This window comes from Aerococcus sp. BD502 (assembly GCF_057919555.1).
Genome location: NZ_CP147972.1, coordinates 1,716,720 through 1,774,390, shown reverse-complemented (window position 1 = coordinate 1,774,390; position 57,671 = coordinate 1,716,720). Strand labels below are relative to the sequence as shown.

The window sequence follows — 57,671 nt, the reverse complement described above, 5'->3', positions numbered from 1 at the left end:
TTGTCCTTAGCGCTAACATTGACAATACCGTTCTTATCAATATCAAAGGTCACTTCAATTTGTGGGATACCACGAGGGGCAGGGTTAATATCCGTTAATTGAAAGCGTCCCAAAGTTTTATTATCAGCAGCCATTGAGCGTTCCCCTTGAAGAACATGAATATCTACGGCCGGTTGGTTATCAGCTGCAGTTGAGAAGATTTGAGATTTAGAGGTAGGAATCGTCGTGTTGCGATCAATCAATTTGGTGAAGACACCGCCCATGGTTTCAATACCTAAGGAAAGAGGGGTCACGTCGAGTAAGACAACATCTTTCACATCGCCAGTGATGACCCCACCTTGAATCGCAGCTCCCATGGCTACAACTTCATCAGGGTTAACAGAGCGGTTAGGGTCTTTGCCGGTTAGGGATTTAACAGCTTCAACAACGGCTGGAATACGAGTTGACCCCCCGACAAGAATAACTTCATCAATTTCATTAGCTTTCATACCCGCATCAGACAATGAGCGACGAACAGGTTCTTTGGTACGATCGACAAGGTCACTGGTCAGTTCATTAAATTTAGCGCGTGTTAATGAAAGTTCTAAGTGCAAAGGACCTGCTTCCCCTGCTGAAATGAAGGGCAAGCTAATTTGCGTAGAAGTCACCCCAGAAAGATCTTTTTTCGCTTTTTCAGCAGCATCTTTTAGACGTTGCATAGCCATCTTATCCTTGGTAAGATCAATGCCATTTTCCTTCTTGAAATGATCAACAAGATAATCCACGATGCGATCATCAAAGTCGTCTCCACCCAGTTTGTTGTCACCGCTAGTAGACAAAACATCAAAGACGCCATCGCCAAGTTCAAGAATAGAAACGTCGAAGGTCCCGCCACCCAAGTCAAACACTAAAACGCGTTCTTCTTGTTCAGTTTTATCGAGACCATAAGCTAAAGCGGCAGCAGTTGGCTCATTAACGATCCGATCAACTGTCAAACCAGCAATCTTACCGGCATCTTTCGTTGCTTGCCGTTGGGCATCGTTAAAGTATGCAGGGACAGTAATCACTGCGTTAGTGACTTTATCTCCTAGGTAATCTTCAGCATAGCCTTTGAGGTATTGTAAGATGTAAGCTGAAATTTGCTCAGGTGAATAATCCTTATCATTGGCATGGGCTTTGTAGCCTTTTTCGCCGATGTGACGTTTAATCGAAGCGACAGAATTAGGGTTGGTTACCATTTGACGTTTTGCCACTTCCCCAACTTGCGTTTCACCATCTTTAAAGGATACAACAGAAGGGGTCGTCCGGTTGCCTTCAGGGTTAGGAATAATAACCGGCTCTCCACCTTCTAATACAGAAACTGCTGAGTTTGTGGTTCCTAAGTCAATACCAATAATCTTAGACATATTATCCTCTCCTTAATAATAAAATGTAATTACTGGGCAATAATAACCATCGCTGGTCGCAATACACGGTCTTTTAACCGATAGCCCTTTTGAAAAACTTCAACAACTTCTTCCGGTTCGTACTGCTCGTTCTTATCCACAGCACTGACAGATTGATGAAGGTTAGGGTCAAATTTTTCGCCTACTGGATTGATCACTTCAATCCCCTCTCGTTTCATCGCTTCCAATACACTCTCGTGCACCATCTCAATCCCTTTCTTGAGATTTTCAGAGGCTTCATCCGTACTATCAATTTGCAAGGCACGCTCTAAATTATCCAAGGAATCAAGCAGTGCCGTAGCCAGAGCTTGCGAACGGTATTTTTCACGATCTTGCCGATCTTTGGCTTGCCGACGATTCATATTTTGGATTTCAGCAGACAAGCGCAAAACTTGATCTTCCTTTTTGGCTAGATCTGCCTTAAGCTCTTCATTTTCTTCCTCTAAGGGTGAAAGCTCCTGCTTTTCCGTTGTTTTTTCGTCTGCATTTTCTTCTCTTGTTTGATCTTCCTTTAAGTTATCATTTTTGTCCAAATTTGCGATCCTCCTGTCTTAAATAGTCCACGATATGCTGACTAATTGCTGTCCGAATCCCTTGGAAGAGACGTGTGACATGCAAGTAAGGCATCGTTTCTGGACCTAACACCGCTAGTTTTACATTATCATCATTTTGCAAAGCTTGTAAAGAGCTCGTGACCAGAGTAAAATTCTCTAAACGTTTATCTTGGAGTTCCTTCCCAAAACGGATTTCAATCCCCTCGACTTGCGTAGAAAGTAAGTCGGTCACCAGGGAGATGTCCCCTAAAAACTGATACAAGCCTTCAATTTGATCAATTAAATCAGCTTCCAGCAGATAGCGAACCAAACGCTCTTCCCCTTCCACTTGAACACGCTGCTCTTTAATTTTTTGAATAATAGGTTCAAATAGCAAATCGTGTTGCAGGAGACTTTGAAAATTCTTATCCAAATAGTCAAAATAGGTTTTCTTTAGCTCGGGGGCAATTTCCTGAATGCATTGACCGATAAATCTATCTTGGACAAGTTGAGTCAGTTGATCAATTGCCTCATGGGAAATGGCACCGGGAAGTAAAATAATTTGATTTTCAACCACACCTTGATCGGTAGCCAAAACCAACATGAGTTTGTAAGGGTTAAGTAAAACTAACTGAAAGCCAATAAGTTTATGTTGAGATAATTTAGGCCCCATCGTGATCGCCACAAAATTAGTTAATTCGGCAAGTGTCTCCGTCGCTTGGGCCATGAGATCAGGCAATTGCAGATAGGAAGCTTCAAAAATCTCATCAATCCGATGCTGATGCTCGTCACTCAAGCCGAGGTCAATATAGCCCGCCTGCTTGGGCAAAATATAATTGACAAAATACCGATAACCAAACTCTGTCGGAATGCGTCCTGAAGAGATATGGGCCTTCGTTAGCAGTCCAGCAACTTCTAATTTAACCATCTCATTGCGGATTGTCGCTGTACTCACTTTAAAAGGTAAAGTTTGGGCAACCGCAACTGAACTAACAGGTTCCTTTAAGCGTGTATAGTTTTCAATGACGCTAAGTAATATCTGCTCTTGGCGCATCGTTAACATCCTATTCACCCCTTTTAGCACTCGATGAGGCTAACTGCTAATGTCTATATGTTATCATGGTTTTTTGGGAATGTCAATGTTAGTCAAGATTTATTTTCAGCGTAAGAACTAGTGCTTTTAAAGACTTATAGTCGAACTTTTGCAGAAGATATCTTATGATAAGAGAGAGTACTATTAAGGGAGGAATTCAAATGAGACTTTCTGTTCATGATCTCATTACGATAAATAAAGCTGCCAATGAAGAAGAAGCCTTCACTAATACTATAACCCTTGCCAAACATCTGGATCACTGGGGTTACCACCGCCACTGGATGGCCGAGCACCATAGCATGGACCACCATTTAAGTTCCGCACCTGAAATTACAGCTGCTTATCTCGCTGCTAAAACAGAGCAAATCCGAGTGGGGACAGGTGGCACCATGATTATGCATTATGCCCCTTATAAGCTAGCCGAAACTTTTAATACGTTAGCAAGCTTAGCACCGGGACGAGTCGACTTGGGTCTCGGCCGCGCCGCTGGTGGCGGGAATTATGCCATTACAGCCTTAGCGGAGGGACGGCAAGTTAAAACCAGCGATCAATATGAACGCGTAGAAAAAATTTTAGCCCTATTAGAGGGGGAGGCCAAAGAGGACCCCATACTCAGTCGTGTGAAAGTCACCCCTAATCCTGAAACTAAAGCCTTGCCCTGGCTACTAGGAGCGACGGGAAATTCTGCTAAAAAGGCTGGGGACTTCGGCCTAGGTTATAGTTTCGCTAAATTTTTTGGCGTCAAAAATGATCCTGGAGTTTTTGACGCCTATCGTAATGCTTTTCAACCCAGTTCCTTTTTTACGGAGCCTTATATTATCTCCAGTTATCAAATTATTGCAGCTGATTCCCTAGAAGAAGCTAACTACCTCGCCAAACCTATTGAAGTTCAGCGTGTCAATCAAGTAGGTTCTGGTCCAAATCCTTTACTCACACCTGAGGAGGCTAAGGACTATCAATTTACCCCAGCAGAAGAAAATATCTTAGAAGAGGCTTACGAGAATCGCTTCTTAATTAAAGGCGATCCGGAAAGCATTGAAAAAATAATGACGGATGAGGAGGAGCGCTTCGGCTTTAATGAATTAATGATTTACTCCCCGATTTTCCCTTTTGAAAAACGCCTACGCAGTTACGAAATATTAAAGGAAATTTTCTTGTAAAGTCGATCTGTTGTTAAAAATAAAAGCTCAATGCCAACAAATCAGCTGTTTGGCATTGAGCTTTTTTCTACGTGAGTAAAAATTCTTGAAAAGCTTCATTACCTAGGAATAAACCATGAGGAGTTAAGGCAATTTGCCGGCCTTTTTGCATGAGTAGGCCTTCTTCTTTTAAGCGAGCAATTTGCTCGGCATATAGTTCTTCGGCATCTAGCTTAAATTTAGCTTCGAAATGGTCCAAGTCAACCCCTTTGCGCCTTCTCAGGCCAAGAAACATCTCCTCTTCAATCTGCTCTGCTTTGGTCAATACCTTTTCCCTTAATACAGCGGAGCCTGAGCGAATCCCCTGCAAATAGTGTTGGATAGGGCCAAAGTTTTGATAGCGTCTTCCGGATAAATAACCATGAGCTCCAGCACCAAAGCCAAAATATTCCTCATTGGCCCAGTAAATTAAATTATGCTTGGACTCATAGCCCGGCTTACCATAATTACTAATTTCATAATGATCAAAGCCTTCAGCTTGCATACGAGCGATAACCAGCTGAAACATTTCCGCTTCTTCGTCTTGCGTGGGTAAATTTAATTTGCCCTGGCGCATTAGATTGTAAAAAACCGTCTTATTTTCCAAAATAAGCGAATAAATGGAATAATGAGGAAGGTTCAGCCGGAAGGCAATATCCAGTGTTTGCTCAAATTCCGTGTAGCTTTGCCGTGGCAGGCCAAAAATTAAATCGATGGAAACATTCGTAAAGGAAGAAGCTTTAACAATTTGTAAAGCCTCTAGGGCTTCCTCCGCACTGTGCTGCCGGCCAATACGCTTGAGTAAGGCATTATCAAAAGCTTGCACACCGATACTCAGCCGATTGATCCCACACTGCTTTAAAGTGTTCAGTAATTCAGTGGTAATATCATTAGGGTTCATTTCAAACGTCACTTCAATATTGGGTGACCAATGAGTATATTTTTTAAGCCCCGTAAATAATTTTTCAATCTGTGCACTCGTCAAAGTGGAAGGCGTCCCTCCCCCCACATAGATCGTTTTAATTTCTTCTGCCGCCAACTCCTCGGCATAAAGCCCAAACTCATGGCAACAGGCTTCTATATAATCATCGACGGGCTGGCCTTCCAAGAATACTTTATTAAAATCACAATAATAGCAAATATGGCTACAAAAAGGAATATGAATATAAATTGCCTTGGCCATATAACCTCCTTAATCTATTAGGCGTCTATGTGTGGGTAGATAGCAAGGCGATCTTCAAAATAGCTCTGAACATTTTTTTGATCTTCTTTCATTTGGGCTATTAGAGGTTGGGGGCCTTGAAATTTTTCTTCAGGACGTAAGTACTGGTGCCAGTAAACCGTCAATTCCTCCCCATAGATATCTTCTGAAAAGTTTAAAATATTAATTTCAACGGTTTTCTGTCCCCCCGACTCAAACGTCGGATTGTGACCGATAGAGGCCATGCCCATGTATAAGGAATGATTAACCTTCACTTCAACCGCATAGACACCTATTTTAGGCAAAACAGATTGAGAAGCAATGGCCAGATTGGCTGTTGGAAAACCTAGCTTACGCCCTCTTTTTTTTCCATGTATCACACGTCCCAAATTAAAATAGGGATAGCCTAGGCTCATGTTTATGACTTGAATCGGTTCTGTGGTGATGGCTTTTTTGAGTCGTCGTGTTGAAATTTTATGTTCACCCAAAACGACTTCAGGAACTGTAATAATGTGAAAGCGGCCCTTAGCAAACTGCGGTAATGTGTCCATATTAGCAAACTGGGCTTTCCCGAAGGTGTAATCAAAACCGGCCACGACTGTATCAGCACCCAAGCCGACAACATATTGATCAACAAATTCCTGAGGAGAAAGTTGATAAAAGGCGCTGGTATACTGCATGATATACAACCGATCAACGCCAAAATACTTCATGAGCTTTTCCTTTTCGGCAATGGTTGTTAGATATTGAAACTGCTTAATATCAAGGGGTTCATGCATGGTCGCGGGTGCACAATCAAAAGTAAGCACCGCCAGCGGCAAATCCTTTTTAAAAGCAAGTTCACGCGCCACTTTTAAAAGTTTTTGATGGCCCCGATGAACACCATCAAAAAAACCTAAGGCTAAAATAACGGGCTCCTTTTTAAAGCTGTGACATGGGTGGTGTAAGCGAATTGTTTTCATTCTGCACCTCCTGGAAACATTTTTTCCGGTTTAATCTGATGAGGTTTTTCCGGATGTTTTTTATAAATACCAAAAACTTTCCCTTTAAAGCAGGCCTGCACAGGTAATTGGCAGCGAAGCTTGGCAGGCAGAACCTCTAAAGGCAGAACTTGACCATTTTTGACACCGAATTGGAGCTCCAAGGGCACCTTCCAGATGGGAAAATGAGTTAGCGCATAGCTCATAGGCCTAAGGAAAGTGGTTTGGCCAGCAGCAATTTGCCCTTCTATTTCCTCTAAGGTGCTGGCGTCCTCACAGTTAAAAGAACCAGCCCCAATCCGTGTGAGTTGAGTCATGGTAGCGAGCGTACCCAATTCCTGCCCCAATTGTACAGCTAAAGTCCGAATATAAGTTCCCTTGCTGCAGGTGACTTGAAAAGCAAAGCTTTGCTGTTTCTTGTGAGCATTGTAATGGCTAGGCGAAGTAATGAGGAATTCGTCAATGTGAACATGCCGCTTTGGGCGCGTCACTGGCAGACCTTGGCGAGCATATTCATAAAGCCGCTTCCCATTCACTTTAACAGCAGAATACATCGGCGGAATTTGGACAAGTTCTCCTTCTAAATGCCTGGCGGCAGCTTGAATTCTTTCATCCGAATAAGGTTCATTAATGGCTTCCTGAGCCACAGTTTCACCTTCCAGATCTTCGGTTTCCGTTTGAAAGCCTAGGGTAATTTCGCCAGTATAAGTTTTCTTAGCAGCTTGCAGGTATTCGACTAGTCGTGTAGCTTGGCCGACACAAATCGGTAAAATGCCCGCCACCGTGGGGTCCAAAGTACCGGCATGGCCCACTTTTTTTGTATGCAAAAGTCGGCGTAGCTGTTAAACACAATCATGGCTCGTTAGCCCGCGCTCCTTCCATAAGCAAATAATCCCATTCATTTTATCACCCGCTTATCTTGTCATATTCTTAGTCATTATAGCATGCAGAAAATAATTACTAAACTAAAGCTAGCTATAAATACCACAACAAAGAGCCTGTCAGTAAAGAATATTTCCTTACCGCAGGCTCTAAAACGTGATTATGGCTTAATCTTTGTCTTCGTGCTTAATCTTTTCCAGCAAGGCATCAATGTGAGCGCCGTACTCAATGGATTCATCACGTTTAAACTCAATTTCAGGTGCCTTGAAAAGCTGCAAGCGTTCGGCTAATTTAGAGCGAATTAAGCCGGAAGCTTTTTTCAAGCCTTCTTCCGCCGTGGCTTTCGTTTCGGCATCTGTTTTTAAGGTTGAATAGAAAATCGTTGCATACTGCATGTCGCCAGTTAAATTAACATCCGTGAAATTAACCTGCTGGACACGAGGATCTTTGACATCTTTTTGAACAATGTCCGTGACATCCCTTAAAATTTGTTCTGCTATGCGTTCTACGCGGTACTTTGACATAGCTACCACCTTTTCTTAAAATTTCTTAACTTCAACGAGCTCATACGGCTCAATAATATCATCGACTTTAATATCATTAAAGTCTTTAATCATTAAACCACATTCATAGCCTTTCGTTACTTCGCTAGCATCATCTTTATACCTTTTCAAAGAAGAGAGCTCACCATCATAAATCGAAACATTGTTCCGGTAAACTCGTACTTTACTGTTCCGTTTAATCACACCACTATTCACATAAGCACCGCCAATGGTTCCTACTTTGGATACCTTATAGGTTTCTCGAATAACTACTTCACCAGTGACTTGTTCTTCAATCTCTGGATCTAAAAGACCAAGCATGGCATTTTCAATTTCTTGAATAGCGTCATAAATGACATTGTGAAGGCGAATATCAACACCTTCCGTCTGAGCTTGAACTTTGGCTTGTGGCGTAGGACGAACGTTAAAGCCAATAATAATAGCATTCGAGGCAGACGCCAATGTTACATCGCTTTCGTTAATGCCACCAACAGCTTGATGAACAATATCAACCTTAACATCATCCGATTTAATTTTCTTCAAACTACCAGCGAGCGCCTCCACCGATCCCTGAACATCAGCTTTAATGATAACATTCACAGTCTTCATTTGCCCTTCCTTGATCGTATCAAAGAGATTATCGAGGGTCACATGGGTAGTGGCTTGACGGCGTTCTTCCTGCGCCTTCTTAGCACGCTCCTCACCGACACTACGCGCTGTTTTTTCATCTTCAAACACGACAAAGCGATCGCCTGCCGAGGGTGCATCATTCAAACCTGTAATCTCAACAGGACTAGAAGGGCCAGCTGCTTCAATTTTCTTCCCTTGATCATTTACCATGGTTCGCACACGACCATATGTATTACCCACAACAATAGCATCGCTCACCTTCAAGGTTCCGTGTTGGACAAGTAAGGTCGCTACTGCGCCACGATGGGGATCAAGGCGGGCTTCAATGACAGAGCCGAGCGCCAAGCGATCAGGATTGGCCTTGTATTCTTCTAATTCGGCGACGAGTAGCAGCATTTCTAATAATTCATCGATGTTTTCACCTTTTTTGGCTGAGATTTCCACAAAAATAGTATCTCCGCCCCATTCCTCAGAAACGAGGCCATACTCCATGAGCTCTTGTTTCACTCGAGCAGGATCAGCAGTCGGCTTATCCATTTTATTGATTGCCACTAAGATAGGTACTTTAGCTGCTTTGGCATGATTAATTGCTTCCACTGTCTGTGGCATAACCCCATCATCGGCTGCAACGACAATAATAACAATGTCTGTCACATCGGCGCCGCGTGCCCTCATCGTAGTAAAGGCAGCGTGACCCGGAGTGTCGAGAAAGGTGAGCAGCTTACCATTCACTTCAATTTGATAGGCTGCGATATGCTGAGTAATGCCTCCAGCTTCTCCGCCGGCGACGTTTGCTTTTCTGAGATAGTCCAAAAGCGTTGTTTTACCATGGTCAACATGGCCCATGACCGTCACCACCGCAGGACGAGGGGCTAGATGTTCTGTATCTTCTTCAACATCTTGGAAATGCTGATCAAAATCAGCTTGGTTAACAACAATTTTTTCTTCAGCTTCAATGCCATATTCATCCAGTAGCAGAGCAATCGTGTCCGTATCTAAAGATTGATTTTGATTAGCCATAACCCCCATCATCATTAATTTTTTAATTAACTCAGCTGGTTGACGATGTAGTTTTTTGGATAGGTCAGCGACGGTCATTCCATCAACATATTCTACTTTTTCTGGTAGGGCTTTGGTCTTATGATGGTGAGGTTTATTGTTAGAAATCCTTTTCCGATCGTTATAATTTGGCGTCCTTTTTTGCTTCCGTTTTGCTTGGCGTTGCCGCCGTCCCTTTTTCTTTTGTTGCTTACCTTTAGGTTTTTCCTGACCCTGGTTTTTCTTATTTTTATTCTTGGCTGGCTTGTCTTGCTGCTGACTCTTGTTCTTAACCTTTTTTTGCTCAGGCTGGCGTTTTACCTTAGAATGATCAGCTTTTTCACCAGCAAGGACTGCATCCATTTTTTTCATTTCTTCTTCATCCATTGAGGACATATGGCTCTTGAAGACTAAGCCACTTTCCTTGGCTTTTTTGAGCAATTCCTTGCTAGCCATGTTATTTTCTTTCGCATATTCATAGACACGTTTTTTAGACATGCCATCACCATCCTTACTTAGTAACTCATGTAAATTCTCCCTTGTTAAGATTTATTGCTCTTCGTTTTGCTGCCATAATTTTGCAAAACTATTATCAATAAAACAACAAATTAAACGTTTCTTTCCTAAGGCTTGCGTCAACTCCTGGCGACTGTAGCATTCGATCAGGGGGATCTGATAGGTTTGACATTTATCGGTCAGCTTCTTTTGGGTATTAACTCCCGCATCCCGGGCCAGCAATACCAATTTAGCTTGCTTATTTTTTATGGCCTTTAAAACTTGATCTTCACCAGAAATTAAGCCACCAGCAACTTGGGCTAAGCCGAGCGTCTGCAAGCTTTTACGATTCATTGAACAATTCTCTTCTTGCTTCTTTATGCTTAGCATAAGCGAGTAACTTTTCATAAAAATCGTCGCTAATTTTTGCATTGAGATGAGAATCTAAGGCGTGTTTATCCCAAGCTCTTTGAGCAACTTGCTCACTGACTTGAATGTAAGCGCCTCGTCCATTCATTTTCCCTTTCTCATCGATTTCGATCTCTCCTTCTGGAGTACGAACCACCCGGATAAGATCTTTTTTAGGATGCTTTTCTTGCGTGACAACGCACTTTCTCATTGGAATTTTTCTTTTTTTAGCCATGATAAATCCCTCATCATTTTTTATTTCGGCGTTCTTTAATTACTCTTCGGCAGTGAGGCTTCATCATCAATTAGTAAACTTTCTGACTTTTCCTCTTCATCCAGTGTCTCGTCTTTTGAAGCTTCAGCTGAGTTCTTTTCACTTTCCAAAGCTCCCTCAATTTCAGCATCTGAGCTGTCTTCGGCTTCGAATACTTCTTCAGTATCGTCTTCGAGGCTTTCTGACTTCTCGCCAAAGCGTTCTTCGTATTCTTCGGTCTGTTGATAAGCTCGGAATTCAGATTCAGCTTTGATATCAATTCGATAGCCTGTCAATTTCGCTGCCAAACGAACATTTTGCCCTTGCTTTCCAATCGCTAAAGAGAGATGGTGATCGCTCACAACGACGACACAAGCATTTTCCGAATTCTCAAAATGAACAGAGAGAACCTCAGCAGGATTTAAGGCATGCTCGATATAAGTCGCAGGATCATCAGACCATTCGATGATATCCATATTTTCACCGTTTAGCTCATTAACGACCGTTTGCACGCGATTCCCATGGGTTCCCACGCAAGTTCCAACGGGATCAATATTAGGATCATTCGAGTAAACGGCAATTTTAGCCCGTTCACCGGCCTCTCTAGCAATGCCCCTGATCTCCACCGTCCCATCATAAACTTCAGGCACCTCATTTTCAAAGAGACGCTTAATCATATTAGGATGGCTACGGCTTACGTAAATTTGAGGTCCCTTGGTCGTATTTTCAACGCGTTCAATATAAACTTTAACACGCTCGTGAGATTCAAAATGCTCCCCAGGAATCTGTCCTTCAGGGGTGAGAGCAGCTTCTATCTTTCCTAAATTAATGTAAACAAAACGGCCATCCTCACGTTCAACCGTCCCCGTCAATAGATCATCCTCATAGTCAATGAATTCTTCATAAATAAGACTTCTCTCTGCCTCGCGCAGGCGTTGGGTAATCACTTGCTTCGCCGTTTGGGCAGCAATCCGACCAAAATTATGGGGTGTTACCTCAAAGCGAATTTGATCACCAATTTCATAGGCGGGATGAATTTCACGGGCATCGGCCAAAGAGATTTCTAAGGTAGAATCTAAAACACTATCAACAACTTCTTTAACGGCGTAAACTTTGATAGAGCCTGTTTCTTCATTAAAATCTACCTCAACATTTTGTGCTTGCCGGTAATTACGGCGATAAGCGGAAATGAGTGCAGCCTCTAAGGCCTCCAAGATAACTTCTCTGGAAATACCCTTATCTTTTTCCAATGCCAGTAAAGCACTCGCTAATTCTTTGCTCATTAAATCCCTCGTTTTCCTTCTTAAAATTCTATTGCCAGTCGAATGAAAGAAATGAGCTTTCTTGGAATTTCCTTTTCAATCCGACGTGTTTTATCTTTAGTTTCTAAAATTAAACTCTCATCACTAATCGCTAGCAATTTACCTTCAATTTCTTTGAAGCCGTCATAATGCTGATAGAGATTCACATGAACCCATTGCCCTACGGCTTGGCGAATTGCTTTTTCTGATTTTAAGGGGCGTTCAGCTCCTGGTGAAGAAACTTCTAAAAAATATGTCCCAGGAATAGGGTCAGGGTCGGCTTCATCTAAAATTGTAGAAATGTGCTCACTTAAATAAACACAATCATCTAAAGAAACGCCTTCAGGCTTGTCAGCATAAATACGAAGGAACCAATCTTGGCCTTCCTTCACATATTCAATATCAAATAGTTCATAAGCCTCTTCATCAAAGAAGGGTTGAATGAGTGTGGAGACTTTATCAACAATACGTACCAATTTAAACACCCGCTTTCATCCTACGCAAAAGAGTGAGCGTCCCCGCTCACTCCTCGCTAGTCACTTAATCTACACTATTAGGATAGCACGTCAAAGCGCATAATTCAAGCTTTTTTCATGAAAAGCTTATGTTGACTCGTTATTCACCAAGGCCCAAGACCCCTTTAACCGGAATCGTAAAAATGATTCCCTTGCCTGCCTCACTAATCCCACTCTCACGTTCAATATAAGCAGTCAACTCTTCAATTTCTTCGGTAGAAACAACCATGACCACAATTTCTTTTTCGGGTTCAATCGCTAGATTAAACAATTTCCCAACTTCATGAGTCCCTGTTCCGCGCCCGTGCAAAATGGTGGCCCCTTGGCCTCCCGCCTCGCGAGCATATTGGACGATCTCATTACCATAAGGACGATCAACAATGACAAACATCGCTTGATATTCATATGGTTCATTTTCTTCTCGATCAAAAGCTATATTGATCTTTGAGCTTCCTATACAACTAGAAATAGCAAAGGAAAATAATACACCATGGCCATCTTTTTGCAAATTAAATTTCTTCTCCAAACGGCGGTGCACGTCTTCTTGAAGGTCTTTGGGAGCAACCATAAGAACAATTTCTCGTTTGGAATCGTGGAGGCCAAGCATATTAACAAATTTATTCACCACCGTGCCTTCCGCCTTTAGGATCGTGCCGCCTGTAATACCAACCTGCTTAGCTTCTTGGACAATTTTACTAGCCAAACCATTTTTAACAATAGCAAGAAATAGAATGCGTCTCATTATTACCCTCTTTTCTCTGTTGGTACTTTTTGTGTTTTAATTTTAAAGACAAAGCCCAGTAATTCTACCATAAGAACGGGAATCATTGCTACAAAGGCAATCACGCCAAACGCATCTAAAGCATTTGCGGTAGGAATGTAGGCCGCAGCTCCCTGGGCAAAGGCCAGAATAAAGGTCGCTGTCATGGGTCCACTCGCCACGCCACCAGCATCAAAGGCAATCCCAACGAACAAGTTAGGCACAAAGTACGTCAGAACAATTGCCAAGCCGAAACCAGGGAGTAAAAAGTGCCAAACTTCTAAACTTGGCAGTAGTAAGCGAAGCATGGATAAACCTACTGCTAAACCTACGCCAAGCGATAAGGCTGAAAGTAAAACCGTATTATGCACATAACCCCCAGTAATATCTTCCACTTGATTACTAAGAACATGTACAGCGGGTTCAGCTAAAACAACAACCAAGCCAAAAATAAAGCCAGTGAGTAAAAGCCAAATACTCCCTGCTGAAGCTACCGCTTCACCGAGGAAATGTCCCATATCTATAAAACCTTCATTGACGCCTGTGAGGAAGAAAGTTAACCCAACGATCGTATAAATAATCCCCTTAATAATATCAGCCATATCTTCTCGCTCGACCTTAAATTTAAAAATAGAAAAGACAAAGAAAAAGACGATAATGGGGGCTAAGGCAAGTAGAGATTCCTTCAGGGTGGGCCAGACCGCCATAAGTAGAGGACGTAAGATTCCTTCAGCATAGGTCAACTCTGAAGCTGCTGCCGTTATTTGACTCCCACTGAATAACACCAGAAACATAACCGCAAGGATGGGGCCGGTACTCATCGCTCCTACAAGGCCAAAGGAGTTCTCCTCAGCTTGCTCCCCACCGGCTCGTGCTGCTAGACTTCCTGATAAGGCTAAAATAAAAGGAGTCGTTAAGGCTCCTGTGGTCGCCCCAGAAGCATCAAAACCCATAGCAATGGCAGAGGAGTTTGAAAAGAGAGCGACAAGTAAAATACTGCCATAAATTAACATAAAAAAATGGGCAATCGAAAAATTTTTCAATAAACGAATAACACCTAAACTAATTAGCAAGCCCACGCCGACGGACACAAAAAAAACTGTGAGTTGTGCATTCAAAGCTCCACCGGTTGCCTCTTCAATTTGCTGGCCTAAAATGAGTAAATCCGGTTCCGCAATCGTGACCGAGAAGCCAATAATCAAACTGATTCCCACCGCCAGAAAAATTTTCGGGGCATGGGCAACGTACTCACCAAAGTATTGGCCAATGGGTGTCATCCCAACCTCAATCCCTAATAAGAAAATCGTCAAGCCCAGCATAACCAAAACTGCTCCCACGAGGAAACGAATAATCATAAAGCTCGGCACATCAATAAAAAATAAGGAGAAAATTAAAACAATGGCCACAATCGGTACCACTGAATAAGCAGTCTCCTTAAACTTATCCCATAAAATTCCCACAAAATCTCCCCCTTACGGCTGATAGACACCCGATGTCTGTAAAACGGGTAAACGGAAAACAATTCCTGTATCGGGTTCCGAAAAATCAAACACCGCGGCTAAATGCCCTGCAATCTTTTGACTAGCAGCTTCTGCAACCACCATTAAGACTAAATCTTTTTCCGGTTCATATTTAACGTCAAAGGCTGCTTCAATATCAATATCACCTGTTCCACGACCATGAATGACTGTCGCGCCCTGTGCGCCCGCTGCTCGGGCTTCTTTAACCACCTCACGCCCTAAATGACGTTCGACAATAATCACCAGCATTTCTTGTCCTTTCATATCGATCCTCCTTTATCTTTCGATACTAAAATTATAACATATTAAAAAACACCATCTAAATGTTCCCTATGACTGATCATTTTTAGGGAGCATGAGATGGTGCTTTTAGAATGAACTGAAATGATTTAAAACAGGCTTAATTGATTTTCATCAGGTAAATCTTCTAGAACTTGGTGATTGTCCATATATTCGACAATAGTTTTACTGACGCGACCCCGATTACGCAAATCCTCTTTCGATAAGAAAGGAGATTCTTCCCGGGCCTTAACAATTTGCTTGGCCACATTGATGCCCAGACCCGGAATCGCTCGGAATGGCGCAATTAGAGTTTTCTCATCTTCAATAACGAAATCCGTCGCATCTGATTTGAGCAGGTCTACCATTTTTAAACGATAGCCACGCTCCCACAGTTCATTGATAATTTCTAAGACAATCAGCAAATTTTTCTCGGTATCACTAGCCTCATTGCCCTTGGCTTTGATTTCTTTGAGGCGATTTTTATTGCCCGCACAGCCAGACGTCATGGCGGTTAAATCAAAATCATTAGCCCTAACGCTTAGATAAGCCGCATAATACCAGATGGGTCGATGAACTTTAAACCAAGCCACCCGCAGTGCATTGATAACGTAGGCTGTCGCATGGGCTTTCGGGAACATATATTCAATTTTAAGGCAAGAGTCTAAATACCATTCGGGAATATTATTTTCCCGCATAATTTGTTGGTGTTCTTCCGAGAGGCCGCGCCCTTTCCGAACCTTTTCCATAATATGAAAAGCATCCGCTTCTTTGAGACCTTGGTGAATCAAATACACCATAATATCATCACGGCATCCAATTACTTCCGAGAGGGGCATGTTTTTTTCTCGAACAAGGACTTCGGCGTTGCCCACCCACACCCCGCTGCCGTGGGATAAGCCCGAAATCTGAACCAATTCAGCGAAGGTAGTGGGGTGTGTTGCCTCCAACATTTGCCGGGTAAAGGGAGTACCAAATTCAGGGATACCTAAGGTCCCAATTTTAGAGAGTAATTGTTTTGGGCTGACCCCTAAAATTTCGGTCCCATTGAACAATTGGTAAACATCAGGATCATCCATCGGAATATCTTCGGGAAGCATGCCCGATAAGTCCTGTAATTTCCGAATCACGGTAGGATCATCATGGCCCAGAATATCCAATTTCAACACGTTCTCATCAATCGAATGGAAATCAAAGTGCGTGGTTAGCCATTCTGAGTCCTGCGCATCTGCGGGATATTGAACGGGCGTGAAATCATAAACATCCATATTCTCAGGGATGACAATAATCCCTCCCGGGTGCTGGCCGGTTGTGCGTTTTACCCCTGAGGTTCCGACCGCTAGAAATTCTTTTTCCGCTTGCCGCAGTTGAATACCCTCGTCCTCCGCATAGCCTAACACATAGCCAAAAGCTGTTTTGGTTGCTACGGTAGAAATTGTTCCAGCCCGGTAAACGTGATCTTCACCAAACATTTCCTTCGTAAATTGATGAGCTGTGGGTTGGTAGTCACCGGAAAAATTTAAGTCAATATCAGGAACCTTATCACCAGTAAAACCTAGGAAGGTTTCAAACGGGATATCGTGGCCATCTTTATTCAAAGCTTCACCGCATTTTGGACAGGCCTTATCTGCTAAGTCAAAACCCGAACCGACCTCCCCATTCGTAAAGAACTCACTATAATGGCAATTTGGGCAGACATAATGAGGGGCCAAGGGATTAACCTCCGTAATTCCAAGCATCGTCGCCACAAAAGATGAACCCACCGAGCCTCGACTCCCGACAATATAACCATCCGAATTTGATTTCTTCACTAACTTTTCGGAGATAAGGTAAACCACCGCAAAGCCATTCCCGATAATACTCGTTAATTCTTTCTCTAGTCTTTCCGTAATCAGACTTGGGAGCTCATCACCATAAAGCCTTTTAGCTTCGGAGTAACTGGTGGCTCGAATTTCTTCTTCAGCTCCTTCAATAGTCGGCGTATATAATTTGGTTTTTAAAGGTTCAACTTCCTCAATTTGAGCCACTAATTCCTTTGGACCGGTAACGACTAATTGATAAGCCTCCTCTTCGCCTAGAAAATGATAAGAGGCTAGCATCTCCTCAGTCGTTCTGAAATGAGCTTCAGGTAAATGCTTCCGCTGATTATGGCGATCCGCTTTAACCACAATATCTCGATAAATTTTATCATGGGGATCCAAATAATGAACATCCCCAGTCGCTAAGGCTGGAATATTTAAGGCTTTAGCGATCTCCACCATTTGAACCATCATTTTTCTCAATGTCTCCTGGTCAGGGATTTGCCCACTGTCGACAAAACTTTGGTAGACTTCTTTGGGATGAATCTCTAGGTAATCGTAGTAAGAGGCGACATTTTTTGCTTCCTCAAAGCCTTTTTGGAGCAAGGCTTCAAAAAATTCACTATGGCCACAGCCCGTGCCGACAAGAAAATTTTTGCGATAAGCATCTAAACGACTGCGAGGGACACGGGGAACCCGATAGAAATATTTCGTATTTGCCTCACTTACCAGCTTAAACAAGTCTTTCAAACCAGCTTGATTACGTACTAAAATGGTGGCCTGGAAGGGACGACTATGTTTATAGGCTTCTTCATTGCCGCTGCCTTGATTCAAGGCAGCCAAAGTTTCGATTTGATGGTCATTGTAAGCTTCATTTAAAAATATCCAAGCCAAAGCAGAAGTTGATTCCGCATCATAAATAGCGCGGTGGTGCTGTTCTAAATTAACATCATAACGCTTCGCTAAAGTATTGAGGCGATGGCTTTTCAAATTAGGATGTAAAAAACGGGATAGTTCTAGAGTGTCAACAACAGGATTGGCATACGGCGGCAAGCCGTAACGCTTGTTGGCCGCATTAATGAAGCCCATATCAAAAGTAGCATTATGAGCCACCAACACACAATCTTGGCACCAAGCGGTGAAATCAGCCATAATATCTTCTTCGGGACGGGCATCTGTCAGCATGGCGTCTGTAATTCCCGTCAATTCGGTCGTGAAAGCAGAAAGTGGATGGCCGGGGTTAATAAATTCCTCGAAAGTATCGATGACGTTCCCTTTTTTCATTTTTACAGCGGCTAATTCGATAATATAATGATATTCAGCAGAAAGCCCCGTCGTTTCCACGTCAAATACGACATAAGTCGCATCAAATATATTCTCTTGGGTGGGCTGGTAAGTAATGGGGACATTATCTTCAACAACATTTGCCTCTAAGCCATAAATAATTTTAATGCCTTGCTCATGGCCGGCATGACTGGCCTCAGGAAAAGCCTGAACACCAGCATGATCCGTAATAGCAATCGCTTCATGCCCCCACAATTTGGCACGTTCAATCAATTCTGAAACTGTATTGGTAGCATCCATCGTACTCATATTGGAATGAGCATGTAACTCTATTCGCTTTTCATCCGCTGGCGCTGTATCTAAACGGGGCATTTTTTCTATGGCTTCTAATTGGCGAGCCATAAGAACATAGTCCCTAGCATACCGCTCATCATAGCGAATATCGCCAGCGACACGCACCCACATGCCAGTATTTAATTGCTCAAATACCAATTCATCATGATCGGTATTCGAAAACATAGTGACCTGGAAGGCGGAAGTATAGTCCGTTATTTTCAAAGTTAAAATTTTCCGTCCTGAATTCAGCTCACGTATTTCCAGATCGAAAATATGGCCTTCAAGTGCCACATTTTTTTCTTCATCCTGGATATTATTCATGCTTTGCACGCCCCGAGGGTTGATATTTCCCCCAATTTTTAAGGCTTCAGGTTTCGTTTTGGGGCTGCTTTTTTCTTGCTTTTCATCAGCTTCTCGGGCAATATCTTGCTGTTTTTCCTCCAGCATTTTTTTCCGATGCGTGAATTGATCCCGACGGTCGTTCGCTGTCTCCTCATCAACCAAAACAGTGAAAGGCAGTTGGGGAAAACCTAGTTTCTGATAGGCTTCTTTTATTTTATGTAAGTAATTATCAGCAATAAAAGCCTGTAATTGTTGGTGGTCAGTTCGGATCACCAATTTTTCGTCTTCAACAGTAGGCAACTGTCCCATCAATACTTGCTTAGCAAAGCCATTGTGAATATCTAACTGTCCCGTGACCAGAGGCCAGTAATCGAGAACGAGCTTTGGTTGCCAAGTTTTTGATTGGGGAATCGTAAGGGAGAAATCAACACGGGCAATGCCTTGAAAGGTTTCCTTTAAACGCTTAGTGAATTCCTGGTAAAGGGCAGCGGGCAAAACTTCAGGAAAGGTAAAATGAAAAAAATAGGCACACTGCTGCCGGTAAACTAATACTTTTTCTATTCCGCCGGCCTGAAAGGCAGCTGAATCCGGCGACCATTTCATTTGCTTTAATAAGAGTTTAAATAATTCATCATTGCCTAGCACAAGCATCCCTCCTCAAGCGACTTAGAAAAACCTCATGATATCGTTCCAAGTCACTGCTAGCATTAAAATTAACATCAGAACGGCTCCCACTAGTGTGGCCACCCCTTCCATTTTAGCGGAAATTGGCCGGCCCAGTACGCCTTCAAGTAAATTGAAGAGGATCTTCCCGCCGTCTAAAGCGGGGATCGGCAGCAAATTCATGAGCCCTAAATTAATACTTAAAGCAGCTGTCCAACTGACTAAAGCAAAAAAGCCATAGTGAGAAATTTCGCTAGTGGCCTGGTACATGTAAACTGGTCCACCGAAATTATTGATACTAAAACCTTGCGTAAACATCTCTCCAATTAAAGAAAAAAACATCTGCACCATATCACGCGCTTGAATCAGGCCATAGCTCATTTTTGCCGATAGATTGGTGCGGATTTCCGGCTTAATACCAATAAGGCCATAAGGGTGGCCGGCGGCATCTTTTTCTTCTTTCACTGTCACTTCTGTACTGGCCTTTGCTCCTTGGCGTTCATAAATAATATTTAAACGCCTACCAAATTCCTTAGACACGGCTTTTTCAATTTCAGCAAAGTCTTCAATTTCCGTATCGTCAATTTTTCTGATCCGATCACCAGGCTGCAGAGAGGCCTTGGCAGCAGGTGAATCGGGCACAACTTCACCTATCACTGGTTCTGAGTTTATCACCCCACCCTGCAAGAAGGCGAGCAGCATAAAGCCTAAGATCCCCAGCAAAAAGTTATTAAAAGGACCGGCGATATTGATGAGTAGACGATTTTTTAAACTTGCCGCTTGAATTTGCCGGTGCGGCGGAGCTAATCGAGTGGTTGATCCATCGGCTTCCAGTAAATCCGTGTTTTCACTTAAAACATAGGTACGTTCCTCCTGCTGGCCCATCGGCAGGCCCGTTAAAGTTTGCCCCTCACCTAAATCAGTATCATGAATCTCAAAGGGTATCGCCAAGTTGTCTGATGTATCCCCTAAATATATTTTTTTAATGTGCTCCTTTTCATCGAGCACTAGGTAAACTTGCTGGCCCTTAGCCAGTTCGTCTTCATATTCTTCCAGCCCAGCCATCCGCACATAGCCCCCTAAGGGAAGTAGGCGCAAGGTATAGGCGGTTTCTTCACCGTGGTATTGGAATAATTTAGGTCCCATGCCAATCGCAAACTCACGAACTAAAACTCCGGCTCTTTTTGCCATAATAAAATGCCCAAATTCATGAAAAACAACGATAATGCTAAAAATAATTAAAAAGACAAGGATAGTTTTCATGTCAAGCTCCTTTTAAATTTTGAAAATCGTTAGGATAAAATGAAACATCGGCAAAACGAAAAGCATGCTATCAAAGCGATCCAAAAGACCGCCATGGCCGGGGAGAATGTGCCCGGAATCCTTAACTTGATATTGACGTTTCATAGCTGACTCCACGAGATCACCCAATTGACCGGTAATGCCTAGGATAATCGTCATCACGAACTGTTGGCCGATATTAAGTGAGAATAGCGGATAAATACTGGTAAAAATGAAACTAATCACTAAACCACCTAAAATCCCCGAAAGCGAACCTTCAATGGTTTTATTAGGCGATATTTTTGGGGCTAACGGCCGACGTCCAAAGCGCGAACCTCCCAGATAGGCAAAAGTATCATTCCCCCAAACAAGCAGAAACACAAAAACGATCGTCGCTAAACCTATCTCACGTCCCAAAATCAAAAATTGGTAGCCTCGTCCCACATATAAAGCGGATAGAGATAGCACCGCAATGGTATTAAACTCGACCTCTGGCTTATAAACCATAACCGCCAATAGTAAAATACAAATGGCATAGTAAAAGGAAATCGACTCTAGATTGACAGAAATATGCTGGTAATACTCATCAGGAATGAGGCAAACGATCATCAGCATAAAAGTTAAAAAGCCTTCAATCGACATAATTTTTTGCCCAGTCATCCTCAGCAGTTCATATAAAGTAATTAAGCTTAGCAAGAGGACAAAAATGGAGAAAAATGGTGGGCCAATGATGAGAATTGGAATGAAGATTAATAAACCAATGATTGCTGTTAATGTTCTAGTTTTCATTTCCGCCACCTAACTTTTTATTTTACCAAAACGACGATCACGTTGTTGGTAAACAGCCAGGCATTGCAGGAAAATTTCTTCATCAAAATCGGGCCATTTTTCCTCAACAAAAAGCATCTCCGTATAAGCTAATTGCCATAATAAATAGTTACTCAGGCGAACCTCACCACTGGAACGAATCAAAAGGTCCGGATTTCGATATTCACCCAATGAAGCTGTTCGTAAGCTAGCATCCAATTTTTCTTCAGTGATGTCCTCTGCTTTGAGCTGTCCAGCTTTAACTTCCTTAGCCAAAATTTGACAGGCCTCGGTAATTTCTTGGCGACTGCCATAATTAAAGGCGACATTTAAAATTAATCCCGAATTCTGCTTGGTTTGTTCAATCGCTCGATCAATGGCCCGCACCGTTTTCTTCGGCAAGCCTTGGCGTGAACCTAGCATTTGAACTTGAATATTATTTGAAACGAGCTCCGGTAAAATATCATCATTTAAAACGCTTGGTAAATTCATCAGAAAGGAAACTTCTTTTTTAGGTCGCTTCCAGTTTTCTGTAGAAAAAGCATAAATCGTTAAAACTTTGACGCCAACTTGAACAGCAGCCTTACAAACACGTTTGATCGCATTTAAACCTTCGCGATGTCCCGCCGTGCGCGCTAAATTCCGTTCTTGGGCCCAACGACCATTGCCATCCATAATAATCGCAACATGTTTGGGAATAACTTTTTGAGGATCAAATTTTTGCTGGTGTACCATTATTTATCATCCGTTTCTCAATTCATTCAATCTATCTTAACGTCTATCTTAACATAAAAATTGACCAAATTAGCCCCCTTAGATAAACATGTTAGTGTCAAGCAATGCTCGGTCAATCATAAAGAACTCTATCTCGTATCTAATTATTCAAAAGTCACTTCGTTTTTGTGCTAAAGGACGCTGCGTTGAAAAGCAGTGGCACCGGCTTACGCTTCATAGAAGCTTACGCCTGACCGTCCTATTCTGGCTCTATGTCGTTGGTTAGGCCTCGCTACGCTCACCCTATCGGCACTCCGAGAGCCAGATATACGGACGGCCTGCTAACACTGCTAACGCAGGTCTTTAGCACGCACTCCGTGTCTTTTGGCGAAGCAGCTAACAAAATGTATGGTATAATTTCCCGACCATACTGCTTGACACTTCACTTGGAATCGTGCCCTGATGGGCACCACAAGAACTTTGTTGCGGCCTGTGACATAGTATTGCCCTAACAATCTCTGGATATTCGGGTATAAATGGGCTTGTATTAGCTTCAATATCTGATCGAACAGCTTCTTCAAAACAATGATTAGATTGAGCGGTGATAATGGCAGCCATTGCTGCTGCGCCTTGACGGGTCCAATTTCGTCCTTGCTTTTTCATGCGATAAGTATAAAGCCGATGGCCTGCTTCACAAACGCCACCGGAAAAATGGTTTGGTAAGCCTCGCTGCTCTGCTGGTTTAATGAGTAACCAATTCCTTTGAAGATAAGCTCTTAGAGCTTCAATTTCAGCCAAAAACTCCTGATGATGGTGCCAGCGACTTTCACAGGTCTCCAAAGTAACTTGAACTCCTTCGAAATCATAAGCCTTCACTTTTTTAATGACCAATTGACGTATTTTATGATCAAAAAATAGGCGCGTTCTGATTTTTTGAATGACATGAAATTTATCGCAGAAATGTTCATGCCGAAGGCATACCCCAATCATCTCGTTAAAATCTTCCTCCGTATAACCACTGCCACCATCCGAATTAGAAATCACAATCGTTTGATGTAAATCATAGTAGGAGTTAAGAAATCGGCTAACTTTTTCTCGAAGGGCTGCACTAGATTGAACAGAAGAAAAATAATGAGCTTGAATAAGTTGATGCCGCGAAGTGGATCGATCGACGCCTTCATAGAGAGTCACACGGTGTAGTTGAAGATGTTTTGTCCTTTTCCCTTTTTTCTTCTTCTTAGTGATTAAAAACCCATCCCCTTCAATGTACAGAAAAGGAACGGATCGTTTTTGAGAGTAAGCCAGTTCCTTCTCTTCTGCTTTTTTATTCTCAAAGCTTAAAATTTTTTGCCCAATTTCTTGAACAATATGATGTGCGGTCTGATGCGAAATACTAAAAGGCATTAAAGCATTGAAGGCTTCTGCAGTCGCACGAAAAGTTTGCTTCGTACAAAGCTGGGCAATTTTTTCTTTGACCTGAGAAGAAAGATGACTTCTTGCTTCTAGTCCTAAACACAAATCTAGGGGAAGAAAGCTAGAGTGACCTTCTTTTTTCATCCGACAGCGTCTGAAAGTGACGGCTCCAAACATAAAACATAGTGTTCGTGGTTCATAGCGAGCAATTTTCCAGCCTTCGGCTTGGTATCTTTGAATTAATTGCTGATCAAGTTGAGTAAAGGTCGCTGCAAGACATTCACAGCAAAAATTGCTTAATATCGGATAAACAAGATCTTCAAAGTCACCTAAAGATGAGCAATTTTCCGTCTTTTTTAGAATATCTGTGATAATATCATTCATGAGGACATCTTCTTTCTTTTTATTGTTCAACTTAAAGATAGATGTCCTTTTTTTTATTTTTCAAGTCTTACCGAGCATAATTTTACACTAAGGATAAACATAGCAATTAGAATTCTTACATGAAAAAAGCTCTCAGGAAGATCTTTCCAGAGAGCTGGCCCTTATTAAATTTGCTTAATCGTTTAAAATTTCAGCTTCTTTATCTTCTGCAATTTTTTCAAGGGAAGCGATACTTTGATCCGTTACCTGTTGAATTTCTTTTTCTAAACGACGTTGCTCATCTTCGGTAATGTCACTATTTTTCTCAGCTTCTTTCGCTTCGTCCATGGCATCACGCCGGATATTTCGGACCGAAATTTTAGCTTGTTCCAAATCTTTGCCGACAAGTTTCATTAACTCATTCCGGCGCTCTTGTGTTAGAGCGGGAATAGTCAAACGAATTTTTTCGCCATCGTTATTAGGCGTGATCCCCAAATCAGAAATTTGAATAGCTTGCTCAATCGCCTTAAGAGTCGATTTATCATAGGGTGTGACCAAAAGCATGCGCGGCTCCGGAACATTAATGGAGGCAATCGTCTGCAAAGGAGTTTCCGCCCCGTAATAATCCACAACAATGCCAGAAAGTAAGCTAGCATTCGCGACACCGGCTCGGATTCGTGCTAATTCATTTTGCAGGGATTCTTCCGACTTCTTCATTCTCTGTTCTGTATTTTTAATAATTTGCTTCATAAATGCTTACCCCTTTACTTTAGTACCAATCTCTTCACCCAGTACAACACGTTTGATATTACCAGGCTGATTCAGGTTAAAAACAACTAATTCCAAATCATTATCCATACTTAATGTCGTCGCTGTTGAATCCATGACACGCAAATCTTTATTAATCATATCAAGATGACTCAACTTATCGAATTTTTGAGCATTTTCATCTTTAATCGGATCTGCACTATAGACCCCATCGACACCATTCTTAGCCATTAAAATAACATCCGCATCGATTTCTGCTGCGCGCAAAGCGGAGGTGGTATCTGTTGAAAAGAAGGGATTCCCCGTCCCGCCGGAGAAGATTACAACCCGACCTTTTTCCAGATGGCGAATAGCCCGGAGACGAATATAAGGTTCCGCCACTTCACGCATTTCAATGGAAGTCTGCACGCGCGTTGGCACACCCACGTTTTCAAGGCAATCTTGCAGGCCCAGGGCATTCATAATCGTCGCTAGCATCCCCATATAATCTGCTTGCGCCCTTTCCATACCCATTTCTTCACCAGTTACGCCTCGCCAAATATTGCCACCACCGACAACAATAGCGATTTGAACCCCAAGTTCATGGACTTCTTTAATTTCTTTGGCAATGTCCTTCATAATTTTGGGACTAATGCCAAAACCATTTTCACCAGCCAGGGCTTCACCACTTAATTTTAAAACAACTCGATTATAGATAGGTTTTGCCATAATGTCTCCTTTTATCAGAAATACTTTGCATAAAGAAAGAGGTTGGCCTCCCAACCTCTTTTTACTTATCGAAAGATATTGGGCTTGACGTATATCAAATCGTGCTATTTACCCATCTCTTTTTGTACTTCAGCAGCAAAGTCATCTTGGCGTTTTTCGAGACCTTCACCGACTTCGAAACGTTCAAAGGCTTCAACTTTAGCATCTTTTGCCTTTAAGACGTCACCAACGGTCTGGTCACTATCAATTAAGTAGTCTTGGTCCACGAGGCAAATTTCACTGAAGAATTTACGCAAGCGTCCTTCAACCATTTTATGAACAATCTTTTCAGGTTTCCCTTCATTCAAGGATTGTTCAGTAAGCACTTCACGTTCATGCTCCACAACAGATTCTGGGACGTCCTCTTCAGAAATGTATTGTGGATTAATCCCACCAATATGCATGGCTACATTTTGGGCTAATTCTTGGTCGCCACCGGTTAATTTAACCAGGACACCAATTTTTCCGCCTAAGTGCAAGTAGCTACCAAAGAATTGCTCAGCATTTTTGGTATAAATTTCAAAGCGACGAACACTTAACTTTTCGCCGATTAAAGCAATTTGCTGGGAGACATAATCCTCTAATTTATCTCCATCAACGCTAACTTCTTTCATCGCTGTTTCAAGGTTTTCAGGCTCGGCATCTAGTAAAGCATTAGCAATTTTATCCAACATCGTTTGGAATTTTTCGTTTTTAGCCACAAAGTCTGTTTCAGAGTTCACTTCTAGAATAATGGCCTTATCTTCACGAGTAACCACTGTCGTTAAACCTTCGGCCGCAATACGTCCGGCTTTTTTAGCCGCTGAAGCTTGGCCGGTTTCACGTAAGTAGTCCACTGCTTTCTCCATATCACCATCAACCTCTTGTAAGGCACGTTTGGCATCCATCATGCCCACGCCAGTACGGTCGCGTAATTCTTTGACTTGTTTTGCACTAATAGCCATTTTACTACCTCCTGATAAATCGTAATATTCAGTGATAAAAGAGCTATCTTAAAAGGCATAGCTATTTCACTAGTCTGACCTTCATCAGATAGCTTTAAAAGCATTTACTTTTGCTTCAATTTTTTACTCTTCTTCTTTTTCTTCTTCATCAGCACCGGTCATTTTTTCAGCCATGGATGCTAATTCTTCATCAGAAACTTGACTTTCTTCCTCAGTTTCTTCTTCATCAATGATTTGACGGCCTTCAAGGCAGGCTTCTGCGATCGTTTGGGAAATTAATTTAATAGCCCGAATAGCGTCATCATTGGAAGGAATAACATAATCAATTTCATCAGGATCACAGTTGGTATCCACCATCGCAATGACTGGAATATCTAATTTACGTGCTTCACGAACTGCAATATATTCCTTGCGGGGATCCACAACAAAGACAGCATCGGGAAGTTTGCCCATGTCAGCAATCCCACCAAGGTTTTGGTAGAGTTTCGTCCGTTCACGGTTTAACTCTAAAACTTCTTTTTTAGGAAGAACATCAAATGTTCCATCTTCTTCCATACGATCGATATCCTTCATCCGTTGGATACGTTTTTGGATGGTTTGCCAGTTTGTTAGGGTCCCACCTAGCCAACGATGGTTAACATAGAATTGACCTGCACGTTTGGCTTCTTCTTCAATGGATTGTTGAGCTTGTTTCTTGGTTCCTACAAAAAGAACTTGTCCGCCTTCACTCACCAAGTCACGAACATAATTATAAACATTGTCAATGATTTTTACCGTTTGTTGCAAATCAATAATGTAAATGCCATTACGTTCGGTAAAGATATAAGGAGCCATCTTAGGGTTCCAACGACGTGTTTGGTGGCCAAAGTGCACACCAGCTTCTAAAAGTTGCTTCATACTTACTACTGTCATAATAATTCCTCCATTTGGTTTTATTCTGCCCCCGCTTAGCCAACGCGCTCAAATGAGAACCTTGCGCAGCAAACGACGGGGTGATTTTTGGTGTTAAACACACTGTATAAGTGTAGCACATTTTTAACAAAAAGCAAGCAGGAGCCTTAAAGAGGTTAGTGTCAAGCAATGCTCGGTCAATCATAAAGGACTCTATCTCGTATCTTATTATTCAAAAGTCACTGCGTTTCTGTGCTAAAGGACGCTGCGTTGAAAAGCAGTGGCACCGGCTTACGCTTCATTGAAGCTTACGCCTGACCGTCCTATTCTGGCTCTATGTCGTTGGATAGGCCTCGCTACGCTCACCCTATCGGCACTCCGAGAGCCAGATATACGGACGGCCTGCTAACACTGCTAACGCAGGTCGTTAGCACGCACTCCGTGTCTTTTGGCGAAGTAGCTAACAAAATGTATGGCATAATTTCCCGACCATACTGCTTGACACCTCGCTTGGAATCGTGCCCTGATGGGCACCACAAGAACTTTGTTGCGGCCTGTGACTTAGTATTGCCCTAACAATCCCTGGATATTCGGGTATAAATGGGCTTGTATTAGCTTCAATATCTGATCGAACAGCTTCTTCAAAACAATGATTAGATTAGGCGGTGATCATAGCAGCCATCGCTGCTGCGCCTTGATGGGTCCAATTTCGTCCTTGCTTTTTCATACGATAAGTATAAAGCCGATGGCCTGCTTCGCAAACGCCACCGGAAAAATGGTTCGGTAAGCCTCGCTGCTCTGCTGGTTTAATGAGTAGCCAATTCCGCTCAAGATAAGCTCTTAGAGCTTCAATTTCAGCCAAAAACTCCTGTTGATGGTGCCAGCAACTTTCACAGGTCTCCAAAGTAACTTGAACCCCTTAGAAATCATAAGCTTTCACTTTTTTAATGACCAATTGACGTATTTTATGATCAAAAAATAGGCGCGTTCTGATTTTTTGAATGACATGAAATTTATCGCAGAAATGTTCATGCCGAAGGCATACCCCAATCATCTCGTTAAAATCTTCCTCCGTATAACCACTGCCACCATCCGAATTAGAAATCACAATCGTTTGATGTAAATCATAGTAGGAGTTAAGAAATCGGCTAACTTTTTCTCGAAGGGCTGCACTAGATTGAACAGAAGAAAAATAATGAGCTTGAATAAGTTGATGCCGCGAAGTGGATCGATCGACGCCTTCATAGAGAGTCACACGGTGTAGTTGAAGATGTTTTGTTCTTTTCCCTTTTTTCTTCTTCTTAGTGATTAAAGCCCCATCCCCTTCAATGTACAGAAAAGGAACGGATCGTTTTTGAGAGTAAGCCAGTTCCTTCTCTTCTGCTTTTTTATTCTCAAAGCTTAAAATTTTTTGCCCAATTTCTTGAACAATATGATGTGCGGTCTGATGCGAAATACTAAAAGGCATTAAAGCATTGAAGGCTTCTGCAGTCGCACGAAAAGTTTGCTTCGTACAAAGCTGGGCAATTTTTTCTTTGACCTGAGAAGAAAGATGACTTCTTGCTTCTAGTCCTAAACACAAATCTAGGGGAAGAAAGCTAGAGTGACCTTCTTTTTTCATCCGACAGCGTCTAAAAGTGACGGCACCAAACATAAAACATAGTGTGCGTGGTTCATAGCGAGCAATTTTCCAGCCTTCGGCTTGGTATCTTTGAATTAATTGCTGATCAAGTTGAGTGAAAACCGCTGCAAGACATTCACAGCAAAAATTGCTTAATATCGGATAAACAAGATCTTCAAAGTCACCTAAAGATGAGCAATTTTCCGTCTTTTTTAGAATATCTGTGATAATATCATTCATGAGGACACCTTCTTTCTTTTTTTTGATCAACTTAAAGATAGATGTCCTTTTTTTATTTTTCAAGTCTTACCGAGCATAATTTTACACTAAGCTTAAAGAGCTTAAATGCTCTAAAAACAGGCCCTAGTCAGCTTGCCGCCAAACTGACATTTTCGCTTCTAGCTCTTCAAAGGTTCTCTCAACTTTCTCAGTAATAGCTGCTTCATCTTCAGCCGTTAAGCGACGTTTGTCTGGAAGTTTGATCGGCGCGCCAACTTCAACAGCGACTCGCTTTTCTTTTTTCCAACTGAATAAATCCTTAATGGCAATGGGGCCTTGGTAAACAACCGGAAGAATGGGAACCTTACCGAGTTGCGCAAGCATGAGGTAGCCTGCCTTCATTTCATCTGAAAAACGTGAACCTGTGGGGAAAATGCCCACCAGTTCTTGATTTTTTAGGTAATTTAAACTTGTTTTCATGGTTTTTCGACTGGGCTTCTCCCGATTAACCGGAATAACTCCCACGTGTCGAATCAACCACCCGATGACTGGAAGCTGAAGCAATTCCTGTTTAGCAATAAAATGAATTTGGCGGGGAGAAAGGGTCATCGCCAAGAATATTGGGTCTAGCATACTTCGATGAGGGGCAATTACGAGATAAGTCTGCTTTTCATCATATTCAGGCGAAATTCCTTCGTAACGTTTGCCATTGACGATGCGAATGATGAAAGCAAGAACAACAACGAAAAAACGATACATAATGACCCGACTTTCTTAATTATTTCGATTTTCTTGATAGGTTTGCAAGCGATACATATCATAATAGATGCCTTTTTGCTTAAGAAGCGCTTCATGATTGCCCGCCTCCGCGATTTCTCCATCGCGTAAAACATAGATACAATCAGCATCCCGAATGGTCGATAAGCGGTGGGCAATCATGATCGTGGTCCGCCCTTCACGCATTTTCTTTAAGCCATCTTGGATAATCAATTCCGTTTCGGTATCAATATTAGAAGTTGCCTCATCTAAAATCAGAATCTTAGGTTGCCGAATGATGGTACGGGCAAAGCTTAATAACTGTTTTTGCCCGATGGAGAAGGCTTTCCCACCTTCAATCACCCGGGCATGATACTTGCCATCTAGTTCTTCAATAAACTGATTAGCATTAACAAATTGAGCCGCTTCTTTCACGTCTTCATCGGAATAATCACCGTGAAGGCGAATATTTCCTGCTATGTCACCGTAAAACATAAAGCTGTCCTGCAAAACCAAGCCCACATTGCGGCGCAATTCTTTTATCGGAATCTCTTCAATAGGTTGTCCATCGATTAACACTCGGCCTTGTTGGAATTGATAGAAGCGCATTAAGACGTTAATGATTGAACTTTTCCCTGAACCTGTATGCCCCACAAAAGCAATAGTTTGCCCGGCGTCTGCTTTTAGGCTGATGTCATGTAAAATTTCGTTTTTACCATCATAAGCAAAGGAGAGATTTTTGATAGCAATTTCTCCCTCTGTAATTCTACCATTAGCATGGGGCAAGGCTTCGGGCGCATCATCATCACGATTTAAGATATTTTGAATTCGCCAGCCCGACACTAGGCCGTCCTGGTAAATACTTAAGCTATCCATCATGCCGCCTATCGGGTGGAAAAAGGCTTTAGAGTAAGAGGCAAAAGCATAAATGACCCCAATATCCACGGCTAAGCCACTAAGATACTGGCGGCCAGCAAGCCAAATAACGATCACTAGGACGATCCCTTCAATCAAGTTGATGGCGGGCATTAAAAGTAAAGCGTTCATCTTGAACATATTTTTTCTCGCCACCACATAAGCTTGGTTGACATCATCGAACTCTTGGGCCATCCGTTTTTCTTGATTAAAAAATTGGATAATATCCATGCCGGCGATGGATTCACTGAGCTTGGCATTCAAGCGACTGAGCGCTTGACGCATTTTTTGGTAAATGATCGTACTAAAACGTTGGTATATCCACACTAAAAGAATCATCACGGGCGTAAAACTGACTACAATAGTGGCAATTTTTGTATTTAAGCTAAACATGGCAATGGCAATTGACACTGCATTAAAGATCCCATCAAAAAAGCTTAAAAATACTCGCCAAAATTCCTTCACCGTTTCCGTATCATTAGTCACCCGGGAGACAATGGAACCCGTTGGCACTTGGTCGAAAAACCGCATGCCCAGGTTCACTACTTTATGGTAGAGACGGTTTCGCATGCGACTAACCGTGTGTTCGGAAGCCATATTAAAGGAATAATCTTCAATATAGACGAAAAGCATTTTTAAGATGACTAGTCCTAAGTAGGTTAAGGCGGCGCGGGTAGTTTGCGAGTAGCTTCCTTCCCCACCGTTCACGACTTGGTCAAGGTAGCGCTGGATAACAATCGGCAAATAGGCTGTAATCATCGCAACAAAAATCATACAGACAAAGGCTAGTAGGAAGGAGGGCCAAAATTTTCGTGCATAGCTGAACATATGCTTCAATATTTGCACCTGTTCTTTAAAGCTAAAAGAAAATTTAGTTTTTCTGTTCTCCATGGTCTTCCCCTCCTTTTTCGGTGACTTCCTTTTGAAGTTGTTGCTCATTATACATGTCGTAGTACCAGCCCTGTTCCGCCATCAAATCTTCGTGCTGGCCGCGCTCTACTACATGCCCATCTTCTAAGACTAAGATCTCATTAGCATTCATTATCGCACTCATCCGATGGGTGGCAATTAGGGTGGTTTTGTCCTGGCGGGCAGCGGTGAGATTTTTAAGAATTTGGGCCTCCGTGCTGGCATCAACGGCCGACAAAGAGTCATCTAAAATTAAATATTCAGGTTCAGTCGCCAAAGCCCGGGCAATCGCTAAACGCTGCTTTTGGCCACCGGATAAGGAAACCCCCTTCTCTCCCACTCGCGTATCATAACCTTCTGAGAAGTTTAAGATATCCTCATGGACATCAGCTAATTTAGCGTATTTAATGACTTCCTCATCAGATAAGTCCGGGGCACCAAAGCGAATATTATCGCGAACAGTTGCTGAGAAGAGGAAATTTTCTTGGGGAACATAGCCGATACTATTGGCCAAAGCATCTAAGCTAAAGGCCTTAATATCCTGGCTTCCATATTGAATGCTCCCTTGGTAATTATCATATTCTCTATTTAGTAGTTTGAAAATTGTTGATTTCCCTGCCCCAGTTTTCCCTACCAGCCCTAAAGTTCGTCCGGCAGGTAAATGGAAATGAACATTTTCTAATTCAGGATGATCGGGCGCATCGGGATAAGCAAATTCAGCAATAGAAAAGCTGATATCTCCGGCTGGTGTTTGGCTAATGGGTTCATCTGCTTCAATAATATGTGAAGTTTCAGAAAGCAATTCAGCAATCCGGTCCCAAGAAGCATTGCCGCGCTCCATCGTATTAACCAAGCGACCTACCGCCAGCAAAGGCCAAGCCATCATTGATAGGTAACTAAAATAGGAAACTAACTGTCCTACCGTGATGCGACCCTGGTAGATAAACATGGTCCCGAAAAATAAGGTTAAAACATAAGTTAAGCCAGTAATCCCATCGATAACCGGCCGGTAAGCTGCATCAACTTGGTGCACTTTTCGATTCTGGTCCACCACATTGGTTGTGTTAACCATGAAATCTTCATGGTCATCAGCTTCCTCACCAAAAGTTTTAATTACTTTAATTCCTGCCACACTCTCATTCACTTGGTCATTCATCTGTGAGAAGGCCTGTAAACTTAAGCGAAAACGTCGATTGATAATAGAGCCCAGATAGCGAGCGGCGATCACCAGCAAAGGAAAGGGTAGAATGGTGTATAGGGTCAATTTCCAATCAATCAAAAATAGCATGCTGCACAAGGTGATCCCACCCTGAAAAGTCGAATCAGCCAAGGTCAAAATGCCGCCACCAGCGACGAAGCGCAAAGCCGCCAGGTCATTCGTCGCATGGGCCATTAAGTCTCCCGTACGATAGCGGTGGAAAAACTGGCTATCCATGCGGGTGAAATGTGCAAAAAGACGATTTCTCATAATGGACTCGAGCAGAGTTGAATTCCCGAAAATAGAAATTCGCCAAACATAACGCAAGCCATACATAATCAGGGTACAAGCCAGCAGCAGTAAAACTTGCTGAATCAGTCCTGCCCCCGTGATGGTTTTTTGCGCCATTTGGTCAATCACACGTCCTAAGATTAAAGGCGTAATACTGGAAAGTGCAGCGGTGATCCCCAACGCCAAGACACCAATGAGGTAAGTTTTCCAACGTAATTTGAAAAACCAACCTAACTTTTTAAAAATTTGAAACATAGGCTCCCCCCATATGAACAGTTAGCTCTTATTTTTTCTTGTGACTTCCTTTCATTTGCTTCGTAATTTGACGAACACGCTTTTCGGATGGTTTTTGTCCCATCGAGCCTAGCATTTGACGAATCATATCTTCATTAATAGGAGAGTTTTTAGCGAAGTAATCGTCCATCGTCTTTCTGGCCAAGTAAAGGCCCAATAAACCACCAAGCACAAAAGCAATAATTACAATTAAAATCCAATATCCTGTTGCCATTAAAAATTCCTCCTATTCTTCAGGTAAAATGGTATTGCAGAAGACATCTTGAACATCATCATCGTCTTCTAATTTGTCAATTAATTCCATTATTGTGTCCTTATCTTCTTCAGGTAAGGGTAAGTAAGTTTTAGGCACGCGGGTTAATTCTGCTGACTCCAACTTGAAGCCTTGCTTTTCAAGCTCATCACGAACATTGCCAAAATCTTCAGCAGCTGTATAAATTTCAAAAACTTCATCTGATGTTTTCAAATCTTCGCCACCAGCCTCAAGGACGGCCATCAACATATCATCCTCACTCATATCAAGGCCCTCACGTTGAATAGCCATGTAGCCCTTGCGGTCAAAAAGGAATGCTACGGAGCCACTTTCACCTAGGGTCCCGCCATTTTTATTGAAAATTGTACGAATATTGGTCAAGGTTCGATTCGTATTATCGGTTAAAGTATCAACGAGAATGGCAATACCGTCTGGGCCATAACCTTCATAGGTCACTTCATCATAGTTTTCGCCGTCCGTTTTATTCATGCCCTTGTCAATAGCCCGTTCCACATTACTTTTAGGCATATTGGCACTTTTAGCTTTATCCATCGCCATCCGCAAAGCAGGGTTAGCATCAGGATCTTCGCCGCCTGATTTAACAGCCATGTAAATTTCCCGCGATAATTTTTGGAAAATTTTTGCCCGTTTGGCGTCTTCCACACCTTTAATATTTTTTACTTTACTCCATTTATTATGTCCAGCCATATTTATGGGCCTCCCTTTAATTTGAATATTTACAATACAAAAATTTTATCAAAAGCTCAAATGATAAGCAAACAATTGTCCCCTATACCACACTAGCCTTAGAATGGCAGAATATGGAAAAAGGGCCCAGATCATTGGACCCTTTGCGGCTTGCTTTCAGTTCTTTACCGCGTGGAATCGCGATAGACAATCTTATAAGGAAGAACATTATCAATCGTCAGATCATCTTCATCTTCAATCTCTTCGCCCATCAGTTTCGTCAATAAGCGCATTGCCACCGCTCCAATATCATATAAAGGAGGAGCAATACTGGACAGTTGTGGATGAACAATCTCTGTTAAAATCGAATTGTTAGATGATACTAAACCAAAATCATCTGGGATTTTAATGCCTTGGGCTTGCAGGTGATTGACAATACTGGTTGCTAATTCATCCCCAATAACAACGCAAGCATCGGCCTTAGAGTTCAATAACTGCTCAGCAATTTCCTTGCCCGCTTTGTAGCGAGAATTCTTAGCGGTGAACACGAGATCCTCCGTCAAAGTCATGCCATGATTTTGCAGGCCTTTCAGGTAGCCGGAGAAGCGCCCAGGTTGGTTTTTCTCTTGATATTCCTTAGAAGAAACGTAAGCAATATGCTGGTAGCCGGAATCCGCTAGCTGATCCACAACTTCACTGACCGCTTCCTCATAGTTAATATGGACCGATGGCAATTTACCTTCTGGGTCCTTAACCCCTGCTAAGACCACCGGCGTGCGACTGCGGTCAAATTCGCGACGGGCACTATTGGTCAGGGCATGCCCTAAATAAACAACCCCATCAACTTGCCGTGAGAGGATATCATTAATCACTTTTTCTTCGCGACCATGGTCCGCATTCCCCATAATAATATTGTACTTGTACATCGTGGCCACATCATCAATACCCAGTGCAAAAGAACTGAAGTATTGATTCGTAATATCTGGAATGATAACCCCGACGGTCGTGGTTTTCTTGCTGGCCAAGCCACGCGCAACGGCATTAGGCCTGTAGTCAAGTTCTTCAATAACTTTTAATACTTTTTCCCGCGTAGATGGTTTCACGTTGACATTACCATTCACTACCCGCGAAACGGTTGCCATGGAAACATCAGCCTCTCTGGCAACATCATAAATCGTGACGGATTGTTTTTTCATAATATCCTCCTTGACAAAGCTCTAGAGCGGAAGCAATTTAAGCTTTCCCTAGTACTTAGAATGATACGTTCAAATGCTGAATTCTATAGCTTTAAATATAACAAATTTTCAGCCAAACTGCAAGCGTTTACCAGCTAAAACATTAATAATAAACGATGAGCGACTCTTTTACTATTATGACATAAAGGCTTTCAAAAATAAAAGTACCCGCTTGGGTACTTTTAAAGAGAACATGCAAAGTCTACCATTATTTTTTGGCATTTTTCTTAGCTTTATCCTTAACTTCTTCCGTTTTGGCTTCAGCTTCTTTTTTGCCTTCTTTAAGTTCTTTTTTGGCTTCTTTGCCTGCTTTTTTAGCCTCTTTGCCCGCTTCTTTAGCGGAATCCTTTACTTCTTCACTGGTTTCATCGTAAGCTTTGGCAATTTTGTCCTTCGCTTCGTGGTAGTTATCGTTAATATCTTCACCTGTTTTTTCCAATTGATCTTTAATGGTGTCGGCACTTTCCTTAAGATTAATACGAATATCTTCAGCAGTTTCAACAGCCGTATCATAAATCGCACTGCCTTTTTGGTAGGCAATATCGCGGTAATCTAAGGCGGCGTCACGAGCTAATTGGGCTTGTTTGTTTAAATCCTTGCGTAATTCGTCACCTGATTTTGGAGCAAAGAGCAAGGCCGTCACTGCCGCTGCTCCCCCACCAATAATGGCTCCTAGTAAAAATGCTCCTACATTACTATTATCTTTACCCATGATTATACTCCCTTTCTAAAATGTTTTTACTTCAGATTCTTCACGCGCTTTTTTAATTTTATGATTGTCTTTTAGGCGCCTGGCTGTTTCACCAAGTCGGCTCAAGCCTTTCATCTTATCAGCAGTCATCTGATCCGAAATAGGTTCATAGCTGGGCGACTGAACTTTTGTTTTCACTTTTTCTACCGAGTCATTGGCAGAATTGGTAATATTTAATACCAAATCACGTGTCGCGCCATTAACTTCTGATAGTGAGAGTCCCACATCACCAACCGCTGTGAAGAGTGGATCAATTTTTGCCACTTTGTAATTGACATCATCCAATAAGGTATTGCTCTTATTGAGTAGCCCTTGCGCTTCTAAGGACAAGCCGTCCACGTCTTTCTTTAGGATCGCTAAGGTCTTGGTGACTTCGTCAACCGTTTCTGTGACACTATCAATGGTTTTTGTCAGACTCCTGATAAACAGGACAATAAAAATTACTAAAATTAGAAAAGCAATGGCAGCAATAATCGCTGCTGCCCCTCCCCAAGTCATTTTGTGCATCACCTCTTTTTTTTAAAAATAAACTTTTTAAGTAACTAACCATAATAATAGCACGCTTCCAACTCAATTTCAAAGGATATAATTAAGGAAATGTTTTAAAAGCTCAGCCAAATAGTCTACAATAACTATTAAAGTAAAGGAGATGATTTCATGGCTAAATTACGGCAACTTTTTGTACACTATTTTCAATCGATAAATTACGAAATGCTTCTCGAAAAGCTAGTGAGCGTCGGCCTTAAATTAATCTTAACCACCCTTCTGCTCACCATTATTTATCGAATTATCTACAAGAGTGTAGCTTATTATTACGATCGTATGGCGCAAAGAGAAGAGCAAGCTCAACGGCAGCTCACGCTAAAAAAACTGGTCCTCAATATCATTCAATATACCTATTATTTTGTGCTCATTTATTCCATTCTTGCTCTTTTAGGTATTCCTGTTGCTACGCTGATGGCTGGTGCTGGGGTAGCGAGTGTGGCCATCGGGATTGGCGCGCAGGGCTTAGTTAACGATATCGTGAATGGCTTTTTCATTCTTATGGAACACCAATTTGATGTGAAAGATGCTGTTATCATTAATGGCTATGAGGGTGAAATTCATGCGTTGGGCATGCGGACAACAGTGATTAAGGATTGGGAAGGGCAAATGCATTTTATCTCCAACCGCAACATCACCGATGTTTCTAACCTTTCTCGCTATCCACTGCGAATTGATGTCGACCTGCAAATTTACCCGGATACAGACACGGAAAAAATGCTTACCTGTGTCGATCGGCGTTTAAAAGCCTTGGCCCCTCACGAGCTACTCGCCCAAGAGCCTAATAACCTAGGCGTCTATAAAAACTCCGCTGGTCAATTGATTTACCGCGTACGTCTCTTTGCGATGCTTGATGATATGATCCCGGCCCAGGCGACTTACTACCGTGAAATTATTGACGCCTTAAAAGCAGACAATATCCCCATTCCAGGGAATCAAAAATTCTTGGAAAACTTATTGGAAGCACGAATTTCTGCTTACCAAGGCGATAAAGATAATTAGAGATACAAAAAACAACAGCGACGAAAATGAACTGACCCCTGTCAAGTAGACAGGTAAATAAATAAAATATTTGTTTTTGCCATGTATGATATTTTATCATACATGGTTTTTTGATGGGATCCTTAAGCCCATTCGCAGTGTGACGCGCTTGGTATTGTAGAAGTCAATATATTGGTTAATATCAGACGCTAACTCCTCAAAGGTTTGATAAGCCTTTAAGCGATACATTTCTTCCTTAATAGTCCCAAAGAAGGCTTCCATAGGGCCATTGTCAATACATTTTCCAGCTCTCGACATACTCTGAATCACCTGATGCTTGTCCACAAAATTTTTGAAGAAGTGTGAGGTATATTGAAAGCCACGATCACTATGAATAAGAGTTTGCTTGGGTTTCATACGAGCCTTAATTTGACCGATGGTCTGCCGGACTAATTCGTTATTATTATGCTTAGAAAGTTGGAATGCCACAATTTTCTTAGCCCCATAGTCGAGAATCGCACTGAGGTAAGCTTTTGCGCCAAAGCCATATTTAAACTCGGTAACATCTGTTAATAAGACTTCCATGGGCGGATATTCCTTTTGAAATTCTCTATTCAAAATATTTTCGGCCTCATGGGAGGGAAGATGTGGCTTATAACGGTAACGTTTACGACGGATCACCGCTTTTAAGTCTAACAGTTGCATCAAGCGTTGCACGCATTTGTGATTGACTTTGGCGTTAAGAAAATGATTTAAATAGATCGTAATGCGACGATAGCCATAAACCCCCTGATGTTCTTTATAAACAGAAATAATCCATTTGATCAGTTGCCTCAGACGCTTTTCAGAAGCTGTTGGCTTTCGGTTTCGCCATTTATAGTAGCTTGAACGACTAAGGCCTAGAGCCTCACATAAGTGAGTTACTCGGTATCCTTCTTGCTGGAGTTTTTGGACCGTTTGAAAATCTGCTTCATACTGTGTTCGCGTAACATCAACTCTCTTTCCACTTCTTTTAACTTTTTTAAGGCTGCATTCTCTGTTTCTAAGTATTCATTGCGAGCTTTCAAGGCTGCATATTTTGCGCGTATTTTTTCAGTTTCTGTTTGGATCGCCGCAGGTTTTCCACGACCTCGGCCATCAAACAAGCCGTCTGGCCCATGTTGTTGATATTTTTGGACCCAGGAGTAAACATTATGGTAGGAGACTTGATATTTCTCAGCTGTTTCTTTATAAGATAGGCCGTTGGCCAGACAGTCTTTAACAATTTTAATTTTTTCTGCATGAGTCGTTTTTCTGCTTTTCATCGTATACACCTCGGGGTTAGGAGAATAACTTTTGACTGCTTCCCCTCTAGTATACTTCATCAACCAATTTCTAACAGTGGAATGTGATGGGATATTATATCTTCGAGCTAATTGTTTAATTGGAACGCCTTCAACAAGGTGCTCATTCACAACAGCCAGTTTAAAGTCCTTACTATAGTTATTATTCTTGACATGGGATTGGATGCCTTGGCGACCATGGATTTGATATTTTAAGACCTTGTCATAAAAAACAGAATGAGACAATCTTAAACCATGATACTGACACAATTTTTGATAGCTTATCCCTTTTTTAAGGTACTTATCAATATATCGTTCGAGCTCCTCAACCGAGTGTTTACAATTTGAACGCATAAAAATTCCCCCTAAGTAGTTTTACTTTTTTAAGTGTCTACTTTAGGGGGAGCATATCAAAAACCGCTGTTGTTTTTATTTCACTAATTCATCAAGCAATTCGTGATTTTTGGTATAGAAATGAACTTCAATTCCCAGCGGCTGCCAGTCTACGATGGCATAAGTCGGATGGGAAATTGGACCGCGCGGTTGGGAAATACTGCCTGGATTTAAAGCCGACACAGCTCCTTCGACATAGGTTGCGATATGCGAATGGCCAAATAAAGCCAAGTCACAGTCTGCTTCCCGAGCGGCTTCCTGTAAGCGAGCCATTCCCATTTTAACTTGATAGAGATGCCCATGGGTTAAAAATATTTTTCCTTCCGGCAATTCCAAAATACGGCGTTTAGGAAAAGCGGCCAAGTCGCAATTCCCCTGGACCGTTTGGTAAATTTCCCAAAGGCCGTGGTTAAGCGGTAATTGGGAATCCCCACAGTGAAGAAAGTAATCACAAGTAGCCTGATAGCGACGATACAACTCGGAGAGAATATTCACTTCCGTATGGCTATCACTGACAACTAGCAATTTGGTCATTAAAATAACCGCCCTTTCTGAAGATCTGCTTCCAATAATTCTAGGGCTTTTCCACGATGGCTCAGGGCATTTTTTTCTGCCATTGAGAGTTCAGCCAAGGTTTTAGCCTTTTCGGGTACTAGGAAAAGAGAATCGTAGCCAAAGCCAAGATCGCCGCGTTCTTCTTCAGTAATGCGGCCGGCCAGCGTACCTTCATATTGGCCCATTAATTCGCCAGCAGGATTAACAACGACTAGGCAGCAGCGAAAGCGGGCTTGACGTTTTTCAGCGGGTACCCCAGCGAGTTCCAACAGTAACTTTTCCCGGTTCTTTTCATCATCATGATCAAGGCCAGCATAACGAGCCGAATAGATTCCCGGAGCACCATTTAAGGCTTCAACCTCAAGGCCAGAATCATCAGCTACTGTAAAGCAGGCTAATTGTTTTGCTACTGTTTGGGCTTTAAGCAGCGCATTTTCAAAAAAACTTTGGCCAGTTTCTTCAATTTCCCCCAATTCGGGGTAGGCACTTAGCGTTTCTATCTCATAGCCAAAGGGTTTGAAAAGCGCCGCAAATTCCTTCGCTTTTCCCTCATTATGCGTAGCAATTGTAATTTTAGGCATTTATTTTTCCTCCAAAGCTTCTAAGGTGATATAGTTTGCGCTAATCTGTTCACCGAGCCACTCGTAGGCGATGTAATTAAATAATTTGACAGAACCGGTGGTATAAAATTGAGCAGAAGGCTTCTTAGAACCTGTGTCGTTCAATTTTAAACGATCAAGGTAAAAGGAAACTTCCCCGATAGCCTCCTGGCCGGGGTTCACTAAGGCGACCTCTTCACCCATATATTTTTGAATCAAATCACTCAACAGGGGGAAATGCGTACAGCCTAAAATTAAGGTATCTAATTGCCTGCTCTTCAATGGCAGTAAGGTCTTGGCCACTGTTTTTTTAGCCACAGCACTTTTTATTTCGCCACTTTCTACTAAGTTGACAAAACTGGGACACGCTAGGGAATGAATCCTTAATTGGGGATTTTTTTGCGTTAAGGCATTTTGATATTGTTTTGAAACAATGGTTGCTTCGGTTCCGATAATTCCAACGCCTTGCTTTGTCGTCATGCGCATCGCTCCGCGAGCCCCTGGGTCAATCATCCCGACCACTGGAATATCTAACTCGGCTTGTAAATGTTCAAAGCAAACCGCAGTGGCCGTGTTACAGGCAATCACCAGAAGTTTGATATTTTTCTTAAGAAGAAACCCCACCAATTGCATAGTGAAGCGAGCAATTTCTTCGCTCGATCTAGGGCCATAAGGGCAGCGCGCATTATCACCAATGTAAATAAAGCTTTCTTTAGGCAATTGCTTCTGCATTTCCTTAACCACTGTAAGTCCTCCGACACCAGAATCTAAAAATCCAATGGGCTGATTCATCGCGTCCCTCCTTAAACACCTTGAGTATACAAAATTATATTGATTTTTTAAAGCAAAGGGGTAAAGGCAGCTATTGACAAGGAATATTCATGATATAATAAACAGAATACTTAATGATCACAGGTGAGGTAAATGCTATTAAACTCTAAACTTATCCAGGACTGGAGTCAAAAAATAATGGATAAAGCACCCCAGTCCGCTTCTTTAGCCAGTCAGTTTCTGGAAGAAGTGGTGCGACTTTCTCCCACGCAGAATATCCAAAAGCATTTGACCAAGGAAAAGATCAAATTGGCTTTTTCTATGCGGCCGATGACTTATGATATGACCCAGGTTTATATGCTTTGTCCCGTTGAAAAAAACACTTTAGGCTCCCTGACCTACTATTCCTGGGGAGCTCTTAAGGAAGAAGCGCAATGCATTATTATTTACCTGCATGGGGGCGGCTACATTCTTCAACCCAAGCTGCCTCATTTTCTGCTATTAAACGAGCTCACCGAAGCTTTAAAGAAAAATTGTCATTTTGTCTTCCCCATCTACCCCAAAGCGCCAGACTATCAATTTGAAGAAGCCTACCAGAAACTACTCGCCCTCTATGAAAAATATCTCACTGAAGTAGGTAAGCGGAAATTCGTTTTCATGGGAGACTCAGCGGGAGCCACTCTAGCACTGGGGTTATGCTATGCCGCCCGAGCAGAAAAACTGCCGAGTCCCCATCGGCTAGAAATTTACTCTCCTTGGTTAGATCTGAAAAACCGCCACCTCCAGCAGGAAAAAGAAGCAGAGCAAGATGTCCTGCTTAACTTACATAGTATGCGCTTGGCAGGCGAATTATGGCTGGGCAGCGGCCAAGCGGATGACCCGCGGGTGAGTCCTTTATTTGCAGACCCTGAGCTTTTGCCACCCGTTGATCTCTTTGTCGGAACTCATGATCTCCTATTCCCTGACGTTTGCCAATACGCTAAAAAGTTGGCAGCAGCCCAAAAACTTGCGAGCTTTACCAAGGCACCGAAGGGTCCTCATGATTATGCCTTGCTCCCCACGCCAGAGGGCATTTTAGCTCGCCAAAAAACGATTGACCAGGTGCAAAAAATGCTCAGGGAAACTTAGCGGCCGACTTCTAATTGCTCTAATACGATCTCAAAACGAGCCGGGAGAGCACTCGTAAAATGAAGGGCTTCCTTCGTTTTCGGATGTCTAAAAGCGAGTTCGCGTGCATGCAATAACTGCCCAGCAGAATAGAAAAATTCCTGCTTGTGGTCACTGGCATAGAGGGGATCATCCACCACCGGATGGCCCATAGCACGCAAGTGAACCCGAATCTGATGGGTCCGCCCCGTCAGCAATTTTAATTTCAACAAGGAATAACCAGTATATTGTCGGAGCCGTTCAAAGTGAGTCTCAGCAAAGCGACCGTGAGCATTGACCTCATAGGCCAAGCGATTAACCGGTTGGCGCTTAATTTTACCCTTTAATATCCCTCGCTCCCGCCCTACTTCACCGTAAACTAAGGCCCAATAATAGCGATGCACGGCTTGCTGCTGGAGCATCTTGGTTAGGGCTTCGTAGCTAGGCTGGGTTTTAGCCACTAGCAATAAGCCGCTCGTATCCTTATCCAGGCGGTGCACAATACCTGGCCTAAAATGAGCAGAACCAGGGGCCAATTGGCTACCTTCTTCCTCAACATGCGCTAATAAAGCATTCACGAGGGTATCGGTTTCCCCTTGGAGAGTAGGATGGACCAGCATCCCCTGGGGTTTATTGACAACTATTAAATCCTGATCTTCATAAAGGATCGTTAAGGGCAGCTTTCGTGGCTTTAAAACAACGGCTTTTTTGTCCAGAGTAAACAGGTCTTCTGGCTGCCATTGAATTTGGTCTTGGACCTGCAATCGATAACTGGGCTTAACACTCTTGTTTTCATTAACGTAAACTTTATGCTCTAAAATAGCTTTTTTAATTTGCGCACGGCTCAATGCCTTTGCCTCCTTGGCCAAAAAGGCATCCAAGCGCTGGCCTGCTTCAGCTTGGGTAATTTGATAGTTTGCTTTAGCCATTTCTTTTCTCCCTGAATTCAGCATAAAGCATGCTTATCATAAGAATGAGCACCCCAATGGTTAAGCAAGCATCAGCAAAGTTAAAAACGGGAAAATTGATAAAATCGAAGCGGAACATATCAATCACATAATGGAGACGCAAGCGATCGATAAAATTTCCGACAGCTCCTCCAGTCATCAAGCTGATACCTAAAGCCAAGACAGGTTCTGCTTTGCCTTCTTTATGCAAGGTGTAGAGAAGAAAGGCTAAGACGAGAGCCGTGATCACAAAAAAGACGCCCATTTTACCTGAAAGAATTCCCCAAGCCGCGCCGTCATTTTGTATATACTGGAGGGAAAAAATATGAGGTAAGAGGGTCCATTGCTCGCCTAAAGCTAGGAATTCGGTCGTCAAGCCTTTGATTAATTGATCCAAAAAAATAATGACCGCAATAATAAAGTAATAGATAAACATTTAAACTTCTATACCTGCCCCTCTTTTTGCCAGCTGGTCAGCTTCGTCATTATAACGATGATTGGAGTGCGCTTTTACTTTGATGAAATTAATTTTAAGGACGGGCAAATGACTCTGCATGAAAGCTTGATATTGCTGGGTCCATTGATTCTTAGCGCGCCACTCCCCAGTTACCCACTTTTCAATTCCCTCATAATCATAGTACAAATTAAAGACGGCATAGCCTTCCTTCTTAGCATAAGCGACTGCCCGCATGGCAGCGGCCAATTCACCCGCTACATTACGCATTTTCCTCACATCTGTACTGCCCTGGCCAAAAAAAGTTTCTTTTTGCCCATCCGGTTTCAAAATCAGACCCCCATAGCCGTAATGGCCGGTGTCTTTATTATAACTACCATCAATATAAATTGCTAGATCCCGAGTTTCAGCATTTGCTCCCAGTGATTGAGCTAAATAGGCTTCTGCTTGGGCTTTTGAAGTGAACTTTTTATATTCAGCACCAGAAAAACCTTTCACTTGGGCTTCACACTCTGGCCAAGTGGAATATAAACCGGGCTTGCGGCCTTCTCGAACGGCATAAATCGTCATCCCTATCACCCTTAAAAAAAGACCGATCCATTACGGAACGGTCCTCATTGATAAGCGGGTGACGAGAATCGAACTCGCGACGATAGCTTGGGAAGCTACTGTTTTACCACTAAACTACACCCGCAAAATGTCTACTTCTATAGTGTAGCACAGAATTGCTGGTCCGACAAGTCATATTTCAGCATTGTTAGTGTCAAGCAATGCTCGGTCAATCATAAAGAACTCTATCTCGTATCTAATTATTCAAAAGTCACTTCGTTTTTGTGCTAAAGGACGCTGCGTTGAAAAGCAGTGGCACCGGCTTACGCTTCATAGAAGCTTACGCCTGACCGTCCTATTCTGGCTCTATGTCGTTGGATAGGCCTCGCTACGCTCACCCTATCGGCACTCCGAGAGCCAGATATACGGACGGCCTGCTAACACTGCTAACGCAGGTCTTTAGCACGCACTCCGTGTCTTTTGGCGAAGCAGCTAACAAAATGTATGGTATAATTTCCCGACCATACTGCTTGACACTTCACTTGGAATCGTGCCCTGATGGGCACCACAAGAACTTTGTTGCGGCCTGTGACATAGTATTGCCCTAACAATCCCTGGATATTCGGGTATAAATGGGCTTGTATTAGCTTCAATATCTGATCGAACAGCTTCTTCAAAACAATGATTAGATTGAGCGGTGATAATGGCAGCCATTGCTGCTGCGCCTTGACGGGTCCAATTTCGTCCTTGCTTTTTCATGCGATAAGTATAAAGCCGATGGCCTGCTTCACAAACGCCACCGGAAAAATGGTTTGGTAAGCCTCGCTGCTCTGCTGGTTTAATGAGTAACCAATTCCTTTGAAGATAAGCTCTTAGAGCTTCAATTTCAGCCAAAAACTCCTGATGATGGTGCCAGCGACTTTCACAGGTCTCCAAAGTAACTTGAACTCCTTCGAAATCATAAGCCTTCACTTTTTTAATGACCAATTGACGTATTTTATGATCAAAAAATAGGCGCGTTCTGATTTTTTGAATGACATGAAATTTATCGCAGAAATGTTCATGCCGAAGGCATACCCCAATCATCTCGTTAAAATCTTCCTCCGTATAACCACTGCCACCATCCGAATTAGAAATCACAATCGTTTGATGTAAATCATAGTAGGAGTTAAGAAATCGGCTAACTTTTTCTCGAAGGGCTGCACTAGATTGAACAGAAGAAAAATAATGAGCTTGAATAAGTTGATGCCGCGAAGTGGATCGATCGACGCCTTCATAGAGAGTCACACGGTGTAGTTGAAGATGTTTTGTCCTTTTCCCTTTTTTCTTCTTCTTAGTGATTAAAACCCCATCCCCTTCAATGTACAGAAAAGGAACGGATCGTTTTTGAGAGTAAGCCAGTTCCTTCTCTTCTGCTTTTTTATTCTCAAAGCTTAAAATTTTTTGCCCAATTTCTTGAACAATATGATGTGCGGTCTGATGCGAAATACTAAAAGGCATTAAAGCATTGAAGGCTTCTGCAGTCGCACGAAAAGTTTGCTTCGTACAAAGCTGGGCAATTTTTTCTTTGACCTGAGAAGAAAGATGACTTCTTGCTTCTAGTCCTAAACACAAATCTAGGGGAAGAAAGCTAGAGTGACCTTCTTTTTTCATCCGACAGCGTCTAAAAGTGACGGCACCAAACATAAAACATAGTGTGCGTGGTTCATAGCGAGCAATTTTCCAGCCTTCGGCTTGGTATCTTTGAATTAATTGCTGATCAAGTTGAGTGAAAACCGCTGCAAGACATTCACAGCAAAAATTGCTTAATATCGGATAAACAAGATCTTCAAAGTCACCTAAAGATGAGCAATTTTCCGTCTTTTTTAGAATATCTGTGATAATATCATTCATGAGGACATCTTCTTTCTTTTTTTTGATCAACTTAAAGATAGATGTCCTTTTTTTATTTTTCAAGTCTTACCGAGCATAATTTTACACTAAGTTCAGCATTATTTCATGCAGCAAAGCTAAAGGCCGAACTTTCGTCCGGCCTTCGTCAATCATGCTGATATTTATTCTTTTTCCAAAATACTGCCTGAGCGATAGGCTTGGAGTAAATCCTTTAGATCAAGGACTTGTTCGGTTAATTTTTTACCCACATCAGTTTGCCGGACAGTCATACGTTCTAATTCCTTATCCACAATACGGCGAGTAGAAACAATGTCCGTCCCATTTTCCAAGACATCCGTTACCCCTTTGAAGGGCTGGTGGCAAACCAATTGCATACCAAAGGAGTTAAAAAGTAAGGTATAGCCGGCTAAGCCTGTCGTAGGTTGATAGGCTTTCGAGAAGCCACCATCAATCACCAGAATTTTACTATTAGCTTTGATCGGATTTTCGCCTTTAGGTTCTTTGACCGGTGTGTGCCCGTTAATAATATGGCCGCGCTCGGTTGGCACACCGAAGGCCTCTAGGATCTGAATGGCACACGACTCCTCTTCACGCAGGCGATAGTAGGCGTTTTTAGGTTCTTCGTGGGTTTTCTTATCGGCAATATAATAGCGTTCAAAGGTAGCCATTTTTTCCTTACCGAATAATACAGAAGCCTTCCCTTGCCAGAGATACCAGCAATAATCTAAGTAAGGATTTTCAGCGGGCGGTAGATTCCGATACTTGTACATCAAACGAATTCGCGTATCCATCTCATCGAAAAGTTCGACGCCACTCACTTCTCGTCCCTCGAGATTAAGGGACATCATGCTGCCATCATCATTAAGAGGCAAGCAGCCATGGAAGAGAAGATTATCATTGTAGATCGTGTACATAGAGCCCCGGTTCAATAAGAAGGCAATATGACGATGTAATTTATCACAGTTCAGGAATGCTTCCTGCAGCCGCTCCATAATAAATTCTTCGCCTTCCGTTAAGCGGTAAGGATCAGACCAATCTACCGTCGGGAATGTGGTATTTAATAATGGATAGTCCGTATTACCGACGCGGACCGTTCCCTTTTCGATATCAATTTTATCAAGGAGTAAACGATCCTCACAGCCAAATTCCGGATGGCGGGAAATAATACGATGCTCAAGCTTGAACTGAATAATAGCCATTGCCTGCTGCATTTTGGCAATTTGGCGAATTTCATAGTCAAAGTGTTTCTCATCGCCAGAAAGTTTCGGCGTAAAGCATTCGGTGCCTGCATCAGGATAGGTCTGGTCAACATAAGTCAATAACTGCCGGAGGGAAATCCCATAAGAATCTTCTATAATATTAAGGTTATCATAGCGTGCGCAAATTCGAATGACATTGGCAATCAAAACACGTGAACCACAAGCTGCACCCATCCAAATCACATCATGGTTTCCCCATTGAATATCTAGCGAGGGCTTGGTCATCAATAATTCAATAATTTTATCCGGACTATCGCCACGGTCAAATATATCTCCCACAATATGTAAGTGATCCACCACGAGGGTGCGAATAAGTTCCGACAAGCGGATGACTAAACGGTCCGCCTCTTCCAGCAAAATAATATTTTGGATAATATTTTGATAGTAATATTCTTTGTTGGTGACAATAGCGTCTTTAAAAATAAGTTCATCCATAATATAAGCCATATCAGGAGCCATGGCCTTACGTGCCTTCGAACGCGTATATTTTGAGACCACAAATTGAGCTAATTTAACTAATTGGCCAATGATTTCTGTAAAGAATGCCTGCGTCTCTTCTTCGCTGGCCATCGTTTTGAGCACTTGTTTGAGTTTCTTCTTTGGATAATAAATAATAGTCGCTAACTCATTACGTTCACTGTCAGAAATGGTGTCCCCAAAAACTTCACCAATTTTTTCCTTAATGTTACCAGAACCATTTCGAAGCACATGGTTGAAAGCATCGAATTCACCATGCAAGTCACTCATAAAGTGCTCAGTGCCTTTTGGTAACTCCATAATAGCTTCTAAATTGATAATTTCTGTGGTGGCGGCAGCAGCATTGGGAAAATGCTGGGCCAATAATTCCAGATACCGTTGATTGATCGATTTATTAGGCATCTAAACATTCACTCCTCTGTTTCATGGGCAGTATTGTCCAACAAATGTATTATAGCGCTTACCAGTATGTCAAGCAAGCCCCTCCCGCTTATATTTTACTTAAAACGCTTCCTAGCTACGATTCTTCAAGGCACGTTGAATATCGCGTTTCATGTCCCGTTCTTTTAGGGTTTGTCGTTTATCATGTAATTTCTTCCCTTGGGCTACTGCTAAAAGTAGTTTTGCAAAGCCTTTTTTAATATACATCTTCAAAGCCACTAAGGTATAACCTTCACGCTGGGTCGCTTTGATGAGGCGAGCAATCTCTCGGCGTTTGAGAAGCAATTTACGTGGGCGATCAGGTTCATGATTGTAGCGATTCCCTTCTTTGTAAACGGGAATATTACTTTGATAGAGCCAAACTTCCCCTTGGGGATCGATACGGGCGAAGGCTTCTTTTAAGCTCACTCGCCCTTGGCGTACCGATTTGATTTCGGTCCCGGTTAAAACAATACCACATTCAATGGTATCCTTAATGTAGTAATCATGATTAGCTTTACGATTTCTAGCAACAACATTGCTTTTTTTATTTTTTCTTGCCATTTCGTCCTCTTCTATTTTTCTTTATCTGAAAGGAAGGTTGTTTTTTAGGCTTCCTTTTACCCTTTCTTTTTTTACTTCTTTTTTTCTGCTGATGTTTTTTCTTCTTTGTGGATTTTTTGGGCTTTTGGGCTGGGGTATCCCCGCTTTGGGTTTTCGTTACTTCAAGCAATTCAAAATCGATTTCCCGCGTAGAGACATCGGCACGCACGCATTTCACCCGCACCTCATCCCCAATTCTAAAGACTTGCCCCGTTTGCTGGCCCACTAAAATCAGGTGGTCTTCAATAAAATTATAGTAATCATCCAAATGTGTTAGAGAGATTAGGCCTTCGATGGTATTAGGCAGTTCCACAAAAAGACCAAAGCTGGTGACGGAACTAATGATGCCGGTAAATTCTTCTCCTACCTTATCTTGCATAAATTCGGTCTTCTTCAAGCTATCCACTTCGCGCTCGGCTTCCACACTTCTTCTTTCCATTTTAGAAGAGTGATCCGCAATTTCGGGTAGGTCAGCCAAAGTTTCTTGGGCTTGACCATGGAATTGATAATGGCGGATTAAGCGATGCACAATTAAGTCCGGATAGCGGCGAATCGGCGATGTAAAATGCGTATAATGCCGACTGGCTAAGCCAAAGTGTCCTAAAGGAGTAATATCATAATGGGCTTGTTGCATCGAACGCAAGAGCATCATTTTAACGACCGGCGCAAAAGGTTCAGCCTCCGCTTGCTCTAGAATATGCTGCAGGGCCTTAGGGGAAATGTGCTCACTCGTGCCATAACCTGTTAGCCCCATAGCCGTGATATAGGTCAGAAAGGCTTGAATTTTCTCTTCATCTGGCTCTTCATGCACCCGGTAAATAAAAGCCTTCTTTTGCTCTTCAAAGTACTTAGCGACCGTTTCATTGGCAGCTAGCATGAAAGATTCAATCATCCGCTCACCAATGCCGCGATGCACCAGGTGAATATCCACAGGGTGTCCGGCTTCATTAACTTCGATTTTTGCTTCATCGGTATCAAAATCAATCATACCGCGTTGCCGACGCTTTTTTGTCAAAGCTTCATGAAGCTCCTTCATTTCTAAAAGCATGGGCCGAACGTTTAGGAGATGTTCAGCACGCACTTCATCGGGTTCGGCAAACAATTCATTCACTTCTTGGTAAGTCAAACGATAATTAGAGCGAATCACTCCTGGCTCGATGCGAAAAGCAACAACATCGCCATGAGCATCCATTTCCATGACGCAACTCATGGTGAAGCGGTCCACATCAGGGTGAAGGGAACATAGGTTATTGGATAAACGAGGGGGGAGCATGGGTACGACGCGATCGGTTAAGTAAACACTCGTCCCCCGCCGGTAAGCTTCCTGATTTAAGGCCATCCCTTCCCGAACATAATAGGAAACATCTGCAATATGCACGCCGAGCTCCACATGTCCATTGGGTAATTTTTCCAAGGCAATCGCATCGTCCAAATCTTTGGCATCGGCGCCATCGATGGTAATAGTTAGCTTATCGCGAAAATCAGCCCGCTCTGCTAATTCTTGAGCTGGTAAAGTATCGGGCAGGTTCTGGGCTTCGGTGCGGACTTTTTCACTAAATTCATGCGGAATATTGAAAGCCTCTAAAATGGTTAAAATATCCACACCTGGCTCATCTTTATGGCCAATAATTTTCTTGACTAGAACCTGCATCGTTAGGGGAGCCTGTGCTTTTGGATATTGCTTGACTTCCGCCACAACGATTTCACCAGGTGCCGGGTGTAAGCCCTCACCCAGCACTTCGCAATTTAAATGGGCCAAACGCTCATCTAAGATTTTTAAGTGGCCAATAATTTCTCGGGACGCCTCCTTGGTTTGGGGCACAAATTCTCCCGTCAAGCGACCTTTTGCTCGCTCATTAACCTCGACCACTTTACCCTCAGCTAGTTTTTTACTGCCCTTGGGGGATTCTTTGGTTAAGGCGACCGTGACATGGTCATGAGGCATGGCGCTATGCAGGTGGTTTTTCTTAATGTAAATATCATCGCGATCATCATCACAACGTAAAAAGCCAAAACCACGCTGATTAATCTCCAGGATTCCTGTGACTAGTTGTTTTTTTTGAGGTAAAGCCAGGCGGCCATTTGTTTTAATTTCCAAAGCTTCCTCACGCTCAAGTTCAGCAATTGCTTGAACTAAGGCTTTAAAATTTTTACTACCGCTCATATTTAATTGATGGCTTAGTTCTTTCGTAAATAAGCCGCGTTTCGAATGTTCTAATTGCGTTAAAATTCTTTTCTTTATTTTATTCATCTTCACATTTATCGTTCCAATCCAATTGCTCTAAATAAGTGAGTAGATCTTCTTGAAGTTTTTTATGTTCTGCCCCAACCGTCACGGCATGACCGGAGGTAGGATAATGCTTATAAGTCAGTGATAAGTTTGGTAAGACCTGATTGATTGCTTCCTTAAGAAGTTCTCCGGTATTACTTTGGACCAATTCATCTTGGCCGGCATCCGCAATAAAAATCGGTGTCTTTAAATGCTTCAGTTTATGACGCGTGTCACGATTAAATTGATCGAATTCCCTTTGTAAGTGAGGAAGTTTTTCTTTGACGGCTTGTTTTTTATTTTCAATTTCAGATGCTGATAAGTCCAAGTGCCGCCAAACATAAGTGGCATATTGGAGGAAGTTAGCCGGTACCCGCGAATCTTCCACACGGCTTTCCATAATGGGCGAACAGAAGCAGCCGCCACCTCTTAGATTATTTTTTTCTTCGAGGAGGCGAATAGCTAGCATCCCCCCTAAAGATAAGCCCAGTACCACTGGCTTGGCGTAGCCTCTATTCTCCATAAAGTCCAAGGCGGCCTCGCCATCAGCATACCATTCATCAATAGGGGTTTCTAGCAAACGAAGCACTTCTGTCGAAGAATGATTTTTTAATTTAGGAGCATAGACCGTATAGCCATGCCGATTTAAAAATCGACCGAGTAAACGATGGTCATTGGGAGTGCCCGTGAAGGCATGAAGTAAAATAATAGCACGTTTTTTATCCCCTTCAAAAAAGAAAGCTTCTGGAAATTGAATCATAGTGCAACCCCTCATTTCTAAGCAGTGACGACATAAGTTTTGATAAAAAAAGCTGGGTTTAACCCAGCCCTTTTTTATGATGAAATTTTAGCAATCAGTAAGGCAAGAATCATAAAGGCAATGCCTAACACAATGGTAATGCGGTTCATCACCGCTTCAAAACCCCGCGCTTTCTTTTGCTTACCAACATTAGCATCCGAACCTGTTAAGTTACTTGGATTGTTTTTGGCAGGCTGCACCACCACAGCCAAAATCAAAAGACCTGAGATAATCAGAATTGCTGTCAGCATCATTTTATACATATTTAAAATCCCCTCATCTTTTATCAAACTACTTTCCTATCTTAACATAAGGGAATTGCTGAAACAAACAAATTTACTAAAGACTCAAAGTCAAAACTATTTTAGAGTTGCTTGAAAGCCTCTCGCCCCGCAAATTCTGCTAAATAAGCGAGTTCATCTTCAATACGCAGCAATTGATTGTATTTCGCCATCCGGTCCGTCCGTGACAAGGAACCTGTCTTAATTTGACCGGCATTTGTGGCTACAGCAATATCCGCGATGGTTGCATCTTCGGTTTCACCGGAGCGATGGGAAATAACAGCCGTATAACCTGCCTTCTGGGCCATAGCAATTGCGTTAAATGTTTCTGTGAGTGTCCCAATTTGGTTCACTTTAATGAGGATTGAATTGGCGATCCCTTTCTCAATTCCTCGAGCCAAGCGCTTCGTATTCGTCACAAACAAGTCATCACCGACTAATTGCACGTGATCACTTAAGGCTTCACTCAATTGCTTGAAGCCTTCCCAGTCATCCTCATCCATGCCATCTTCAATAGAAATAATTGGATATTTTTCGACTAATTCTTTTAAGTATTGGACCTGTTCTTCTGGGCGTCGTTGCTGGCCCTTTTCACCTTCGAATACCCGGTAATCATAAATACCGTTTTGGTAAAATTCAGAGGCGGCAACGTCAAGGCTTAAGTATACATCTTCCCCAGGCTTAAGGCCAGCTGCCTTGATGGCTTCAAGAATCGTATCTAAGGCATCTTCAGTCCCTTCAAAACGAGGGGCAAAGCCGCCCTCATCACCGACGGAAGTTTCTAGGCCCCGGTCCTTTAAAATGCTTTTAAGACGATGGAAAACCTCCGTCCCCCAGCGCAAAGCTTCCTTGAACGTGGGCGCCCCAGCCGGCACAATCATAAATTCTTGAAAAGCAATCGGAGCGTCCGAATGAGAGCCACCATTCACGATATTCATCATGGGCGTGGGTAATAATTTAGCGTTAAAACCCCCGAGGTATTGGTAGAGGGGGAGGGCCAATTCGTCAGCAGCCGCTCGAGCACAAGCCAAGGAAACCGCTAAAATCGCATTGGCTCCCAATTTCTGTTTGTTGTCAGTGCCATCAAGAGCCAGCATGGCCTGGTCAATCCCCAGTTGATCACGGACATCGAAGCCCACAATAACTTCGGCAATTTGCGTATTAACATTTTCCACCGCTTGCAGAACACCTTTTCCTAGGTAGCGATCCTCATCGCCATCGCGAAGTTCAACCGCCTCATATTCACCAGTAGATGCTCCGGAAGGCACAATGCCGCGGCCAAAGCCACCGTCCTCGGTTAAACATTCGACTTCTACCGTGGGATTCCCCCGCGAATCTAAAACTTCACGTGCATAAATTTGTGTGATAACAGACATATTTTTCTCCTTCTATTTGATCAAAGATTGCCCGGACATTTCATCGGGTTTGGGAATATGGAGTAAATCTAACAACGTCGGGGCCACATCACATAAGCTGCCATCCTCACGTAAGGTCAAGCCCTTCTTCGTAACAATAACGGGCACTGGCACCGTGGTGTGGGCTGTGTGCGGAGAGCCGTCAGGTTTGATCATCGTATCCGCATTCCCATGATCCGCAAAAATGATGGCGACACCATCCCGAGCTAGCAAGGCATCCACCACTTCACCCAGGCATTCATCCACAGCTTCAATGGCAGCAATCGCCGCTTTTAGGTCACCGGTATGCCCCACCATATCAGGATTGGCAAAGTTTAGGATAATCACATCATTGTTTTCCTGCTTAATATCAGCCAATAAGGCATCACGCACCAGATAAGCGGACATTTCGGGTTGTAAATCATAAGTCGCCACCTTTGGGGAAGGGATTAAAATCCGATGTTCGTTAGGAAAAACCTCATGCGAGCCCCCATTCATGAAGAAAGTGACATGCGGATATTTTTCCGTCTCGGCAATCCGTAATTGACGTAAGCCCTGGTCCGCGAGCACTTTGCCGAGTACATTTTTAAGAGGAATGGGAGGATATGCAATTTCACCTAAAACATCGTCATTGTATTTTGCCATGGAGACAAAGTAAAGATCGTGGGCTTCTTTAGCCCTCTTAAAGCCTTTAAAACTAGGATTCGTTAGGGCCGCGGACAATTGAATGGCGCGGTCAGGACGAAAGTTAGCAAAAATCACCGCATCATGATCATTAATGGTCGCTACGGGCTGGCCATCAGCGGTAGTCATAATTATCGGTAGCACAAATTCATCGGTGATCCCATTTTGATAGCTTTTTTCAATCGCTTCCAGGGGATCCGTCGCCTTGTTCCCTTCACCAAGGAGCAAGGCATTATAAGCTTTTTCGACGCGGTCCCAGCGCTTATCACGATCCATCGCATAATAGCGCCCGGTGATCGTGGCCAATTTTCCCAAACCCTGTTCTTGTAAGCATGCCGCTAAATCAGTCAAGTAGGTCTTGGCGGAATGAGGATCCACATCCCGACCATCGGTAAACATATGGAGGTAAAGCTCCTCTACCCCCTGCTTTTTAGCGCCAGCCACCAAAGCTTTAATGTGTTCGATTGAACTGTGCACGCCTCCGTCTGACAGTAAGCCTAAAATATGTAAGGCGGATTGATGTTTTTTGACATGCTCATAGGCCCCCAAAAATGCGGGATTGTCGAAGAAATCGCCATCAGAGATGGCCTGATCAACACGCGTGAGGCTCTGGTAGACAACGCGGCCTGCCCCAATATTGGTATGTCCCACTTCGGAATTCCCCATTTGACCCTTAGGTAAGCCCACTGCGAGCCCACTCGCTTGCATGGTCGCATGCGGAAAAGCCTCGTAAAAGCGATCAAAATTTGGTGTATGCGCTAATTTTACCGCATTCCCTTCACGTTCTTTTCGCCAGCCAAAGCCGTCTAAAATAATGATTGCTGCTGGTTGATATGCCATATCATACCCCTATCTAAGCTTCATCTGTGAGTGAAGCAACCCCTGGGAGAACACTGCCTTCTAAGAAGCGCATCGAAGCGCCACCTCCCGTGGAAATATGCGTAAATTTTTCAGCGAAGCCGGATTGTTTGGCGGCACTCGCTGAATCTCCCCCACCGATAATGGTTGTCGCTTCGAGGTTTCCAATCACCTCACAAATCGCATTGGTTCCACAGGCAAATTGGGCAATTTCAAAAACTCCCATCGGCCCATTCCAAACCACCGTTTTGGCTTTCTGTAAATGTTCTTTAAAGCGTTGGACTGTTTTTTCGCCGATATCGACGCCCTGCCAATCAGTGGGGACTTCATCGAGAGCCACGGTCTTCTTTTCTGCATCAGCAGAAATTTCTGGAGCAACGACCAGGTCGACCGGCAAAATGAGGCGATCTCCGGCTTGCTCTAAGAGTGTTTTAGCTAAGTCAATTTTATCTCTTTCGACGAGAGACCGACCGGTTTCATAACCTAAGGCAGCTAAAAAGGTGTAAGCCATGGCCCCACCGATCAAAACTTCATCGGCTTTCTTTAAGAGCGCTTCAATCACATTAATCTTATCGGAAACTTTTGCCCCACCTAAAATAGCGACAAAAGGCCGCTCCGGTTCATCTATGGCTTGGCCGAGGAATTTTAATTCTTTTTCCATCAGGAAACCCGCTACAGCTTGGGCGCTGTGGGTAGCGATGCCAACATTTGAAGCATGTTCACGGTGGGCTGTTCCAAACGCATCATTAATAAAAACATCCCCCAAAGAAGCCCAGTAAGCCCCTAACCGATCATCATTACCCGATTCCTTCTTCCCAGGTACGTCTTCAAAGCGAGTGTTTTCAATCAGTAAAACCTCGCCCGCCTTAAGCCTTTTAACGGCAGCCTCTACCTCGGGCCCCCGTGTTTCAGTAGCAAATTGAACGTCTTGATCCAAAAGTTCTGCTAGCCGATCGGCCACCGGACGCAAACTGTGCTTAGCTTTATCGGCTTCCACTTTAATTTTGCCGAGGTGGGAAAATAGCACAAGCTTTCCCCCTGCATCAAGGACATATTGAATGGATGGTAGTGCCGCTTGAATGCGGTTATCATCGGTAATCTTGCCATCCGCGATGGGCACATTGAAGTCAACACGCATGAGCACTGTTTTTCCTTCGCACTGCACATCGGCAATCGTTTTTTTGGTCATGTCGCCCTCTTTTCTTTTAAAAAGGCGAGAAGCGGAAAGCTCCTCGCCAACGCGCTTTAGTGATACCTACGCTGTTAATGATGCGAAATATTCAATTAAGCGAACCATATTACCGGTGAAGCCGTACTCATTATCATACCAGGAAACGGTCTTAACCAATTGGCCACCATCGGCTGCCATAACTTTAGTTTGTGTGGCATCAAAAATAGAGCCAGCTGGATCACCAATAATATCAGCCGAGACAATCTCATCGGTCGTGTAGTTGAAGGAATCGCTCGCTGCTTTTTCCATGGCGGCGTTCACTTCCTCAATAGTCACATCCTTATCAAGAACCGAATACAATTCAGTCATCGAACCGGTAATGGTTGGAATACGAACAGCCGTCCCATCAATTTTGCCATTCACTTCAGGAATAACTTTACCCACGGCCTTGGCTGCACCGGTAGAAGCTGGGATAGCATTTTGAGCACCGGCACGATTTTTTCGTCCGCCTGGGGTATCTTGCAATTTTTGAGTAGCCGTATAAGCATGAATCGTTGACATTAACGCCCGCTTCAAGCCAAATTCCTTGTTTAAAACATTGACCATGGGAGCGAGGCAGTTTGTGGTGCAAGAAGCAGCAGAAATAATTTTATCAGAAGCTTCTAAAATCTCATGGTTGACACCGAAAACAATGGTTTTTGTGACATCGTCTTTGGCAGGAGCTGAAATGACCACTTTTTTGGCACCTGCATCGAGGTGAGCTTGGGCTTTATCGGCGGTATTGTAAACC

53 protein-coding genes, 1 tRNA gene and 2 pseudogenes (2 of these 56 cut by a window edge) are annotated in these 57,671 nt (G+C 42.8%); 3 read left to right on the top strand and 53 right to left on the bottom strand.

Going from position 1 to position 57,671, the window contains the following annotated elements:
• The 3 genes in view from dnaK to hrcA are tightly spaced (at most 29 nt apart) and all read right to left on the bottom strand, a layout consistent with a single transcriptional unit that may run on beyond the window.
• A protein-coding gene (gene dnaK, locus WF803_RS08475) for a molecular chaperone DnaK (protein ID WP_489611040.1) crosses the window boundary here: on the bottom strand, positions 1-1,385 show its 5' portion. The gene continues 442 nt to the left of window position 1, outside the view; only the first 1,385 of its 1,827 coding nucleotides appear in the window; it begins with the start codon at positions 1,383-1,385; its stop codon lies off the left edge, out of view.
• Positions 1,386-1,414: 29 nt separating this feature from the next.
• Positions 1,415-1,957 (bottom strand): nucleotide exchange factor GrpE, encoded by a 543-nt coding sequence (grpE, locus tag WF803_RS08470; protein WP_489611039.1) that lies wholly within the window; start codon positions 1,955-1,957, stop codon positions 1,415-1,417.
• Positions 1,944-3,020 (bottom strand): heat-inducible transcriptional repressor HrcA, encoded by a 1,077-nt coding sequence (gene hrcA / locus WF803_RS08465; RefSeq protein WP_489611038.1) that lies wholly within the window; start codon positions 3,018-3,020, stop codon positions 1,944-1,946. Before hrcA ends, grpE begins: the two co-directional genes overlap by 14 nt.
• A gap of 191 nt (positions 3,021-3,211) precedes the next feature.
• Between hrcA and WF803_RS08460 the strand changes: the two genes are divergently transcribed.
• Positions 3,212-4,210 (top strand): MsnO8 family LLM class oxidoreductase, encoded by a 999-nt coding sequence (locus WF803_RS08460; RefSeq protein WP_489611037.1) that lies wholly within the window; start codon positions 3,212-3,214, stop codon positions 4,208-4,210.
• A gap of 67 nt (positions 4,211-4,277) precedes the next feature.
• Here WF803_RS08460 and hemW read toward each other — a convergent pair whose 3' ends face one another.
• The 31 genes and pseudogenes from hemW to WF803_RS08305 all read right to left on the bottom strand — a co-directional run bounded on the left by hemW (position 4,278) and on the right by WF803_RS08305 (position 37,011).
• Complete coding sequence (hemW, locus tag WF803_RS08455; protein WP_489611036.1) at positions 4,278-5,411, bottom strand: radical SAM family heme chaperone HemW; 1,134 nt, start codon at positions 5,409-5,411, stop codon at positions 4,278-4,280.
• Positions 5,412-5,428: 17 nt separating this feature from the next.
• On the bottom strand, positions 5,429-6,391 hold the full coding sequence (ribF, locus tag WF803_RS08450) for a riboflavin biosynthesis protein RibF (RefSeq protein ID WP_489611035.1): 963 nt from the start codon (positions 6,389-6,391) through the stop codon (positions 5,429-5,431).
• Positions 6,388-7,239, bottom strand: a pseudogene (gene truB, locus WF803_RS08445) (tRNA pseudouridine(55) synthase TruB); the annotation flags it as partial. The gene ribF and the pseudogene truB, both read right to left, overlap by 4 nt.
• Before the next feature lie 219 nt (positions 7,240-7,458).
• Positions 7,459-7,815, bottom strand: coding sequence for a 30S ribosome-binding factor RbfA (gene rbfA / locus WF803_RS08440; RefSeq protein ID WP_489611034.1), 357 nt, complete (start codon positions 7,813-7,815; stop codon positions 7,459-7,461).
• Between the two features lie 15 nt (positions 7,816-7,830).
• Positions 7,831-9,999: a translation initiation factor IF-2 gene (infB, locus tag WF803_RS08435; RefSeq protein ID WP_489611033.1), complete on the bottom strand. Its 2,169-nt coding sequence runs from the start codon at positions 9,997-9,999 to the stop codon at positions 7,831-7,833.
• A 51-nt stretch (positions 10,000-10,050) separates the two neighbouring features.
• Positions 10,051-10,350, bottom strand: coding sequence for a L7Ae/L30e/S12e/Gadd45 family ribosomal protein (locus WF803_RS08430; RefSeq protein ID WP_489611032.1), 300 nt, complete (start codon positions 10,348-10,350; stop codon positions 10,051-10,053).
• Positions 10,340-10,639, bottom strand: a complete 300-nt coding sequence (rnpM, locus tag WF803_RS08425) for an RNase P modulator RnpM (protein WP_489611031.1) — start codon at positions 10,637-10,639, stop codon at positions 10,340-10,342. Before rnpM ends, WF803_RS08430 begins: the two co-directional genes overlap by 11 nt.
• A 35-nt stretch (positions 10,640-10,674) precedes the next feature.
• The gene (nusA, locus tag WF803_RS08420; RefSeq protein WP_489611030.1) at positions 10,675-11,940 is read right to left on the bottom strand and encodes a transcription termination factor NusA; all 1,266 of its coding nucleotides are present in this window, start codon (positions 11,938-11,940) and stop codon (positions 10,675-10,677) included.
• 20 nt (positions 11,941-11,960) lie between these two features.
• Entirely contained in the window at positions 11,961-12,434 is a 474-nt protein-coding gene (rimP, locus tag WF803_RS08415; protein WP_489611919.1) for a ribosome maturation factor RimP, read from the bottom strand.
• Positions 12,435-12,573: 139 nt separating this feature from the next.
• Positions 12,574-13,215: a putative PII-like signaling protein gene (locus tag WF803_RS08410; protein ID WP_489611029.1), complete on the bottom strand. Its 642-nt coding sequence runs from the start codon at positions 13,213-13,215 to the stop codon at positions 12,574-12,576.
• Between the two features lie 2 nt (positions 13,216-13,217).
• Positions 13,218-14,693, bottom strand: coding sequence for a DUF1538 domain-containing protein (locus tag WF803_RS08405; protein ID WP_489611028.1), 1,476 nt, complete (start codon positions 14,691-14,693; stop codon positions 13,218-13,220).
• 12 nt (positions 14,694-14,705) lie between these two features.
• Complete coding sequence (locus WF803_RS08400; RefSeq protein ID WP_489611027.1) at positions 14,706-15,017, bottom strand: P-II family nitrogen regulator; 312 nt, start codon at positions 15,015-15,017, stop codon at positions 14,706-14,708.
• 125 nt (positions 15,018-15,142) lie between these two features.
• On the bottom strand, positions 15,143-19,438 hold the full coding sequence (locus WF803_RS08395) for a PolC-type DNA polymerase III (RefSeq protein ID WP_489611026.1): 4,296 nt from the start codon (positions 19,436-19,438) through the stop codon (positions 15,143-15,145).
• Positions 19,439-19,459: 21 nt separating this feature from the next.
• Positions 19,460-20,719: an RIP metalloprotease RseP gene (rseP, locus tag WF803_RS08390; protein WP_489611025.1), complete on the bottom strand. Its 1,260-nt coding sequence runs from the start codon at positions 20,717-20,719 to the stop codon at positions 19,460-19,462.
• Between the two features lie 12 nt (positions 20,720-20,731).
• Complete coding sequence (locus tag WF803_RS08385) at positions 20,732-21,526, bottom strand: phosphatidate cytidylyltransferase (protein WP_489611024.1); 795 nt, start codon at positions 21,524-21,526, stop codon at positions 20,732-20,734.
• 9 nt (positions 21,527-21,535) lie between these two features.
• The gene (uppS, locus tag WF803_RS08380) at positions 21,536-22,279 is read right to left on the bottom strand and encodes an undecaprenyl pyrophosphate synthase (protein ID WP_489611023.1); all 744 of its coding nucleotides are present in this window, start codon (positions 22,277-22,279) and stop codon (positions 21,536-21,538) included.
• Positions 22,280-22,654: 375 nt separating this feature from the next.
• On the bottom strand, positions 22,655-24,085 hold the full coding sequence (locus WF803_RS08375) for an ISLre2 family transposase (protein WP_489610749.1): 1,431 nt from the start codon (positions 24,083-24,085) through the stop codon (positions 22,655-22,657).
• Between the two features lie 144 nt (positions 24,086-24,229).
• Positions 24,230-24,784 (bottom strand): ribosome recycling factor, encoded by a 555-nt coding sequence (frr, locus tag WF803_RS08370; RefSeq protein ID WP_489611022.1) that lies wholly within the window; start codon positions 24,782-24,784, stop codon positions 24,230-24,232.
• Positions 24,785-24,790: 6 nt separating this feature from the next.
• Positions 24,791-25,510, bottom strand: coding sequence for a UMP kinase (pyrH, locus tag WF803_RS08365; protein WP_489611021.1), 720 nt, complete (start codon positions 25,508-25,510; stop codon positions 24,791-24,793).
• A gap of 104 nt (positions 25,511-25,614) precedes the next feature.
• On the bottom strand, positions 25,615-26,493 hold the full coding sequence (tsf, locus tag WF803_RS08360) for a translation elongation factor Ts (RefSeq protein ID WP_489611020.1): 879 nt from the start codon (positions 26,491-26,493) through the stop codon (positions 25,615-25,617).
• A gap of 123 nt (positions 26,494-26,616) precedes the next feature.
• Complete coding sequence (gene rpsB, locus WF803_RS08355; RefSeq protein ID WP_489611019.1) at positions 26,617-27,405, bottom strand: 30S ribosomal protein S2; 789 nt, start codon at positions 27,403-27,405, stop codon at positions 26,617-26,619.
• 637 nt (positions 27,406-28,042) lie between these two features.
• Positions 28,043-28,288: a hypothetical protein gene (locus tag WF803_RS08350; protein ID WP_489611018.1), complete on the bottom strand. Its 246-nt coding sequence runs from the start codon at positions 28,286-28,288 to the stop codon at positions 28,043-28,045.
• Positions 28,289-28,303: 15 nt separating this feature from the next.
• Positions 28,304-29,275, bottom strand: a complete 972-nt coding sequence (locus tag WF803_RS08345) for a UPF0236 family transposase-like protein (protein WP_489611017.1) — start codon at positions 29,273-29,275, stop codon at positions 28,304-28,306.
• Positions 29,276-29,368: 93 nt separating this feature from the next.
• Entirely contained in the window at positions 29,369-29,983 is a 615-nt protein-coding gene (locus tag WF803_RS08340; RefSeq protein WP_489611016.1) for a lysophospholipid acyltransferase family protein, read from the bottom strand.
• A 15-nt stretch (positions 29,984-29,998) separates the two neighbouring features.
• Positions 29,999-31,786, bottom strand: a complete 1,788-nt coding sequence (locus WF803_RS08335; protein ID WP_489611015.1) for an ABC transporter ATP-binding protein — start codon at positions 31,784-31,786, stop codon at positions 29,999-30,001.
• Positions 31,767-33,548, bottom strand: a complete 1,782-nt coding sequence (locus WF803_RS08330) for an ABC transporter ATP-binding protein (protein WP_489611014.1) — start codon at positions 33,546-33,548, stop codon at positions 31,767-31,769. Before WF803_RS08330 ends, WF803_RS08335 begins: the two co-directional genes overlap by 20 nt.
• 28 nt (positions 33,549-33,576) lie before the next feature.
• Entirely contained in the window at positions 33,577-33,801 is a 225-nt protein-coding gene (locus WF803_RS08325; RefSeq protein ID WP_489611013.1) for a YneF family protein, read from the bottom strand.
• Positions 33,802-33,813: 12 nt separating this feature from the next.
• Positions 33,814-34,548: a YebC/PmpR family DNA-binding transcriptional regulator gene (locus WF803_RS08320; RefSeq protein ID WP_489611012.1), complete on the bottom strand. Its 735-nt coding sequence runs from the start codon at positions 34,546-34,548 to the stop codon at positions 33,814-33,816.
• Positions 34,549-34,712: 164 nt separating this feature from the next.
• A complete protein-coding gene (locus WF803_RS08315) occupies positions 34,713-35,723 on the bottom strand; it encodes a substrate-binding domain-containing protein (RefSeq protein ID WP_489611011.1) in 1,011 nt (336 codons plus the stop codon).
• Between the two features lie 247 nt (positions 35,724-35,970).
• A complete protein-coding gene (locus WF803_RS08310) occupies positions 35,971-36,474 on the bottom strand; it encodes a YtxH domain-containing protein (RefSeq protein ID WP_489611010.1) in 504 nt (167 codons plus the stop codon).
• Positions 36,475-36,489: 15 nt separating this feature from the next.
• A complete protein-coding gene (locus WF803_RS08305) occupies positions 36,490-37,011 on the bottom strand; it encodes a DUF948 domain-containing protein (RefSeq protein WP_489611009.1) in 522 nt (173 codons plus the stop codon).
• A gap of 159 nt (positions 37,012-37,170) precedes the next feature.
• Between WF803_RS08305 and WF803_RS08300 the strand changes: the two genes are divergently transcribed.
• Entirely contained in the window at positions 37,171-38,058 is an 888-nt protein-coding gene (locus WF803_RS08300; RefSeq protein ID WP_489611008.1) for a mechanosensitive ion channel family protein, read from the top strand.
• Positions 38,059-38,154: 96 nt separating this feature from the next.
• On the opposite strand, the gene WF803_RS08295 is transcribed toward WF803_RS08300, so the two are convergent.
• From WF803_RS08295 to racE, 5 genes and pseudogenes are all read right to left on the bottom strand, one after another.
• On the bottom strand, positions 38,155-39,087 hold the full coding sequence (locus WF803_RS08295) for an IS3 family transposase (RefSeq protein WP_489611886.1): 933 nt from the start codon (positions 39,085-39,087) through the stop codon (positions 38,155-38,157).
• 38 nt (positions 39,088-39,125) lie between these two features.
• A pseudogene (locus tag WF803_RS08290) lies at positions 39,126-39,713 on the bottom strand (transposase); the annotation flags it as partial.
• Between the two features lie 75 nt (positions 39,714-39,788).
• Positions 39,789-40,286, bottom strand: coding sequence for a YfcE family phosphodiesterase (locus WF803_RS08285; RefSeq protein ID WP_489611007.1), 498 nt, complete (start codon positions 40,284-40,286; stop codon positions 39,789-39,791).
• Entirely contained in the window at positions 40,286-40,888 is a 603-nt protein-coding gene (locus tag WF803_RS08280; RefSeq protein WP_489611006.1) for an XTP/dITP diphosphatase, read from the bottom strand. The genes WF803_RS08285 and WF803_RS08280 overlap by 1 nt, the downstream gene beginning before the upstream one ends.
• The gene (racE, locus tag WF803_RS08275) at positions 40,889-41,698 is read right to left on the bottom strand and encodes a glutamate racemase (RefSeq protein ID WP_489611005.1); all 810 of its coding nucleotides are present in this window, start codon (positions 41,696-41,698) and stop codon (positions 40,889-40,891) included.
• Positions 41,699-41,875: 177 nt separating this feature from the next.
• Between racE and WF803_RS08270 the strand changes: the two genes are divergently transcribed.
• Complete coding sequence (locus WF803_RS08270) at positions 41,876-42,805, top strand: alpha/beta hydrolase fold domain-containing protein (protein ID WP_489611004.1); 930 nt, start codon at positions 41,876-41,878, stop codon at positions 42,803-42,805.
• Here the strand turns inward: WF803_RS08270 and WF803_RS08265 are convergent.
• From WF803_RS08265 to gap, 14 genes are all read right to left on the bottom strand, one after another.
• Positions 42,802-43,752, bottom strand: a complete 951-nt coding sequence (locus WF803_RS08265) for an RluA family pseudouridine synthase (protein ID WP_489611003.1) — start codon at positions 43,750-43,752, stop codon at positions 42,802-42,804. The genes WF803_RS08270 and WF803_RS08265 overlap by 4 nt on opposite strands.
• Positions 43,745-44,206, bottom strand: a complete 462-nt coding sequence (gene lspA / locus WF803_RS08260) for a signal peptidase II (protein WP_489611002.1) — start codon at positions 44,204-44,206, stop codon at positions 43,745-43,747. The genes WF803_RS08265 and lspA overlap by 8 nt, the downstream gene beginning before the upstream one ends.
• Positions 44,207-44,794, bottom strand: a complete 588-nt coding sequence (locus WF803_RS08255; RefSeq protein ID WP_489611001.1) for a ribonuclease H1 domain-containing protein — start codon at positions 44,792-44,794, stop codon at positions 44,207-44,209.
• Positions 44,795-44,847: 53 nt separating this feature from the next.
• Positions 44,848-44,918 (bottom strand) — tRNA-Gly (locus tag WF803_RS08250).
• Positions 44,919-45,265: 347 nt separating this feature from the next.
• On the bottom strand, positions 45,266-46,696 hold the full coding sequence (locus WF803_RS08245; RefSeq protein ID WP_489610582.1) for an ISLre2 family transposase: 1,431 nt from the start codon (positions 46,694-46,696) through the stop codon (positions 45,266-45,268).
• Between the two features lie 131 nt (positions 46,697-46,827).
• Positions 46,828-48,804 (bottom strand): fructose-1,6-bisphosphatase, encoded by a 1,977-nt coding sequence (locus WF803_RS08240; protein WP_489611000.1) that lies wholly within the window; start codon positions 48,802-48,804, stop codon positions 46,828-46,830.
• Between the two features lie 111 nt (positions 48,805-48,915).
• Entirely contained in the window at positions 48,916-49,386 is a 471-nt protein-coding gene (smpB, locus tag WF803_RS08235) for an SsrA-binding protein SmpB (protein WP_489610999.1), read from the bottom strand.
• Positions 49,370-51,676, bottom strand: coding sequence for a ribonuclease R (rnr, locus tag WF803_RS08230; RefSeq protein WP_489610998.1), 2,307 nt, complete (start codon positions 51,674-51,676; stop codon positions 49,370-49,372). Before rnr ends, smpB begins: the two co-directional genes overlap by 17 nt.
• Positions 51,669-52,454 (bottom strand): alpha/beta hydrolase, encoded by a 786-nt coding sequence (locus tag WF803_RS08225; RefSeq protein WP_489610997.1) that lies wholly within the window; start codon positions 52,452-52,454, stop codon positions 51,669-51,671. Before WF803_RS08225 ends, rnr begins: the two co-directional genes overlap by 8 nt.
• A gap of 74 nt (positions 52,455-52,528) precedes the next feature.
• The gene (gene secG, locus WF803_RS08220) at positions 52,529-52,756 is read right to left on the bottom strand and encodes a preprotein translocase subunit SecG (RefSeq protein ID WP_489610996.1); all 228 of its coding nucleotides are present in this window, start codon (positions 52,754-52,756) and stop codon (positions 52,529-52,531) included.
• 101 nt (positions 52,757-52,857) lie between these two features.
• On the bottom strand, positions 52,858-54,150 hold the full coding sequence (gene eno, locus WF803_RS08215; RefSeq protein WP_489610995.1) for a phosphopyruvate hydratase: 1,293 nt from the start codon (positions 54,148-54,150) through the stop codon (positions 52,858-52,860).
• Between the two features lie 12 nt (positions 54,151-54,162).
• Positions 54,163-55,692 carry a 2,3-bisphosphoglycerate-independent phosphoglycerate mutase gene (gpmI, locus tag WF803_RS08210; protein WP_489610994.1) on the bottom strand — a complete coding sequence of 510 codons (1,530 nt, stop codon included), beginning with the start codon at positions 55,690-55,692 and terminating at the stop codon, positions 54,163-54,165.
• Positions 55,693-55,705: 13 nt separating this feature from the next.
• The gene (locus WF803_RS08205) at positions 55,706-56,899 is read right to left on the bottom strand and encodes a phosphoglycerate kinase (protein WP_489610993.1); all 1,194 of its coding nucleotides are present in this window, start codon (positions 56,897-56,899) and stop codon (positions 55,706-55,708) included.
• A gap of 66 nt (positions 56,900-56,965) precedes the next feature.
• Positions 56,966-57,671, bottom strand: the 3' portion of a protein-coding gene (gap, locus tag WF803_RS08200) for a type I glyceraldehyde-3-phosphate dehydrogenase (RefSeq protein ID WP_489610992.1). The gene runs 296 nt beyond the window's last position; the window shows 706 of its 1,002 coding nt (coding positions 297-1,002); its start codon lies off the right edge, out of view — the gene reads right to left on this strand; it ends in the stop codon at positions 56,966-56,968.

Excerpts from the sequence above, each read along its gene's own strand:
- infB (WP_489611033.1), bottom strand. The coding sequence starts at position 9,999 with ATGTCTAAAAAACGTGTCTATGAATATGCGAAAGAAAATAACATGGCT.
- WF803_RS08460 (WP_489611037.1), top strand. The coding sequence starts at position 3,212 with ATGAGACTTTCTGTTCATGATCTCATTACGATAAATAAAGCTGCCAAT.
- WF803_RS08205 (WP_489610993.1), bottom strand. The coding sequence starts at position 56,899 with ATGACCAAAAAAACGATTGCCGATGTGCAGTGCGAAGGAAAAACAGTG.
- pyrH (WP_489611021.1), bottom strand. The coding sequence starts at position 25,510 with ATGGCAAAACCTATCTATAATCGAGTTGTTTTAAAATTAAGTGGTGAA.
- uppS (WP_489611023.1), bottom strand. The coding sequence starts at position 22,279 with ATGGTACACCAGCAAAAATTTGATCCTCAAAAAGTTATTCCCAAACAT.
- WF803_RS08225 (WP_489610997.1), bottom strand. The coding sequence starts at position 52,454 with ATGATTCAATTTCCAGAAGCTTTCTTTTTTGAAGGGGATAAAAAACGT.
- WF803_RS08265 (WP_489611003.1), bottom strand. The coding sequence starts at position 43,752 with ATGGCTAAAGCAAACTATCAAATTACCCAAGCTGAAGCAGGCCAGCGC.
- smpB (WP_489610999.1), bottom strand. The coding sequence starts at position 49,386 with ATGGCAAGAAAAAATAAAAAAAGCAATGTTGTTGCTAGAAATCGTAAA.
- WF803_RS08385 (WP_489611024.1), bottom strand. The coding sequence starts at position 21,526 with ATGAAAACTAGAACATTAACAGCAATCATTGGTTTATTAATCTTCATT.
- WF803_RS08270 (WP_489611004.1), top strand. The coding sequence starts at position 41,876 with ATGGATAAAGCACCCCAGTCCGCTTCTTTAGCCAGTCAGTTTCTGGAA.
- WF803_RS08320 (WP_489611012.1), bottom strand. The coding sequence starts at position 34,548 with ATGGCTGGACATAATAAATGGAGTAAAGTAAAAAATATTAAAGGTGTG.
- secG (WP_489610996.1), bottom strand. The coding sequence starts at position 52,756 with ATGTATAAAATGATGCTGACAGCAATTCTGATTATCTCAGGTCTTTTG.
- WF803_RS08335 (WP_489611015.1), bottom strand. The coding sequence starts at position 31,786 with ATGGAGAACAGAAAAACTAAATTTTCTTTTAGCTTTAAAGAACAGGTG.
- rpsB (WP_489611019.1), bottom strand. The coding sequence starts at position 27,405 with ATGACAGTAGTAAGTATGAAGCAACTTTTAGAAGCTGGTGTGCACTTT.
- WF803_RS08285 (WP_489611007.1), bottom strand. The coding sequence starts at position 40,286 with ATGACCAAATTGCTAGTTGTCAGTGATAGCCATACGGAAGTGAATATT.
- hemW (WP_489611036.1), bottom strand. The coding sequence starts at position 5,411 with ATGGCCAAGGCAATTTATATTCATATTCCTTTTTGTAGCCATATTTGC.
- WF803_RS08330 (WP_489611014.1), bottom strand. The coding sequence starts at position 33,548 with ATGTTTCAAATTTTTAAAAAGTTAGGTTGGTTTTTCAAATTACGTTGG.
- WF803_RS08280 (WP_489611006.1), bottom strand. The coding sequence starts at position 40,888 with ATGCCTAAAATTACAATTGCTACGCATAATGAGGGAAAAGCGAAGGAA.
- nusA (WP_489611030.1), bottom strand. The coding sequence starts at position 11,940 with ATGAGCAAAGAATTAGCGAGTGCTTTACTGGCATTGGAAAAAGATAAG.
- eno (WP_489610995.1), bottom strand. The coding sequence starts at position 54,150 with ATGTCTGTTATCACACAAATTTATGCACGTGAAGTTTTAGATTCGCGG.
- WF803_RS08240 (WP_489611000.1), bottom strand. The coding sequence starts at position 48,804 with ATGCCTAATAAATCGATCAATCAACGGTATCTGGAATTATTGGCCCAG.
- WF803_RS08340 (WP_489611016.1), bottom strand. The coding sequence starts at position 29,983 with ATGTATCGTTTTTTCGTTGTTGTTCTTGCTTTCATCATTCGCATCGTC.
- WF803_RS08300 (WP_489611008.1), top strand. The coding sequence starts at position 37,171 with ATGGCTAAATTACGGCAACTTTTTGTACACTATTTTCAATCGATAAAT.
- lspA (WP_489611002.1), bottom strand. The coding sequence starts at position 44,206 with ATGTTTATCTATTACTTTATTATTGCGGTCATTATTTTTTTGGATCAA.
- rseP (WP_489611025.1), bottom strand. The coding sequence starts at position 20,719 with ATGAAAACTATCCTTGTCTTTTTAATTATTTTTAGCATTATCGTTGTT.
- rbfA (WP_489611034.1), bottom strand. The coding sequence starts at position 7,815 with ATGTCAAAGTACCGCGTAGAACGCATAGCAGAACAAATTTTAAGGGAT.
- hrcA (WP_489611038.1), bottom strand. The coding sequence starts at position 3,020 with ATGTTAACGATGCGCCAAGAGCAGATATTACTTAGCGTCATTGAAAAC.
- WF803_RS08430 (WP_489611032.1), bottom strand. The coding sequence starts at position 10,350 with ATGAATCGTAAAAGCTTGCAGACGCTCGGCTTAGCCCAAGTTGCTGGT.
- tsf (WP_489611020.1), bottom strand. The coding sequence starts at position 26,493 with ATGGCTATTAGTGCAAAACAAGTCAAAGAATTACGCGACCGTACTGGC.
- WF803_RS08325 (WP_489611013.1), bottom strand. The coding sequence starts at position 33,801 with ATGGCAACAGGATATTGGATTTTAATTGTAATTATTGCTTTTGTGCTT.
- WF803_RS08400 (WP_489611027.1), bottom strand. The coding sequence starts at position 15,017 with ATGAAAGGACAAGAAATGCTGGTGATTATTGTCGAACGTCATTTAGGG.
- gpmI (WP_489610994.1), bottom strand. The coding sequence starts at position 55,692 with ATGGCATATCAACCAGCAGCAATCATTATTTTAGACGGCTTTGGCTGG.
- rnr (WP_489610998.1), bottom strand. The coding sequence starts at position 51,676 with ATGAATAAAATAAAGAAAAGAATTTTAACGCAATTAGAACATTCGAAA.
- WF803_RS08315 (WP_489611011.1), bottom strand. The coding sequence starts at position 35,723 with ATGAAAAAACAATCCGTCACGATTTATGATGTTGCCAGAGAGGCTGAT.
- WF803_RS08410 (WP_489611029.1), bottom strand. The coding sequence starts at position 13,215 with ATGAGACGCATTCTATTTCTTGCTATTGTTAAAAATGGTTTGGCTAGT.
- rnpM (WP_489611031.1), bottom strand. The coding sequence starts at position 10,639 with ATGGCTAAAAAAAGAAAAATTCCAATGAGAAAGTGCGTTGTCACGCAA.
- racE (WP_489611005.1), bottom strand. The coding sequence starts at position 41,698 with ATGAATCAGCCCATTGGATTTTTAGATTCTGGTGTCGGAGGACTTACA.
- WF803_RS08305 (WP_489611009.1), bottom strand. The coding sequence starts at position 37,011 with ATGACTTGGGGAGGGGCAGCAGCGATTATTGCTGCCATTGCTTTTCTA.
- WF803_RS08255 (WP_489611001.1), bottom strand. The coding sequence starts at position 44,794 with ATGACGATTTATGCCGTTCGAGAAGGCCGCAAGCCCGGTTTATATTCC.
- frr (WP_489611022.1), bottom strand. The coding sequence starts at position 24,784 with ATGAAGCAAATTATTAAAAATACAGAACAGAGAATGAAGAAGTCGGAA.
- WF803_RS08310 (WP_489611010.1), bottom strand. The coding sequence starts at position 36,474 with ATGGGTAAAGATAATAGTAATGTAGGAGCATTTTTACTAGGAGCCATT.
- ribF (WP_489611035.1), bottom strand. The coding sequence starts at position 6,391 with ATGAAAACAATTCGCTTACACCACCCATGTCACAGCTTTAAAAAGGAG.